The sequence below is a fragment of the Bacteroidota bacterium genome (assembly GCA_020161395.1).
Taxonomy (GTDB): Bacteria; Bacteroidota; Ignavibacteria; order Ignavibacteriales; family Ignavibacteriaceae; genus UTCHB3.
Map to the genome: position 1 here is coordinate 173015 of JAIUOE010000005.1, position 57671 is coordinate 230685.

Genomic DNA, 57671 nt, shown 5'->3' on the forward strand with positions numbered 1-57671 from the left:
CATCGTACATATTGAGAAGAGTATGTGGTATTACCGCCAATATATAGACCAGGGGATGATCTTTACGGTCAAAATAATATAAAGCTGCAAGTAAAAGTGCACTTGCGGGCCAGAACGGAGCTACCTGCTCTACACCAAGATGAATCTCCACTCCGATTGCCACTAATATGGCATAGAGCAACATGAAGATTGCCGGTTTTAATATCTTGTTTTTCGCGTACAGTGCAGAACCTCCGGGAAGCTATCCTTCCCTCTGATATGGCTTCTAAAAAAAAATAATACCTTTTAACTAAAATAGTAATTTTTCTTACTAATTTTCTTTAAATAGTACATTAATTACTTTTCTTATTAATTATTTTTAATAATCTGTTTGTATTACTAACTTAATATTTGCGGGTGTTTTCGGGTGTGAGGACGGTCATCCGGCTTTCATGCTGCCGGCAGGCTATATTCGCTTTCTAAGAAATGTTGAAACCGGCACATCGAACGGCTGCGAAGTGTCAATCAAATTGTAGTCGATTCCACTGTTCAAGCAACCTGACTTGATTTTGGTGGTAAACGACTCGAATGCTTCTTTGTATGCCTTTGCAATTTGCTGTGGTTGCGTGGAAATTTCCGAACCGGTTTCCATATCCTTGAATATGGCATCCTTTGTAAATGCAAAACTTCTTTCAAGGGGATCAACAATTTGAAAAACCACTACTCTGCTCTTCGAGATGGTCAGTTTTTTTATCGCTTCCAATATGTTATCAGGGTCTTCGAACAAATCTGAAATTACAATAATCAACCCTCTCCGGGTAATTTTATCGGCAATTCCCGCCACAGACGCCGCCGTGTCAGATATGCCGGACCCTTCGGCTGTGGATAACGCTTTCATTATCTCGTCAAGATAAATCCGGGTTGCTTTTGGAGGGAGTACTTTTTCTATTTTGTTACTGTAAAGGTACAGACCTGCAGCATCGTTTTGTTTGATCAGCATATATGCCAAAACAGAGGCAAGAATCTTCCCGTATTCAAGTTTTGAAATGTTGCCTTCAGAAGCAAATCTCATCGATCCGCTGGTATCAAGAAGAATATGAGCTTTGAGATTTGTCTCTTCTTCGTATTGCTTTATGAAATAACGGTCGGTCTTGCCATAGATCTTCCAGTCAACATCTTTCAGGGAATCGCCCTGAATGTAGGGTCTGTGCTGGGAAAATTCGATACTAAAACCGTGATAGGGGCTTCTGTGCAAACCAAGCATGAAGCCCTCTACCACAAATTTTGTTTTTATGTCTAAAGAGGCGAGCTTTGAAATAACCGCCGGATCAAGATATTTTCTGTGATCCTCGTTCCCTTTCAACGGCATCTAATTGCCAGTTGCCGGCTTATGGATGAGCAACTTCTTTGTTGCCGTCCTTGGCTTTTTTGTCCTGCTCTTTAAGTTTTTCATTCAGGAGTTCTTCGGGGGTCTTGCCCAAAGTTGCCATGTCATCTTTCGCAATCTTTGCAAGTTCGTGATCCGGAAAATTCTTGATCAGTAAATTATAATTCTCTGTTGCATTCTTGATATCATTCAACTCGTTGCCGTATATAAATCCGGAATTGAAAAGAGCTATCGGTGCATAGGGTGATTTAGGGAATTTCTCGAAAACCTTCTTGTAGTTCTCAACCGCAGAAAGCTTATCCTTTGATGTCTCTGCTACTTCAGGCATGCGATACAGGTTTCCAAGATTAAAATACGCAACTACAAGGCTGTCGCTTTCAGGCATCTCTTTTATCATGGTCTCGTAAACCTTGATTGCATCCTTGAATTTTTTGCCCTCAATTAATTTTTTTGCTTCATCAAGGTATGTCTGTGGATTCTTTCCGCAACCTGCAAACAACAATACCACTAACAAGGCTGAAATAAACGATAATTTTTTCATTCTGTTCTCTATTTTTCACAACATATTTATAAATAATTCAGCCGTAAATCTAATCACCACGCTCCTCAAAAAAAAGATGAATTTTGATGGACGAAGGATGAATAGTAAAGGTTGAATTGCGAGGGATGAATAGTGAAGGTTGAATTGCGAGGGATGAATAGTGAAGGTTGAATTGCGAGGGATGAATAGCGAATATTTGTTTTCAGCCTTCAGCCTTCTTCTCTCAGCCCTCTACATTCAGCCTTCAGCCTTCTCCTTTCAGCCTTCTGCCCTATCTAAAGAAGAAGTTATAGGAGAAATACCCGAGAACAAACACAAGCAATATTGTTGTCAGATAAAGGAACCAGATAAAAATATTTTCATATTTTCTCGGTTTATGGACGGGATTCTTGTCAACATAACCTAAAGGAAGGTTACTGCATCCGGAAATTTCAATCAGTTGAATTGTTATATTATCCTTGCCTCCGTTGGAATTCGCGGTATCGACAAGAATCTGGGCTGCCTTTTCAATGTTGTTTTTCTTGAGGATTGTTTTGATATCCCTCCCGGAGACCTCACCGGTTAGTCCGTCTGTACAAAGCAACACCCTGTCACCATTATACAGCTTGATAAAATCAGATACTTCAGCGGTTGCTGCTGCACGGGGTCCAAGAGCCTTGGTGATTATATGTTTCTGCTCGTGATTTGCAGCTTTGGAAGCCTTTATCTTTTTGCGGTCAACGAGTGACTGGACAAGGGAGTGGTCTTTTGTCACAGGAAAAAGCTTCCTGTTTCTGTAAAGATAAATTCTGCTGTCACCCAAATGTGCAAGGGTAAGTTTGTCATCCATTATCAAGGCAGCAACGGCAGTCGAACCCATCCCTTCATATTCAGGGCGCTCCAATGCTATCTGCCTTATTTTTGTGTTTGCTCTCGCGAAAGCAGCCTGCAACTCCTTGTAAGGTGTGTAATACTCTGTCACACTGTCAAAATGCTCAAGAATGGTATCCACTGCTGTCTTCGAGGCAAGCTCACCTCCGGCAGAACCACCCATACCGTCGCATACCACAAACAGGAAACCAAACTCACCTGAAAGGTAGCCGAAATAGTCTTCGTTTCGCTCTCTTTCTTTTCCTGGATCTGTTATCGCTACGGTTTCAACCTGAACATCAATGCGTTCCCGGTCTAATTTCTTGGTCATATTAAAAGTTCAGATTTTTGCACATAAGTTTCTGTATTTATCACCGCAAATTATGAAAAAAATTTTTACATTGATGTGATATTTAAACAGAAATTTGAAATTTGCGATGGAATATCTTAAATTTGAAATTACTTCTGTACGAAAAGCGAAATCTGCTTTTTAATGGTCTTACTTTTGCACAAATTAAAGATGTAAAACGGAGTTTTGCTCATATGTCCCGATCATCATTATTTACTGCCCTCCTTTTGGGCATAATGTCGGTCATAACGCCTGCTCAAAAAAGTGATTCGACGAAAGTAACCTATCCGCCGGGTTTTACGGTCGATTCACTCTCGGGTCCGGTCCCTGAGCTTATTTCCACTTCACCGGCAATTCCCCGTGACCTCTTCACAGTCGTCCTTCATTCAACCACAACTGAAGCTGAGGCAAAAGGGAACGCCAAAGCATGGGCAAGCAAAGGTCTGACTGTTAAAATTTTTGATGATCCGGCTTTCAAAAAGACTAAATTTAAAGTAACAACAGGTTTTTTCAAAAAGAGACTCGATGCCGAACTTCTAAAGCGGGAACTGATCAAGAAATATAAAAACAGGAAATTCTGGGTCAGACAGGTCGATAATCTGATGAAGGAGTTGACCTTCAATCCCCCCGTTGTAAAAAAAGCGCCGGCAGGTAACCTGCCGGGTGGTAAAGATAATATCTCAATCTCCCGACTGGATGATGCATCACTCTCCGGATTGCTTCTTACCGCCACTTCACTGATGATTTATGGACTGGACGGAAGTGAAGAGGGCATTGGTTCTCTCGCCAAAGACAACACTCCGTTCATACATGCCCAATTTTCAGGGGGAAGTGTAACCGCGGTTTCCTTGCAGATGGTTTTCCCAAAAGGGATGGCTCCCTATAAAAGATTTTTCTTCTCGTTCCGCCCCGTAAAAAACTATAATCCTGCTAAAGCCCCTGTCCTGATTACCATGCCCGACCGTGACAGGATGATGAAAATCAAAAAGTTTATCGACACTGACCCCTCAACAAACAGTGAGGACAAAAAAAAGCTGACCACAGCTTTAAACTCGGTCAGCAGACAACTCGTTTTCAATAAACTGAGAATTTATCTCTCCAAAACCGACAGTAAATGGTACTTCTGCGGCTTTGAAGAGATAAAGTAACTCAGAACTTTAGCTTCCTCATACTGATGTGACACAAGGCGAAGTCATATTTTACGGGGTCATCAGAATCGAATTCCCTGAGACGGTCTGTGATTTCTGCCGCTGTCTTCCATGATGAATCATTTCTCTTCGTGAGTCCGAGTTCCTTGCTGATTCTTGCGATGTGTAAATCGAGCGGAATTATCAGATTCTCTTTCCCAATCTCTTTCCAGAAGCCGAAATCGAGTTCGTCCTCCCGAACCATCCACCTTAAGAACAAGTTCATTCGCTTGCAGGCACTTCCTCTGTCAGGTTCAGGAAAGAAATGGCGAAATCCTCTCGTCAGTCTTCCCGACTTCTCTGCAAAATCAATAAACGAACTGCTGAAGTGCTGAATTCCCTCTTTCAGGCTGCCATTCCCGTTAAATCCCTCCATAAACAGAGGTTTTAACCCCGTTCCGCCATATTTTGAAATAAAATGCTGAATTCCCAGCAGAAGTGTTGCGACATCCTGTGACGAATAAAACCTGTAATAAAATCCCTCGACTCTCTCCTCAAGATGCACCGAATCCTTTAACACAACAGCCGGAGAATCATCCAGAAGTTCAAGCAACCGGTTTACATTTTTAATGATTTGATCGACCGAACCATACGCGAATTTCGCGGCAAAAAAAGCGGCGAGCTCAATGTCCTGAGGTGAAGTAAACCGGTGGGGAATCTCCAGCGGGTCGGGCGAGAGCCTATCCCGCCCGAATGCTTTATAATGAAATTCAAGTCTTTCTTTAAGGTTCGACAATTTGCTTACAGATATTTATTTAACAGAGTTTTAAATTTATTGAGATCGAATGCCGGCGTAACATCGAGCTTGCCTGAATAAAGATTGCAATGTTTTACTATTCCTTTATATGCAAGATACGAAGGCGAATATTCAAAACTGTCCTGTACCGATGGTTTTATATCAAAAAAACAGCAAAGATCAGCACAAAGTTTTGCAGTTGCTTCATATTGAGCTTCAGTAAATCCGGCAAAGTATCGAAACCCCCGCCATGTGGATTTAAAGTCAGAGACTTCACCCGTATATTCCTGCCAGCCCGAGCCCGCATTCCAATGAAATTTGCCGTTGATCTCCTTCAGATAGCCTTCATTTGCTATCTCAATTCCAATGTTGCGGGCATCGTATGCCGATCCGTTTCCGGTGTGATATGCCCAGTAACAGGCAGGGAAAAGTTCGATTACCTCACCCCCTTTATCGATTGCAAAAGCCGTGGCAATAGCTCCTTTCTGCAAATTCCACCAGTCACCAACCCCCGCCGCAGAAGAAGACGCCGTCCCGTGAAGGACAATCTGTGACTTCGGATATACTTCCCTTATGAATTCCCCTTCGTTCAGGTGTTTTATTTTTCGTTTCATAAGCCTATCATTACCCCCATTCCTATGAATATGTCTGTTTGTTTATTAAGTATCCCGTACCCCGGGGCTATCACCAAGCCGAAATGGAGCCATTTGCTTAGAATATCCGGCTCCACTTCGATGTAAACAGTTTCCACCTCTCTCACCTTTCTTTCTTTGAGTCTCGCATCTATCTCAAAAAAAGATTCTGCGTCAAGGGGAGAAGGTGACCTGTATCTTATCCCAAGCGAAAGTGATGAATCAAACATCACGGTATCCAGCGAGGCGGTGAAGACGGGAGCACGGTTTTCCATACTCGTCGTATCGCTTGAAACAACGAATACTTCCACTGTATCCACGGTAAAAACCGGCTTTACCTTCTCAATTGTCTGATATTTGATTGAGTAAACAGTATCCCTGACTACACTTTTTTCAATAATCCGTACTCCCGTATGCGTGCTCCCGGTGTTGTTTCGTGCCACGAACCAGAAGATCAATGCTCCCAAAACGACACAAACTGCAACTGCTGTCCACCTATTCAATCTTTTTCTCTCCCCGGATATACTCGAAAATCCGCTTAATTGTGTATTCACCAATATAAGTATAAAACAGAATGCTGAATGACGCCACAAGGAGAATCGACAAAACCGAAGTCGTTATCTCCCCGGTTGAAACATCACCCAGCAGGGTGACAACGGAAGCTGTAACTACCAGCATCCACCTTTTTCTGATATAACCTCTTGCAATCATGTATGCAGCTTCAGTGATGATACTGGTTATCGCACCATACAGTGCCAGATACCAGACACCAAGAAGACCAAATAATATTTCCATCGATTCCTCCCCTATTTTCTTGATCCAAAGATCAGATTATTTAATTCGTCAGATGCACCAAGAGCAAGCCCGCCGCCCGTGATTCCGAGAAGACTCCCAAGGATTGATCCAATTACACCACCAATACCCGTCTTTCCCTCTTCAAAAGCGAGTTTTTTGAGATCAAGTTCATCTTTTAACATTCTGTTTCTGTCACCCGACAGTTTCAGATTCCCCAACAGAGAAAACAAATCACGCTCTGACTGCCGGTCACTCGCTCCAAGAGATGCCGATACCGATTCAATTCCGAGCAGTTTGTTTATTGCATCTTTTCGACTCTCCTCGTCAAGGGCAGCAATTTTGGTCACCAGCGAATTTTTGGCATCCGATTCGCTCTCATAGATTTTATTCATGGTGTTTGCCGCCACCCCTGATTTGTTTAGCCCTGCCTCAACCAGAGATTTTTTCAATTCGTCGATCGCTCCACCTCTCGATTTCTCCAGCTCCCTGATTCCAAGAGCTCTTTGTTCGGCTAGAGCCTTGCTCCCCGAAGAGACTTCATCACTTAGAGTCTTTTTTATCCCGGAAATGCTGCTGTTATAGTTTCCGGCGATTCCGCTGTTTCCGAACATCCCTTTTATTGATTCTGCCGAAACACTCCCCGGGAAAACACTCCCCAAAGCCGATCTCAACAGTTCTTCCATTATGTAGTTATAGGTGTCGCCACCTGATGCTCCGGGCATATTCCCTCCTAATTTATTTTAACCCATTTGCTTTTAACTAAAATATATTCACTTGTCTCTCCGCCGGATTCATGTAAAATTCTGGTGTACTCCGGAATTGCTTCCGGATTCGGGAGCACCGAAGTTATGTATGGTATTGATGCCACCTGTAACTTCTCTCCCCCCGTAAACAGAAAAAGTATTTTAATCCCCTCCCGTTTCAAAAGAAAAAAGGTCCCGTCATCGAGACTGCCGTTTTCAGGCAACCGGTCACCATGTGCTACAGCCGGTGCAAACCAGTTACGCATCTCTTGAACATTCGTCATGCCCTGATCCTCCTGGTTTCAAGTTTTATCATCCGTAAAATTTTTAACCCTGTTCCCTTTATTTTTACCGCAATTCTCCGGCAAAACTCCCCTGTCCCTGTCATTTGTGAAACAGGGATAATTTTGATCGACTCCGACTCCTCTGTTACTGGATATCCGACAGTCAGCTCACCTGAGTCGTTTTGAAGTGTAATCTCCACTTCACCAGGGAGTGACTCATAATATACTCTCAACTTTCTCGCCCTCATTAGATCGTAACCTTGATATGAAAATGCCCTGCCTGTCAGCTCAACTTCCACCTCTGTATCCAATTCTCCGATGTTATCAGTTGACAAAAGAGAAGACCTGTACTCACAGATTGTGCCACTTTTCCATGCAAGAAGCAGTTCTTCGGCACCACCTGAGAAAGTCGATACTCCCTTCAGACCCGAATGAGTAAATTTGTACCAGGAACCTGTCTTCTCATCATAAATGAGCAGCATTGACGAACCATTCTTCATTTTCAGAGGAAAACAGCACCACCCCCTCTCTGATAACCAGGCAGGCGGATAGAATGATTCAACCTGTGACCATGTTTTAAGCAGCAACTCACCCGGAGCAGTAATCTCTCCTCCACTGTATCTCCTGATACTGCCATTGGAAAAAAACCAGATCCCGCTCCCCGTTCGAAGCACCGAATTTCTGTCCCCGACGCCGGTCCGGTTTTCCAGGGTTACAATCCGCCAGGTAACGGGATCACCGGTAGTATATAATTTACTGATTGAGGTGCCGGTGAAGATTAAGATGCCATCAACATCATCGTATATGGAGATGATCCCGGCATTGCTCCCCTGCGGAAGCGAGATGACATTCTCCGGTAAAAATGAGAAAAATTCCCGGGTTCGGAAAAAGCTATCGTGGATGGGAAATCGGTAATTTTTACACTGTTGTCAAATGTTTCGAAACCAAGACCGTCATCACCGAGAGTATCTGTGAATGCAATCTGGTTAAGTGTCAGTTTTACAGGATGTCTGAAGAAGGTGCTCCCGTCCTTTTTTGTTCTGTAGAGCCTTTTCTCAACTATTCTTGTGGATTCTGCAGAAGGAAGAAACGGGATGTAATTCAGAGTTATTGCTGCCATGTTCTCAAACTCCTCACCCGGAGTAAGAATTGATGGTGTCTCGATGTGCCGGCTTGCAGTCCCGTTCGCATCCATATAAACAATGCGATATCTGTATTCCGAAGCATTCCAAATTTCTCCTCCTGTTATCACACCCGAGCCTGAAAATATCCTGATGCCTGCACCGTCATTTGAAAAAGGAGGCTCAAAGAAGTTGATTTCCTGCATTCTGATATTCCCGGTGAATAACCTCCCTTTATTAAAGCAGTATGACAGACCTGCAGGAAGGGATGTAAATTTTGCGATCCGCCACGATGAAAGTTCATCATCATGCGACTTGTCGGTATAATCCGACTCATCAGGCGGCAGTACCGCGAGTTCGTAATAAATGAAGGGTGAACTCGAGAGTGAAGATGCAGTGACAGCCTTCGTCCTGAAAAGCTTTTTTCTTACCACCCTTGGATCGGAAGGAACAGGTAAATTGCTGATCTCTACTCTGTTGGCTGTGCCTGAAAATCCAGTCGAACCGGTTGTATGCGACCTGTAAGCAGTAAAAGGCTGCGAGGGGGAAGAGAAATCCCCCTCTCCGGACTCGTAAACCAGTACATAGTTATACCATCCCTGGGGAATGCTCCCGCCTGTATCATGCTGAACAACAACAACGGGAGTATCACCCGAAATTAGGGGTTGTTCGATTCCCGGGGATGTCACTTCTTCAAAATCCGTTCCCCCCGCAACCCTGTTCGAGAAACCGCTGAATATCAGGGATCTCCCTCCACCTGTGTCCAGTGCTCCGTAGTATTCTGAATGCTCCAGTCCTGTACAAACCTCAACCCACGATTCGGTCCCATCTTTTGAAACATAAAGTTTCCCTCCGGCAATCGCTGCAAGAAACTCCCCACCGGAAACCGTTCTCAATGAGAAGAGGCCTGAGATTTCGGAAGAAAGGGAAGGGAGGGAGGAATTTCTCCAACTCCCCCTCCGCACAGGAACTCCCCCCGAACCTGCATCATCCAGTACCAGATTTATCATCTCCTGCACTTCACCTTCGCCAAGCAACAGGGGATCCGGCAACTCGTTTATTCTCTTCACTGCTCCCGCCATTATCCATGTGTCCATTGTCAATAACCCATATTGTATCTGATATTTTCCGGAAGACCTCTGGTGTTCTCCTTTGCGAGCCTTCCGCGTTCACCCTGCTTCTCGAGAAATTTTTGATATGCTGCCGAAATCTCACTCTGAATCTGTTTGGTTTTTACCTGCTTTGCTTCAAGATTCCCCAAAATTCCGTCGATCTCCGCTACCGCTTTCTTGATAACATATTCCTCAAACTCCATCGGTATCGAGGTTTCATCATTGTCATTGACGAGATCCGCTGCAGCTTTGTAATAATAAGCCACAAGTGAGTTAACCTCCACGGGTGCAACAAGTACCTGATTTGCGAGTCGCATGAAAACCGCTGACCCTGTGGTCGGTGACAGCCAGGTGTTGTCGATCTGCTCTTTGAATCTCTCCAGATCCACTTCAAATGCCAGACCGTGCGCCACTCCGTCACTGCACTCAATAAAGATAATCGATCTGGGACTCTCCAGCATCTGCGGGAAATTCTCTTCATTCAGTGTAACCGAAACAACAGGCTTGCCAACAAAGGTTGTCGAACGGATACTTTCGCTCAAAACAACTCTCGTCTCCCATTTCTTCATCCCAAGTCCGTTCAACTCTGTCTGTATCGACCTTTGTGCAAGATTAATAATTCTGTTCAGTCTGTTAACAGGAAACAAAGGATTCCCCTGCACATTCGCATCTATAACGATCTGATCCCTTAGTTCTGCCAGTGTTGATGCCATTTTCCCCTCCTTTATAATTGTGATAACATTTCAATTTTGTTGGTAAACATTCCAAAAAAACCGGCGGCTTCTTCATTCTGTTTATCCTTTTCGAGCAGAAGTGCTGCGGCATACGAGATAATTGCTCCTGACGCATTATCGGGCAATTCGCTGTTTTGCACCTCTGATATTCTGTTTGCCTTCCTGAGATAATTTATTACCACCCTGCCGTTTACCAGAGGAAGTTCGAAGACCAGTTTACCTCCCCTCAGGAAGGCATACAGGTTTGCTCCATCCGGTTTCAGGAAACGGTTGTGCTCCCGTGCATATCTTGCCATGGAAGTGCTCCGGATCATGCAAGGCTTCAATAATGCTCCCGATGTGGGAGCACATTTTACCGAGAGAAGATACATAAAACCTGACGGGAGAGCGATATCAGCCGCAGTAACCGGCTCGATTGTCTGCTCCGTTTCAAGCGGCGTAAGAAGGAGGGGGAGCTCTCCTTCCACTCCCCCCTCAGCAAAGACAAACAGACAGTAGTTCACCACTTCATCCTGACCGTCATTCAAGGCATCCAATACCTCGGCATCACTCCAGAAACCTGCCTCCCTTTCATCCAGAAGCGATCTTACTCTCGTGACCATCTCTGCAGTTGTCATTTTTTCTTCCCCCTCTCACCGGTTTTCCCCGTTGCTCCCCCTTCCGTCTCTTTCCCTGTGACCTGTTCAACCCTGACTTCCCCTGTCTCGTGATAATCCCTCCCAAAAGCCACAGACCCTTTAAGAGCAGCTATCGCGTCTTCATCATCCGTGAAGTATACTCCCGTAACCCCCTCGGGAACGAATGAAAACTTCTTCCCTGCCAGCGTTATCGAGTATCTCCTGTATTTACTTACGAATTTCATTTCCGTTTCTCCTTTCATTTTTTTGAGATATGAGAGACCTGAGAGACTTGAGAAACTTGAGAAACTTAAGAGACTCGAGTGACTTCAGTACCAAATTTCTCAGGTACTCAAGTTCTCTGGTACTCAGGTACTCAAGCTCTCAAGTTCTCAGGTTCTCAAGTTCTCAGGTTCTCAAGTTCTCGAGTCTCTCCTAAACTGCTTTCCTCAGTATCCCGTGGCATTCCTCATTGTGGATTTCGATGCCAAGGTCCATAAGTATCTTTGTGGTTGTTCCATCCACACCCGGGGTTTCCACTCCTTCCTCGATACGGAATTTCCTGCTTCCTTTTTTATCGTTTGCCATGAAACGAAGTTTAACCTTGTCGGCATCGATTGTGAATCCGTAATCAGTGAATTTCCCGTCCATCACAGGATTCCAGATTATATCCACGCTCCCAAAGGGTGTCAGATACTCCCTGACATTCACTCCGTAGATTGAAACTGCAGGATTTGGATTCAGTTCATACCTGTTCTTAATGAATTTATTGATTTCAGAAAGCTGACCACTGCCACAAATGTGAATTTTCCTGTTAGATCCCTTCTGAAACACTTCTCTCAAATGATCATCGAAGGTATCTTCATCGAGTGACGGTGAATAACTGTTCACATTTGTAAGTATTCGCCCAAGAAAGCCGTGCCCCCAGGTTGTCCTGTAATTGCCGGCAGTGGCATACCCCTGACCCGGTGCAAAAAGGAAATATCGCTCCGCCTGCAGCTTCATTTCCTCAATTTTCTTTGCAACCAGTGCAGGATGATCGACTCCGTCCGTATAGTTTTCTCCTGCCTGATGTCTTCCGGTGGTGGCAACACTTTCGCTGAAAATGTTCAGATAGTTGAATTTCTCCACTTCTTTTACACTTACAGCAGTTCTTACACCTGAATATTCCGAATTGCGGCTGCCGATAATTTTCAGATACATCCCTTCAGTCTGAAGTGACGAAAGATTAGAGCTGCCATCGATGTGGGTGAGAACTGCCTGATTCGTCGACTTCGATGAGACAAAAGCCATCTGGTCTGTTTCTTCGATGAGTACTATATCATCAAGATTGAAGATCGACAGCGAATTGCAGTTTGATGTATTCAATGTGATTGTTGCCGGTGTACCCAGGGCAGAAATGGTTGTTTTGTTTGTCGTCTGGTGCGGGAAAAGTTCACTCTCGAACCAGGAGAATTTTGCGAACGGACTCCTTACTTCCTTCGATTTACGCCCCGAGAACCAAAGGAACTGAAGCAGCGGTGTCTGATATGGTTTTAATAAATAAAGTATCTTCTCTACATCAGGTACTGCGTTGGCAGCATTCATTGTTGATGAAGATACCACACCTGAGTTGATTGACTCGTAAGCCATGTTTCCCTCTCTAATTAGTGATTTGATTAATTATGCTTTTCAATAAACGGCTGTTGCCTGCCAGCGAGTGCCTTCCCGAACTCCCAGTCTCCATCGGAGGGCGCAGCCTCTCCGCCCTCTTCAATGTTTCCTTCACTTTTTTGATGACCGTCTCCCCTTCCTCTTTTTTCCTCCTCTCAAGGTCGGCAAGATTTTCCTTGTGCTCCCTGAACTTTTTTAACTGATGAGCAAACACTGCAGGATCGACTGACACCACTTCAAAATACCCCGGGTATTCCCTGTCCCACTCGGGTATCAATTCGGAAGCATCCGGTGATCCTAGTGTCTCGCTTATCCCCCGCTTTATCTCATCAGCCTTCCCCGCAGCGGCAGCAGCGATGAGCTCACTGAACAAATTTTTTAACTCTTCCTCGTTCATATTTACCTTCAAAATTTACGATGCAAATTTAGGAAGTGCCGCCCGCCCTCTCAATATTAAAGATTTACACATCTATTGTTACTACAAATCATCAAAACTCTTTATCTTATGATCTTTTTTTCATAAATTAACATGATGAATTAAAAAATTGGTGATTTATGTGCAGCAGTAAATGGACATGCTATTTTAAGTACTTCCTGCTCCTCGCAGCTTTCCTTGGAATGTCTGTTTTCGCTCAGGCAGGAAAAGTTGAACGGGAGAAGTTCGACCCGACGCGTAATCCCGTCGAAGATCTGAAATCTGCAGTAAAACAGGCAACCGAACAGAATAAAAGAATCCTGCTTGATGTGGGCGGCGAATGGTGCATCTGGTGCCACCGTATTGATGAATTCGTGGAAACGAATGATGATATTAAAAAGGCATTCCACGATGCTTTTGTGGTTCTTAAAGTAAATTTCAGCCCTGAAAATAAAAATGAGGCTTTTCTCTCTGCTTACCCGAAGATTGAGGGTTATCCCCATTTCTTTGTTCTGGAAGGTGACGGCAGTCTCCTCCACTCCCAGAATACAGGTGACCTCGAGGAAGGTAAATCGTATTCCAAAACCAAATTTCTTGAGTTCATCACCGCTTACAAAAAAACCGGCACCAAAACTCAACAGTAAACCAACCGGTCATTGCCTTAATGATTACCGGATTATTGGATTACTGCATTATTGGATTATTGGATTATTGGATTACTGCATTATTGGATTATTGCATTATTGAATTAAAACTCTTTTTCCATCAAAATTAAAGCGTCTTGAGTCTGTTTAGAAACTATAAAAGAGAATTCGAAGAACTTCTTCAAAAGTATGAAGACCTCCTTGAAAAACATGAGGACCTCGTAGCTGCCAATGGAGAAATAGAACGGTTATCGAATGATCTTGATTCTAAAAATGTTGAACTCGCCGATCTGACCAGAAAAGTAAATGACCTCAGAAATGAGGAATCCGACCTCTCCATCCTCGTTTACACAAAAAGAAGCGAACTCCAGAAAACAGAAGAAAATCACCGCCAGCTTTCCGGTGACCTCGAGTCAAAGTCGAAACTTATTGGTGAACTTGAGACTGAAATAACTGAAAAAAAGAAGGAAACGGAGATATTTTCGAAGGAACTGATTACACTTCTTTCTAAAGTTGAATCCGCAAGAGTGGAGTTTGAAGAGTACGATGAGGGCCTTAAACTGATAAGAGAGGAAGAGTCCGGTAAAAAAGAAAATATTATCAGACTTCAGCAGGAACTCGAAGAACTTAAGTATAACAAGGAAAAATACTCCAACCTTGAAATTCTGCGCGTAAGGTACGATGAAGTTTACGACAAAGTGCAGGACATTCTCAAGGAAAGAGCAGAACTCGAATTTGAACTCCGTGACCTGGAGCAGATCAAGAAAAAACTGATCGAAGATATCAATAAAATGCGCAACGAAATGTTGCAACAACGGGCTGCCTTCGAACAAAATGTTGTTCAGGAAAGAATTTCCATCGAGCGGGAACTGATGCGAATGAAATCAGACCTCGACGATGCAATCAAACAAAGGCAGGAGCAGCTTGCCCACCTCGATCGTGAATTCTCTGAAGCAAAAATCAGATATTCCAAAATATCGGCTGCAGCAGATCAGGTTATTGAAGAACTGCAGGAAAACGAGAAAAAACTCGAGATGATAAAAATCGAGAGGGCTAACCTGAATGATGAAGCAACCGCTCTCTCGAAAAAGGTGGAAACCCTGCTGAGTAAAGCCTCCGCACTCGACGCTGAAGTTCAGTTGCTAACCAGACAGGTTGACCGCCTGAACGAAGAACGGCAAATTACTTCCGGACTTCTCGAACAAATCAGAGGATCAATCCAGGGACTTTCGGGCTCCAAAGAGGCGATGATTGAGAATATTACCCGTTTGAATCAGCAAATGAATGACAAATCGATCGCCTACTCTAAAAGCAATGATGAATATCAGGAATTGCTGGAACAGATACAGGCAAAAAAGATCGAAGCAGTCAACCTCAAGGGTATAATCGAAATAAGAAACAGAAAACTTCGCGACATTGACAGGGAACTTTCATCTCTCGAAGCTCTCCGTGATGAATATGAAGCCGACTTGAAACAAATTCTCGACCTCCAAAAATCTCTGAGTAACGATCTGACGAATTCACAGGAAGATGTGGATGCACTTCAGGATACATTGACTGCCATCAGAAAGAAATTCTCCGAGATTATTAAAATCAGGAAAGCAAGACAGGAATCTGCCAGAAGAGAACGGGCACGACAGGAATATGAAGAGGAAGACGATTATCAGGATGACCGCAAACCATCGCAAACACAATATCAGCCTGAACCCGCCGATGATGAATTTCTGAAAGCCCTCTACGCCGACAACGACAGACAGGCTCTTGAAGACATGACCAAAATACTTCTAAACAGCCGGATTGTTCTCACTACTGCCGACTCGGGTGTTACCGCATTCGATGCCCTTAAATCGGAACCTTACGACCTCGCCTTTTTCGATATGAATCTTCCAGGCATGTCACCGGTTGAAATAATCGAAAGAATGAGATCGTCAAATGTCTATAAAACCATTCCTATATTTGCCGTGCTCGATGCTCCCGACGACAACCTCTCCCGTCTTGCAATGAATGCAGGAGCAACAAATCTGCTCTACAAACCGGTTTCACCAGAAATACTTGTCTCAGAACTGAAGAAATATCTCCCGGTCTAACCTCAGATGCATAACCGAATGTCCGGTACCCTCTTAAATCCAGTCCACCACTCTCCAATCACAACCATTACTGCATTATTGCATTATTGGATTATTGCATTACTGCATTATTGGATTATTGCATTACTGCATTATTGGATTATTGCATTACTGCATTACTGCATTATTGGATTAATATGCCTCTCCTCCACCTTATAAACTCATCTGCCCGGGGTGGACGCGAACTCTATGTCCGCGATCTTATACTCGAACTTCAAAAAGCAGGGGTTGAGAATTTCGTGGTTTGCAGAAAATTTTCAGTCGTGGATGAAGCATGCAGGGATGCAGGAATCGCTGTAATTCACACTTCAACAAAACTTAAATTTTCTTTTATTGAGGTGCTCCGGCTAAATGCGTTTGTCAAAAAGAATGGTGTAAGCGCGATCTTTTCACATACGCGAAACGATGTTTTCACGGGAGCACTGCTGAAGAAACTTTCAGGAATTAAACATCTTCACGCTGTTTACATGGGTACGGGTCCAAAAAAGGATTTTGTGCACCGTTTTGTGTATGGAAGTGTGGACGAACTGATAACATCGTCGGAATTTTCAAAACGGGAATGTGAAAACTACCTCCCCGTCCCCAACGGAGCGGTAAAACTTGTCAGATACGGGAGATACACAGAAAATTACAAGGTGTCTGCCGGGACGAGAAACCGGATCAGAAGAGAAATGAAGACTCCCGATGAAAAAATTGTTGTTGCCGTTATGAGCAGAATTGACAGTGGCAAGGGTGTGGGAATTTTTGCAGAAGCACTTCAGTATCTCGAACCGGGAATTTCCTCAAAGGTGGAATTTTGGATTATGGGCGAACCGACAGTAAAAGAGGTAGACGATACGGGAAAAGTCGTTTACGAGGAACAGGCTGACCTTCTCTATTCAAAATTGAAAGAACTTGCCAAAAACAATCCGGCATCCCTGAAGCTGATACCGTTCCAAAAAGATTATATTTCGTGGCTCTCTGCAATGGACATTTTTGTGCTCCCGACTCATAACGAAATGTATTCCCTCTCGGTAATCGATGCAATGATGACCGGTCTGCCCGTGATCGGAACAGATGCAGGGGGAACCACAGAACAAATCGGAAATAATGAAAGAGGAATTCTCGTGGAACCGGGCTCAAGCAAAGCCATCGCGGGGGCAATTTCAGAATTTGTTACTCATCCTGAAACGATTAAAATAAAAGGGGACAATGCCCGTCAATGGGCATTATCCCAACACAACTTCAACACAACAATTAGCAGGATTCTTTCCCTGCTCCCAAATCAAGTCATAACTAATAAATCATAACTAATAATTCAAATTTTTTTCTATCGCTCCGGTAATCTTCTCACCATCCGGTTCATCTTTGCTGACAAATCTCTCGACTATCTCACCTTTTTTATTGATGAGGAATTTCTCGAAATTCCATTTGATGTCCTTTTTACCGGTAACACTGTTGTCCGTCAACCATGCAAAAAGCGGAGATTTATCTTCGCCGAGCACTTTTACCTTGTCCATCATTGGGAAGGTAACTGAGAATTTTGTGGAACAGAAATCCTTTATCTCCTCGTTTGAACCGGGTTCCTGTCCTCCAAAATCGTTACATGGAAATCCAAGTATCACGAGTCCCTGATCTTTGTACTTCTTGTAAATATCCTCGAGACCTTTATACTGACGGGTGTATCCGCATTGACTGGCAACATTAACAATCAACACAACCTTGCCCTCATAGGCTGAGAGATCGACTTCCTTGCCGTCTATGTCCTGCACCTTAAAATCACCAAGTTTTTTACCTGAAGATACCATTTCACTCCTTTTTACACCGGAATTTGAATTTGAGCTTGCTTCACTCTTCTTTGAAGTGATAAATCCTGTTACCACCACAACCATTACGACTGCGAAAATTATAGACAGATATTTTTTCATGTTATCCTCCTGAAAATCTAACATAAACAAATGGTAAAATAGTTCATTTTTCACCCTCACTACATGCCTTATTTCCTGTTTAAAAACAAAACAGCCCTGATAATCATCGATCATCCGGGCTGAATAAACATACGACTTTATGTCAGGACTATAACTGCTCCCGTTCCACATCCTTTTTGATGGTCTCCAGGGCAATCTTGTTTATTCCAAGTGCACTGGAAATAGTGGAAAACAGTTTGACTTCGTGAGTACTCAAATCAGAGTCCGCCAGCATCAGGGTATACAGATATTTCATCAGATCATATTTCTCATCAAAATAAAAATTATCATCTATGAACTTCAGCGTCTCTCTCACCTGAGTTTCAGGAATTATCTGACCCCGGCACTCCACAATTAACGATTCCACTTCTTCTCCGGAAATGCCAAATCTCTTCCTTAGCAGATAAACTATTTTTTTATGCTCATCTTCGGTGAAATCATCATCGGCATGTGCCATCAGCACGAGTAGTGCTGCCGTGGCAAGCTTTATATTCGCCTTGTACTCGGGGGAGTTCCGGTTTATTTCTCTTTTACCGTCAAACTTCTTCTTGAATACCTTGTCAAATAGTCCCATATTCTGTGCTCCTGTCAGTTCCCGTTTTCAGGTTTTGGTCGCTCAAATATTCTGGTCATGTAATTGTAGTAGGCAGCCAAATCACTTGTGAATGCCTCTCTTCTTGCTCTCCAAGCCCAGTTTCCACCACCTAATCTGCCGGGATAATTCATTCGGGATTCTGTTCCGAGATTCAAAACATCCTGCATCGGAATTACAACTGTATTAGCCACAGAAGCATATGCCGATTTAATGGCAGCAGAGACCATCGCTTCGTGTTTGTAGCAATTTAAATAATCCTGAGCAAACTTGTAGATATCGTTTTCCTGTCCTTTTGCAGCATCAAAATATCCACGGGTAGTGTCATTGTCATGCGATCCGGTGTGAACAACGCAGTTTTTGATGTAGTTGTGAGGCAGAAATTTTGATTCCATCCCGGTCCCAAATGCAAACTGCATTATTTTGATTCCCGGGAAATTGAATGTATCACGGAGCTTTTCCACCGGTGGAGTGATTACCCCGAGGTCTTCTGCAATTATTGGCAGATCTCCGAGGTACTTTTTAACGGTCCTGAAGAATTTCATTCCTGGAGCTTTTACCCATTTGCCCGTCTGGGCAGTGGGTGCGTCTCCCGGAATCCGCCAGTATGCTTCAAATCCTCTAAAGTGGTCTATTCTGGCTATGTCGACTATTTTCAGAAGTGCAGAAATACGGTCTCTCCACCACTTGAAATCATCCTTTTCCATCTCATCCCAACGGTAAAGAGGGTTGCCCCAAAGCTGACCTGTCGGACTGAAATAATCAGGAGGTACTCCTGCTACCCAAATCAGTTTGCCGTCACCGTCAACTGTGAAAAGTTCTTTGTTTGCCCAGACATCAGCACTGTCGTATGCAACAAATATCGGGAGATCACCAATTACGGTGATTCCGTTTTTGTTTGCATAGGCTTTTATTTTCGACCACTGATCGTAAAAACAGAACTGCAGAAACTTCTGATAGTTGATGCCTTCAGCAAGTTTTTTCTTCCATTTTGGCAACTCTTTCGGATCTCTTACTGCAATCGATTTTTCCCATGTGGTCCACAAGGCTCCACCATGATACTCTTTTGCCGCCATAAAGAGTGCATAATCCTCGAGCCACTCGCTATTGCTCTTGCAAAACTTGTTGTAACTCTCTTTTACACCCTTTTTGGTGTTGTTTTTGAATCCTTCATAAGCCTTCAGCAGAAGTCCTTTTTTATAATCTATTACCCAACCGTAGTCGATCAGGTCAGGATTAAACGCCGGCACATCCTTTATGTCATCTTCTGTGAGGAAACCTTCCTCTGTCAGCACATCCGGAGATAGAAGCAGCGGATTACCTGCAAACGCTGAGAAACACTGGTATGGTGAATCACCATACCCTGTCGGTCCCAGGGGAAAAACTTGCCACAGGGTTTGACCTGCGGCAGTAAGAAAATCGATAAAATTATACGCTTCGGGTCCGAGATCACCAATTCCATACTTCCCGGGAAGGGAGGTTGGATGCATCAGGATTCCCGCTGCTCTATTAAATTCCATGTGAGTTCCTTCTCTTTAACGCTATTTCATTAACATCATTTTTTTGGTCAGTCTGCCGGTCATTGTCTCTATGGTGTAGAAGTAGACTCCACTTGTGAGACCTGAAGCATCAAATACCATTGAATGTGTTCCCGAACTCTTGTATCCGTCGAAAATCTCAGCAACCTTTTGACCAAGCGAGTTTGAAACATACAGTTTTACATTCGATGCTTCAGGAAGACTGAACTTGATGAAGGTGGAAGGGTTAAACGGATTTGGATAATTCTGATCAAGTGAGAAGTTAACTGGGTTGGATACAACTCCGTCTTCCACGCTTGTCGGATCGAAATATTCGAATTTGTAAACTGAACGGCTGCCACCATCGGCAACAAATGCTGTTCTTGCATCCTTCGACAATACTACATCACTGGGTGCGGTCAACGGGGCACCTGTAGGATCCGGATTTGAGGAGCTGAACTGCGCAGGAAGTTCAAAAACAGGGTCTGCAAAGTTCACGATTACATTGTAGCCTTTAACCCAGCGTCTTGTTGAATCTGTACCGGCAACCCAAAGAACACCGTTGTTGTCAACATCAATACCATTGGGAATCGCACTGGAGAAATCAAGATCACGAGCCAAATCAGAAATTTTTGTACCTGTATAAGCCTGAGGATTGATCTGGCTTCCGCCTGTCCACATGGCGATACCGCCCGTTACTTCACTTGAAGATCTGGAGTTTCTGGTTGTGAACCATGGTGTTTCAGGATTGGTGTAGTCACCATTTCTGTTTAGCGCAACATCTCTGACAACATCGGATCCATTGGTTGGTCCACCCGGTACAGGAGGATATACAGTCAAAGGTACCCACGATCCTCTTGCAGGAGGGTTTAGTCCATAGCTGAAATTGTAGAACCTGATGCTGGTCTGGAATGAAATACCTGTAAAGAGAATGCTGTCTCTTGTCATGGCAGCACCGTGAAGATAGGTACCGTATCCTGCACCGTTGATATTAAATCCAAATTTCTGAACAAGATTTGTGTCGCCATTTGGATAGAAATACTGAGCTGCCACTGTGTTGGGAGCAGTTCTCGGGTATGGAATGTTCGAGTTGATCAGGATGTCTCTGTTCAGTGCAGTAATACCCCTGATGGCGCCGATATTTCCCGTAAGAGAATCTGAATCACCATTGTAATCGAAGTCGATCATTTTCTTCATTACCGTGTCACCCGGAAGCAGGTAATAGATTGCGTTGTGAGTATTTACTGTGGTTGCTTTTGATGTCACCACATAAACCACGCCTGCAGAATCCATGGTAATCAGGTACGGTCTTGCAAAAGCAGTGTCGGACGGAGGGAAATGGATTTGTTTTGTATAGTTCCACTTCTCTGTCTGGGAATATCCCGTAAGGCTTATTACAGCCATCAGGAGTAGAATTGAATAGATATTTTTCATAGAAATCAAGCCTCGTTGTTGTTGTTGTTATTCATCATATTTCTTAAAGATCACTGATGTATTATGACCGCCAAATCCAAATGCATTACTCATGGCATATTCAACATTCTTCTTCTGAGGAGTGTTGAATGTGTAGTTGAGATCACAGTCGGGATCAGGATATTCAAAATTTATTGTGGGGGGTATTGCACTGTTTCTGATCGACAGAATCGTAGCTATCGCCTCAACAGCACCCGCAGCACCAAGTAGATGCCCTGTCATGCTCTTTGTCGATGACACATTCATTTTATATGCCTGCTCACCAAATACCGCCTTAATCGACTGTGTCTCTGCTATGTCACCAAGTCCTGTCGATGTTCCGTGCATGTTTATGTAATCTATTACCGAAGGATCAAGCCCTGCATATTTCAATGCTCTGTGCATGGCGAGTCTCGCACCCCTTCCCTCGGGATCGGGAGCGGTTATGTGGTAGGCATCACCCGTCAGTCCGTAACCAACCACTTCAGCGTAAATTTTTGCACCTCTCTTCTTTGCGTGCTCGAGTTCTTCAAGCACGAGTGCACCGGCACCCTCTCCCATCACAAAACCGTCACGGGTTTTGTCGAAAGGTCTGCTTGCAGTTTCAGGTGATTCATTTCTTTTCGAGAGTGCCTGAGCGGAATTGAAGCCCGCAACGCCAAGTTCGCAAATTGGTCCCTCGGTTCCGCCACATACCATCACTTCCGCCTGACCTTCCTTGATCAGCATAAAGGAATCGATAAAATTGTGGTTTGAAGTTGCACAGGCTGATACGGCACAATAGTTGGGTCCTCTGAAACCATACTCAATCGAAACCTGCCCGGAAGCAATGTCGGGAATCAGCATCGGAATAAAGAAGGGAGATACACGGTTGGGTCCCTGTTCGGCGAGTATCCTTGCCTGTTCCTGGAATACATTCATACCACCAATTCCTGATCCTATCATTACGCCTGTATCATCTTTATCATCTGACGACATCTTTTCGGGATCAAGTCCGGCATCCTCAAGTACTTCTTTTGCAACCGCCATGGCATACTGACAGAAAAGATCCATGCGGCGTACTGCCTTGCGGTCAATATAGTTCAGGGGATCGAAACCTTTGAGCTCACAGGCAAATTTAGTTACCACTCTTGAAGTGTCAAATTTTGTGATCTCTGCAGCTCCACTCCTGCCCTCCATCATTCCTTGCCAAAATTCATCTACACTAAGTCCAATCGGAGTGAGGGCTGCCATTCCGGTTACTACTACTCTTCTTCTTTGCATTAGTTCTCTTTGTTTGTTAAAAATTAGTAAAAGCTGCATACCGGCATCTCGATTTCCACCGGAGAAAACATAGTCCCGGGGTGTTCCGGTGTACTGCTTCTAACAATTATTAAATATATAAATCCTCAACCTGTAAATTTAAATCTTTTTTTCATTCTAATCAAACCGGGCAGCATTAAAGATCAAGTTATCTTGCTAAAACTCCCACATTCCAAAAAGAAATTCCTTGTCGAGCGGAAGATTCACCGATTTCAGTGTGACCACAATCTGACCTCTGTGATGAGCCTCGTGCGAAACAAGATAGACCAGAAAAGAGTTTATCCCCTTTGGATATCCCTTCACCTTCATGTCTGTTCTGATACTTGTCTCAATCAGACCTCCAAACCTGTCGGATGAAATCCTCAGTGCCTCAGATATTTTTGTTTTGTAGGTTTGATCATCTTTCTGAAGTTTTATCAGTCCCTCAGGCTTTGTTGTACCTATTGCCATTAGCCATTGAACCCGTACATTATTTATGTGACAGAACTGCGAACCGACACTTCTTCCTCCGTATGACGGTTTCACATTCAAATAATGCTCCGGTATTTTTTCAAGAAGATCCAGTGTTATTTTGTTGGATGCATCCCACGATTCTCGAAGACTTAAGACCATTTTATAACTCTTATTTCAATTTTTGGTAAATTGCAGTCAGTTTTTTTTAATTGATCACAAAATACGGTAAATTTTATGAACATCAAAGGAAAAATTGTATTTATTACGGGTGCCTCTTCCGGAATCGGACTGGAAACAGCCAAAGCCTTCGCCCGTGAAGGATGCAATCTTATTCTTACTGCGCGGAGAATCGAAAAGCTTCACTCCCTCTCTTCTTCTATTTCATCTGAATTTGGCATAGAAACCCTGCCTCTGCAGCTCGATGTCCGGAAAAGAAAAGATGTTTTCACTCTAATAGAGGGACTGCCCGACAAATGGAAAAAAATTGACATCCTGGTCAATAACGCCGGTCTCGGAAGAGGGCTCTCCCCCATCCACGAAAGTGATGTCGACGGCTGGGACGAAATGATCGATACAAACATTAAAGGACTCCTCTTTGTTACCAAAGCTGTGGTGCCCCTCATGATCGCAAACGGAAGCGGACACATTATTAATATCGGTTCTGTTGCCGGACGCGAAGTGTATCCCAACGGAAATGTTTACTGCGCTACAAAATTTGCGGTTTTTGCCCTCTCCAAATCGTTGAGACTCGAACTGTACGACAAAAACATCCGGGCTACAACGGTTGATCCGGGGATGGTTGAAACTGATTTCAGCGTTGTAAGGTTTCGAGGAGATACTGAACGGGCTGCAAATGTTTACAAAGGTTTGACTCCACTTCATCCCGCTGATGTCGCTGACACAGTGGTTTTCTGCGCAACCAGACCTCCTCATGTCAATATTTCGGAAATTGTTATTTATCCTTCAGACCAGGCTAACACAACAACTGTAAAAAGAGTCTAAACTCCAGAGAGATATGCCCGACAAACTTAAAGGCGAAATTGAACGCATAACCTTTTATAACGAAGATACCGGATTCGGGGTCGTAAGGCTCCGTTCCGGGAAAATAATTACGGGCACACTTCCGAAACTTTCCGAAGGCGACAGGGTTGAAGCAGAAGGTGAGTGGACTGTCCACCCCAAATTCGGTTCCCAGCTTAAGGTGAGTAAAATAGTGATAATGAAGCCGGAAGGAAAACTCGCCATCCTGAAATATCTCTCCTCAGGCGCCCTTAAAGGTCTCCCGAAAAACTCGGCTAAATTTATCGTCGACTACTTCGGCGAAAAGGCCCTTGAAATTATCGATAAAGACCCGCAAAAACTTCTGAAGGTTCCCGGTATATCAGCTAAAAAACTTCAAAAAATTCTTGAAAGCTGGAATGAACAAAAAAACCTTCACAAACTGGTTATTTTTCTCCAGAACTATGATATCCCCCTCACTCACGCCAATAAAATATTGCAGAAATATGGCGACAAAGCTGAAACTGTCATCCTGACCAACCCCTATCAGTTGATTTTTGATATCAGAGGTGTCGGATTCAAAACGGCTGATACCATTGCTCAAAAGATTGGCTTGAATCACGATTTTCCTCCGAGAATCAAAAGCGGTGTGCTCTATATTCTGGAAAATGTGGCAAACAGCGACGGACATGTTTATCTCCCTTATGATCAACTGGTCACTCTCTGTCAAAAAAATCTCTCAGTCGATCTTGCTTCTTATGAAAAGCAGTTCAACGAGCTGATTGCAGAAAGAAGAATACTCGTGGTAAATGATAATGTCTACCTGCGCGAGGTTTATGAATCCGAGAGAATTATCGAGACAAAAATCCTGGAACTCTCGAGAACAAAACACGATGACACTACCGATTTTTTCAAAAACTTTGTCCATACTCTGAAACACTTTTCGGAAGAACAGCTTGAAGCGGTAAGATTCAGTACGGAGAACGGCTTCCTCGTCCTCACAGGCGGACCGGGCACTGGAAAGACGACCACTCTAAAAGGAATTATCGATCTTTACAAGAAGTGCAAACTGAAAATTGCTCTCGCAGCCCCTACCGGAAGAGCCGCAAAAAGAATGGCTGAAGTAATCGGTCTCGAAGCTAAAACCATCCACAGACTCCTCGAATATGATTCACAGACAGGCAAGTTTGTACATAACAAAAGCAATCCGATAAAGGCAAATCTCCTCGTTATAGATGAAGTCTCGATGATCAATACATTTCTGATGGCATCACTTCTCTATGCGGTGGACAGTGAAACCACGGTCGTTTTTGTCGGTGACAAAGACCAGCTCCCCGCCATCGGACCGGGTAACATCCTCCACGATATCCTCGAATATAACCGGATTCCGATTATCAGATTGAATAAAATTTTCCGTCAGGCAGAGCAAAGCAGAATCATCACCAATTCTCACAAGATCAATCAGGGGCTCATGCCCGATCTCTCCAACTCGAAGGAGAGCGATTTCTTCTTTATGGAAGAGGATGACAGCAACAAAATCCCCGACTTGCTCCTCGACCTTGTAAAGAACCGCCTCCCTGCGAAGTATAATTTTAATCCTTTCACCGACATACAGATTCTTGCTCCTATGTACAAAGGAAATGCAGGGGTCGATGCAATTAACAACCTCCTGCAGGAGGGTCTGAATCAGGGGAAGGTCATCTATACAAAGGGGGATGTTACATTCAAGTTGAACGATAAATTTATGCAACTTGTGAACGACTATGAAAGGGATATTTACAACGGTGACATTGGTTATCTGGCAGGCTTGGACGATGAAGAGGAAGAACTGATCTTCAATTTTGGGGAACGGGAAGTAAAATTCAGTAATTCATCTCTCGATGATGTTACCCTTGCATACGCATGCACTATCCACAAAAGTCAGGGTTCGGAATACCCCTGCGTAATAGTGGTGCTTACAAATGAACAATATTATATGCTCAAGCGGAATCTGATCTATACGGCGATTACCAGAGCTGCTGAATTGCTGATAATTGTCGGAAGCAAGCGCGCAGTACAACTTGCTGTTTCAAACAATGCGGAACAAAAACGCTACACCTCTCTCTTTAAATTACCCGGTCAAACTGAAACTTCCCTCGCTCCGACCTATATGTTCTAAACGGACTTGCTCAGGATATATACCGTCTCATTCGGGAAGGTTAAATCAATCTTAATCAGCTCAAGCCCCTCTATAAGACCGTCAAGAAATACAGCATAGTTTTCAGCCATCCCTTTTTCTCTGCCACCAATCGATTTAGACGGAAAACTTACCACCACATTCTTTGCAGCAAGTGCATTTTTAAGAATCAAGGCGGCACTTCCTTTTTCCTGTCTCTCAATACACGACAATGTCTTGAAAAGAAAAACCACATCATAATCAGCGAAATTGATCTGATCCACCGTCAAATCCTTGTTCGAGCTCGAAAAATTTACCAGCCCCGCATCGCGAAAAAATCTGTTCAGATTATCATTCAACACCACATCAATATCGGAACAGTGATATTCCTCAACCCAACTCATAAAATACCCTGCCGAGAAAGGATTATATCCACACGCCGCATCGTAAATTTTAAATTTCCTGTCACTCCCCAACACCCCGAATATCCTGCTGTAGAATTCCTCATAAAACCCCGCCCTCTCCGCCGTCGATACATGCCCGCTCAATATTTTTTCAACATCCAACATCCCCCCGTCACCAACTAATAACTCATAATTCATAACTAATAATTGGTACGCTCCATAAATCTGATGCAGCTTTTTCTTCACATTTTTTTCAATCTCTTTTTCCTTGCCGTACCGGGTGATCATCATATCGATAATCTTACGAACGGTTCCCTCATAAACATTGGAATATTTACCCGATTTCCTGATCGAGGAGTAAATCTTTTCCGACAGAGTCTGTTTATCCATTAATCTGCCGCAGCTTGTCGGTGAGTCTGGTGTAAAACCGGAGATTGTGAATTGTTGCGAGTCTGTTGGCAAGTGTATCCCCGATTCTGAATAAATGATGCAGATAACTTCGTGTGAAGTGCCGGCATGTATGGCAGTCACATCCCTCCTCAACCGGCTTGAAATCCTTAATGTGAATGTCATCCTGCATATAAAGATATTTGTAAAATCCGTCTGCAAGATCATCGATATTTTCTATCGAATCGTAGTTTTTGAATGTGTAGAGCCTTTTGTGCCGGGCATCCCTGGTTGGTATTACACAATCGAAGATTTCATAACCGGCGATAAATGCCCTAACAAGATTTTCCGGCTTCCCGATTCCGAGAGCATGTTTCGGGTAACCCGCCCCCACGAGTCCGGCAACGAATCCCACCATTTCCAGAAGCTTTCCCTCGTCGTCGATGGGCCAGCCGCCAAAACCGTAGCCGTCAAAACCGATCTCCATCAAAGCTTCAACACATTTTTTTCTGAGCTCTTTGTTGTTCCCCCCCTGAACGACACCAAATATCAGGGGTCTGTCGTCATCCGAAATTTTCCTGATTTTGATCTGATTTTCATACTCTTTTTTGCATCTCTTTGCCCACTTTATCGTCAGGTCAACGCTCTCAATCTGGATTTCATCGGGTGCCGAGGGATGAGTGCAGTAGTCGAGACAATAGATTATGTCAGCTCCGATTCTGAACTGGTGCTGAATACATTTTTCCGGTGTGAGGGTCTGCTTCTCTTTTTCCTGCTCAAGTTTGTAGGTGAATCCGTCTTTGTGTATCGTCCCCGCTTTTGACTCGGTGATCAGGGAATAAACCTGAAAACCACCCGAATCTGATATCACAGGATGATGAAAGTTCATAAACTCATGGATGCCACCGATTCCGTTCACGGTTGTCAGTCCGGGCTTGGTGGTCAGGTGAAGTGTATTCACAACTATTGCCTCAATTCCGCAGGTTTCCAGATCGGACGAATCAACACTTCTTACTATTCCTCTCGTACCATCGGGCAAAAATACCGGGAAGTACATCTCACCTGAACGGGTTTTAAGACTCTTCATCTTCCTCCTCACTCTCCATTTTCTTTAATTTGTATTTTGAAACCCGTTTCTTTTCTTCGAATTCCTCGCTCTCCATTTCATCGGGATCATCAGTTTCAGAGTCACCCTCCTCATCTGTGAATTTTGGATTCGCACCCGCTAACAGTGCGGTTATCTCTCCCCTCAAATCACTCTTTTCCAGCACTTCCTTCATCTCTGAAAGTGGTGCCCTGATAATTGTTTCATACTGCTTTGTAAGTTCGAGACAGACCACCGCCATCCTGTTACCGAGCACTGCATATGCCGATTCCATCGCCTTGATTATCCTGAATTTTGACTCAAAAAAGATGATGGTGTGAGGCAGGTTTTTCTCGTCCTCAAAAAACTTCCTTCTTTTACCCTCTTTCCTCGGAGGAAAGCCCTTGAATGTGTAACTCGAAAAGGGAAGTCCTGAAGCTATAAGGGCAGTCTGAACCGCGGATGCCCCCGGCGACACCTCCACCTTGAAACCCTCTTCAACAGCCCGCGAAACCACCCTGTAACCGGGATCGCTTATCCCCGGCATTCCGGCATCCGACACCAAGCCGACATCAATACCCGATCGTAAAAGGTTGAGCATCTTCTCCGTCGCTTTTATCTCGTTATGTTCATGACAGGAGAAAAGATGGTGATGCATCTCTATTTCGAGTTTTTGCATCAAAGACCGTGTTGTTCTGGTATCCTCGCATGCGATGTGTTCCAGCGTCTTTAGAAGCCTGAGACTCCTCAAGGTGATATCCTCAAGATTTCCGATTGGAGTGGAAATCACATACAGAGTTCCGCTCATTTCCCCTCCTCCGTCACCGGTTCCTTGTCAACCACTACCACCACTTCATTTTCAAACTCGATATATCCGAGCTTCCAGCCAAACTCTTCGGCACCTTTCTTAAGGTCTTCTTCATGGTTCCCAAGGATGTCGGTCTTCTTTGCGACCAGATTCAGAGTCGGAAATGAAATTAAAACCTTGCGGGCAGGAACATTCTTCACCACTTCAAGCCCCGCTCCCGTCAGTCTGTGCTCAAGACAATAGTACATTTTGAACAGAAACGCCACATCCACCGGAATTTCAGGAGGACTCGGGTAAACATCCCTCTGTATCCCGAGAGGTTCCAATCCCTCCAAAGCAAAGTAGAAATTTATCAGATCAATAAACTGTTCATTTACATCATAGGCATAAAACTTCACGGAATTGTCCAGTCCCATCCATCTGAATGATAATGGATTCAACGCACAGGCAAGATCGGCTATCGATTCAGGCCTCCCCGTCACCTCAAACAGTCTGTTGTAATATTCCCCCAACAGAAGATTCCTCTCCCGGGTGGAGGCATGCTTCGAAAATATCGACCAGCAGACTCCCCTTATCTCCTCGTCATCTTTCTTTTCAAATGCAGCAGTCAGCGCCTCCTTCACTTTTTTATAGTTCGGCTCCCCCAGATATTCCGCCCGAATCCTGTGCAGCTTCTTTTTAGCTGCCTCCTCGGCAATTTTCAAACTCTTGTGCCGCTCCAGTTCCTTCACTATCACATCACGGATCGTCTCTTCAAGAATAATCTTATACTTTTTCGAGGCTTTTATTTTCTTTACTATGTCGTCTATTTTCTGCTGCATCTCATTTTTCATTTTAACACTGCAAATTTAACTATAATCTCCCGAATTTGGAGGACGCAGATTAAACAGATGAACGCGGCTGAAAAATGGAACACAGATGAAACGGATTCACCTGATTTCCACGGATGGGGGAAGCCCATGCGGCGACATATGGGTAGAAAAATGGAACACGGATGAAACGGATTCACCTGATTTCCACGGATGGGGCACCAAATCAACTCGCCTGGGCGTGTGTCATGTTCGTAGCAGAATGTTCGTAGCAACATCGACCAATTTCACCCACCGCTTTTCCCCCCACCTTTATAAGGAGGGGGGTTAGGGGGGCGGTACGAAGGAGGGGGGAAGAGCTGTAACTACCTCCTCATATCATCTCGCATCCACAAAATAATACTAATACTCTTTGCGTTTGTTTTAGCAAAGTTATAACTTATTTGGAAACAAGTATACTATTCATTGCAATAAGCACTTCCAGATTATTGATCTCAATCATATTTGTATTATCTTCTAACCATTGTGTTAAGGTTAGAAGAAAGTAGAATTTCATAAATTTAATTAAATAAATTTGGAGATTCCTAAAATGTCAAAAAGGACCACATATCCTGCAGCAAAGAAAGTAGAAATATTAAGAGAAATCATGGAAGGCGGACTGAAAGTATCAGATGCTTCAAGGAAATATGATATACCCGTTCAGGTAATTCTTCAATGGAAAAAGCGGCTGTTTGAAGGAGCCCTTCAGACATTTAGTGCACCCCCCGGAAAGAAGCCCGGTGATAAACACGATAAAGAAGTTGCCCTGCTACAGAAGAAACTCCAAAACCGGGAGATAGCGATAACAGGTCTGGCTATGGAGTTGATGTACTTAAAAAAAAACATCAATGGAGAAATGTAAAGGGTAAATGGGTATCTCCGGAGATAAGAGATGACATTTTAACCACGGTAAAAAGAATCAGTGAAAAGTACAAGGTTGCACAATTAGCACTCATAGCAGCATCAGGTACAGGAATTAGCACCTTCTACAAATGGGAGAAACAGTTTGGTATGCAACGGATTATGCAGACGAGAACACCTCCTTGTATCTGGCTGACAGATGAAGAGAAACTTGACATCATAGCTTATTCGAGAGACCACCCTGGAGAAGGTTATAAACGACTGACATTTATGATGATAGATGAAAATGTCGCTTTTGCATCACCATCAACGGTTTACAGGGTGTTAAAGAAGGAGAATCTCCTTAACCGGTTCAATAATGTAAAGAAGACAGCAAGCAAAGGGAGTGGTTTTCAGCAACCTGATGGAGTGAATCAACACTGGCATACAGATATCAAATATGTAAAGTTTCATTACTCTTTCTTATTTTTGATAACTGTTATTGATGGCTTTTCAAGGTACATAGTCCATCATGAACTTTTTCTGTCAATGAACACCGGGGATGTGATCATGACAATACAGAGGGCTTTGGAGAAACATCCGGGCATAGCTCCAAGAGTGATTACGGATAACGGGTCACAGTTCGTCTCGAAAGAATTTGGGGAGTATTTACGAATGGTCGGAATGAAGCAGATCAGAACCTCTGTGGTTTATCCCCAAAGTAACGGTAAGATCGAGAGATACCACAGATCAATCAACCAGGAGTGCCTGCAGGTGAACTCGCTTCTTGACTATGAGGATGCAAAGAGACAGGTCGCTGAATATGTGGAATACTATAATTGCGAGAGACTGCATAGTGCTCTGCATTATCTGCCACCTGAGGACTATTTGCTCGGAAGAATTGATGAAAGAATTGCGGAAAGAAAAAACAAACTGTTCGAAGCTCAACAAAGAAGATCAGAGAAAAATATGAGCTCTTTGTTAGCTTAATTAATAAATAATTATTCCACTTTTTGGTGAACCAATACATTCGCACCTAAATTCTTTTTTAGTTATACATTATTTTAAACTTAATTAATTCGGAATCCAGTTGCATTTTTTTTTGAAGGGGAAGCCTTCGATCTTTTTATTAATCCTTTCTCCAAATCTTCTTTGAACTTGGCTGCCAGTCTTTCACGATATTCTCTTCGCATTATTAGCGCAGCTCTATCTTCCTTGGATAGCTTTTCAATTTCATCTAAAATTTGACACAACCCAAGATAGCTGCACAATTTTGTTAGTATTTGGATTTCATTTGAATCAATTCCGTCTGTCACCGCAGCGACAACAAACGCATCGAGAATTAGCAAAACTTGCTCTTCCAGATTATCAGTAAGTTCCAGTTCGTTTTTTGTTCGTGCAGCTTCAAAGCATTCAACCATATCTTGGTCCGATAAACCCATTCTGCCCGCAACCAAATGTATTATGCCTATTTCAGCCCCATCTACATTCCCGTCTGCAAGACCGATATTAAATAAAATGGTGAGATGCGATTTCTGTTTTGACAATTTCTTTTCCATATTTAATATGCTTTCTTTAAATGTTGCTAGATTAGACATTTTTTATTTACTTCACTTCTTCAATAAATTCATAAAATTCGATTACCTGAGTATAAAGAAGATCAACGAGTTTCTCTTCATCCTTAAATAGTTTGACCAGGAGTTGATCCTGCCTTACAATTTCTTCCTCTTCCGAGTTTCCGAATTTATTTTGCTTACCATATGGGATTCTTAGAGTATAAAAGAGTGAAAATCTTTTAATTCCCATTTTCAGGTATGGTATAAATCTTTCTTCAAGGAACTGCACTGGATCACCTTGCCTGAGCAGAAAATCGAAATCAAACTCCAATTTGAACCTGTTATACATTTCACCTTTTATTTGTCCCTTTTTCCAGTCCCAAAGTCGATCATCGCTTAATGACAACCTGTAACGATGCAAAATGTCTTTTTGATCTTTAGATACTCCTTTGGATTTTATGTATTCAGCAATTTTCCCTTTGGAAAGACTGGCGATAAGTTTCGTAATGCTCTTTTGAGACATGTCAAATGTATCGAATCCAATGACCATGTATTCACCCGGCAGACCCATACTAATGTGTGGAGACCGCATTGGAGTACCATTTGAATCCGGGATGCCCCAATAATCCCAAAGTCCCGCCAAAGGCCGTTCGCTCATTATGACAGTTGATTCTTTTGGTTGCCCCTCGAAGTGCTTTGTTACCTTCTGATTCACTTTGTTTAATAGATGTGCAAATATCTGTTTTCTTTCTATTGAATCGGTGTCTTCTTTTAAGAGATTTTTAATATCAACATCAGCATTGGACATAAGGAAGTAGCCTCGTAAATTTTTCGTAAAATATTTGGTTGCAATATCCGTCTGAGAAAATCGATCTAAACTTTCATTAATTTCACGCCATGTAAGGTTTATAATGTTTGAGTTGCAGAAATCCTTCAACTTTTCTTTGTTCAAATTTAAACCGAATTTTTCTCTTACCAGGTGTCGCAAAATTTGGTGCACTGAAATTGGATTGTTACCGATTTTTGCCTCGACCAACACGGCAACATCCACTTTTTCACCTTCATTTTTTTTCTGCAATATCCAGGCATCTGCGCGGTTTTCACCAGTTTCTAGATCGGGCTTAGGTTGACTCATATCGCTTACCCCGGTTGTCGGATCGTAAATTTCGCTAAGGTTACCAAGGTCAAAAGGTAAAGTTGATATTATCATTAATACCTTTTGTACATCTGCCTCTTTGACCCTTCTATGATCTGCTTTGTCCTCAAGGTTTTGCAAGTCAAACTGTGGTTTTTTCAATTTTTTCAAAGCTTTTAGAGCATTTAAAGTGATTTTTTCTTTGGGCAGACAATTAAAGAAGCCCTGAAGCTGTTCTGTCTCTGAAAGAAAGTCCAGGAAAATTATGAAAGCGCGGGTGACATTGTCTTCAATAATCCCCCTTACATTTGCATCACCATTTTCTTGGGTCTTCGTTCTAATCTGAAGATGTTCGTTGTTATAGTTATGAAACAAGTTTAAGTGTCTGTCTCTGCTCATTTGTTATCTTTTGAAAGAGTTAGTCGGGTTTCACTATTAATTCTGTACAGTACCGGATTATCGATAAAAACCGGCTGTCGGAACTTGCTGTTCCCAAACATCAATATTTTCTTCTGCCAATATTTTATCCAGGAATCATTTAACAATTAATACATTTTCATTGGACCATTAACATATTTAGCATCATACTCTTTTAAAAATCCTTGTATATCTGGATCATTTTGTATAGCTTTCTTTAGATCTAGCATTATTTGATTCGCCTTCTTAACCGCATCATTATTTTCCCTCTCCCACCGTGCATTCTGAGCCATCAACCTAACTTCAGTTGGCCAAAGCAATACTCTTCCAATTTTTTCTAAAATAGACATTTTGTCCTCCATTACTCTTATGAATTTAATTACACATCACTGGTTAAATATTTTAACACCGAATTATACTGATTAGATTTCTATTGATTGTTAAAATTTGTTTTAGGATTATTTTTGAAGTAATAAAATCTGGGAAAAGTCAAATTCTGACATACTTAAGTTACAAATTTCTCTCGAAATATTTCATCACTATTCTTAATATAATTATCATAATTTTATCGGGTTGCTTTGCATAATTTTTTCATAAATTTACTAGTTTAATTAGTATTTCTACTAATTTATTAAGTAAAACTACTGATTACGAACTATTTTATTTGTTTGGAATAAAACTTTACTGAGGCAAATATTTGTCAAGCATTGTATTTTATTTCGACTTTTATTTAGAATTGACACATTTCTAAAAGAGTGTACTGACTTAAATTGACAAAAAAGTTCGAGTTTAGGTCATTCTTTAATATAATACGGAATTATTATTGCATCTCAAATGACCTCTTCAAAATCTAATTAACTGTTTGGTGCGAAGGGCAGATGCCTCATGTAAATATTTTTGCAAATAACCAGTAATCGGAATAACTCCCCTAAATTCCATAAATTTACCGTAATTTGTGGAGTATAACTCCATAAATTCAGCTTATTTTATGGTTTATATATCCATATTTTTTACTATATTTGTGGAGTTTCATTCCATAAATTTACCGTAATTTGTGGAATATGATTTATCATTATCTCAAAAATGACATGAAAACCTATTTAAAGCGAAAACTGGACTCCCCCGAACTTCTCAAAGCCAATAAGGTGCTTGTGATTTACGGACCCCGTCGTGTCGGAAAAACAACTCTGATGGACTCCCTTATCAGCAATGTCACGGGCAGGATAAAGCGCGTAACCGGCGATGACATTTCGGTGCAAAATACCATCGCATCGCGGCGACTGGATGTGCTGAACCCTTTCCTGTCGGAAATTAACCTTCTGGCAATTGATGAAGCACACGAAATCAAGGATGTGGGGAAGGGACTTAAACTGATTGTCGATAATATTGAAGAAATTACAGTAGTGATTACGGGCTCATCCTCTTTCAATATCGAACAGGCAGCAGGTGAGCCCCTGGTTGGAAGAAAAACCGTTGTGACTCTCTACCCTTTCGCACAGCAGGAGCTTTTGGCTATACATCAAAACGCTTGGGACCTAAGCCGAAAACTGCCCGAATACCTGGTTTTTGGTTCTTATCCTGAAGTGGTTCTGGCTAAAACTGTCCGTGAAAAGATGGAAATCATTCACGGGATTGTTAACTCGTATCTTCTGAAGGATATTCTTGCATTCTCCAATCTTAGAGGTTCCATGCTGATATTTAATCTGCTGAAACTGTTGGCTTTTCAGGTTGGAAGTGAAGTGTCTATGAATGAACTCTCAGACAAGGTGGGAATAGATGTTAAAACGACTCAAAGGTATCTCGACCTGTTGGAAAAATCTTTCATAATCAAAAGATTAACTCCCTGGTCGACCAACAGACGCCGTGAGGTTACTTCCAAAAACAAATACTATTTTATCGATAACGGTATAAGAAACGGAACAATCTCACAGTTTAACGGTCTCGAGAACCGAAATGACATCGGCGCTCTTTTTGAAAATTTCATCGTGATGGAATTCTTCAAAAAGCAGGCGAACAACCGTGACTATGGTGAGTTGTATTTTTGGAGAAATTATGAGAAACAGGAAATAGACCTTTTGCTGATCAGGGATGGTTTTATCCAACCTTATGAGATTAAGTATAATCCCAAAGCGAAGATAAAAAAGACCTCATTCACTGACACCTACCATGAAGTGTTACCTGTGAAAGTAATTCACTCCGAAAACTACCACGAATATCTGCTGGATTGATATCCCGTCCGCGGGGTATCAATCCCGGCAATTAAACCCTCTACCCCCCAAACTCTGCTGCCTTCTTCACCATTTCGTCATACCAAAACGGCTTTTTGGGGTTCTCTTTCAATCCCTCCATGTCGAGGTGTTCGCAAAGAAGCTTAAATTCGTCTGCGGATAGATAAGGCACAATCGTGACGGGAAGATTCAAAATTTTCTTCGAGGCGAGTATTCTTTCGACAACATGCGGAAAAATGTACCCAAGTTGTTTCAATTCACTAAACACAAAAAGGAGGTCATAAAGATTTGTAACCCCCTCCTCAAATTCCCTGAGCAGCACATCCACCAATCCGGGGATTTTCCCGACGGGGATCTCCTTCACTTCATACCAGATGCTGTCAACCTTCCTCTTTCCGTCAGGTCGCTCCTTTGAAGTGAAAAAGAGGAAGAAATCGCCCCGCTTCAGCTTCGTAAGTTTGGCAAGCAATTCCTCCCTCTTTATCTGACTGAAATGGAAAAATACATCGTTCCTGTAGTGCAGACTCTTCAGGAATCCATAGCCTTTTTCATCAATTTTCTTTACCCGGCAAAAATCCACGGGCTCATTTACAACCGCTCTATCTGGCAAGTACAATCCTTTTTGCTTTATATAACGCTTCCTGCATATGACCCATTGTTACCCGTATGGAGGCAATTCCTTCCCGAAGGTCCCATGCATTTGTGTAAATTACAAGAGTCACATCTGTCACAGGATCATGTATCATCTGGGAAAGATAACCCTCGTGCGCTCCTGTGTGTCCGTACCCGAGCATATTGATGCTGTTCACTCCACATCCGTAAAGGGAAAGTGAACCGGGAGCTGTCGGCAGACAATTCAACATCGTGGAATAAACCAGATTGGAGCTAAGAACCCCTTCGCCTCTCAACAGTTTTCTGATAAACAGCGACAAATCGGCAGGAGTGGTAACGAGGTTCCCCTCGGCTACATTTCCTGAAACATTTGACATGGAGACATTCTGAATGCTTCCGGGAATATGCACAAATCCGGGTGCAAAAGGAGCAGGCAACTGCTGGTCACTCCCCTGATCAGGCATCGATGAAGAGGTCATCCCCATCGGTTTTATTATCTCATCTGTAATAAACTGCCCGTATGACTTCCCCGAAACTCGCTCAATTATCTTGCCGAGAATCGAGTAACCGGTGTTGCTGTAATGAAAATCCGTGCCGGGTCTGAAATAATAAAGCCCGGTGGTGGCTACCACGCCGGCAAGCTCATCAAATGTAAAGGTATAGTTGGGATTTGTAGCTTTCATGTACTCAAGGTACCAGTCATTTTTATATGGTACCGGTGCACTCACCGTATCAGGAATCGGATCATTCGCCACATCAAACACCCCCGCACGGTGCTGCATCAACTGAAGAATGGTGATTTCATTTTTGAATGGAATGGCATAATTCTGGTCGCCGGGCACATAAGTGATGTTTGTGCCGGGAATTGTGTCTGTAATTTTATGATTGATGTTCAGCTTCCCCCTCTGATGCAAAAGAAGTATAGCTGCTGCTGTAAGTGTCTTCGTGTTGCTTGCAGCCCTGAAATGTGTACCCGTTGTTACTGCATTTGTAAAACCTGTCTGCTGAAACACTTGCCCTCCGGGATAAATTACCTGAAGCGCCAGTCCTCCCGGAAACTGCGGGTCTGCCCTCCTGATCGAATCGAGCGCCACATCCAGTACCTTTTTGATTTCATCAGAATAATTTTTGTGCATCGCTTCACTGCTGTTCTCATCCTTGCAGGAAACAAACAACATGGAAAGAATCAACGACATTACAACCAAAAGTGACCTCTCAGTGTAACTGCCGGTTCCTCTAACGGACTTTAAGATCGCCATATAATCTCCGGTCAAAATGTTTAATAGTGGACATCTATTGCGATTAAATACTTTGTGTAATTGCTATTAGAAAGAGTAACCACAAATTAAAGTTAATTCCACTAATAAACAAATAACTGCGTCACTTTACCACAAAATAAAAAAGCTGCCCCGTTTCTGAGACAGCTTCTTCTAATTATCATGTTTTTGGTATCAGGTATTATTTTCATACCTCAAACTTCATACTTCAAACATTACTGCATTACTGCATTACTGCATTATTGCATTATTTATTAAGTATCATCTTCTTTGTTGATTTGAAGTTCGAACCGTCAACTCCGGCAGCTTCGATGGAATATACATAAATTCCGGAAGTGAGAGCCGAGGCATCAAAGTTCAGGTTGTGTGTGCCGGCACCATAAGTTGCGTTGGCAAGTACACTTACTTCCTGACCAAGTGCGTTGTAAACTTTCAATGTTACCTTTGAATCAACTGCAAGATTGAAGCTGATGGTGGTTGAAGGATTGAAAGGATTCGGGAAGTTCTGAGCAAGTCCGAACTGTGAAGGAGCCGTAACATCCACTTCAACTATCGAAGAGAAAGCATAGCTTCCGTCAAAATCGATCTGACGCAGACGGTAGGAATTCTGACCGTTAGGTACATTCTTGTCAACAAATGAATAGTTGTGCGGATTCAGTGTGGTACCGTTACCGTTGATGTAACCAACTGACATGTACTCGCCATTTCCTGATTTTCTCATTACTTCAAATCCCTGGTTGTTCTTTTCTGTCGCTGTCGACCAGCTAAGAAGAACATTGTTGCCATTGGTTGAAGCACTGAAAGATGTAAATTCCACAGGAATTGTAGCATTTGGCAACTGGTAACCTGAAAGGGCGAGGTTCTGGAAGTTCAAAAGAAGTACTCTCTGACCATTCACGATGCTTATATCCGCTCCACCGGCAATACCTATGCTTGCTCCGGGAAGTGTAAACGAATATGAAGCTTCTTCAAGTCCGGTAGCAACATTATACTTGTGCAATGTATTTAACGCCGAAGCCTGATTCCAAGCCCAAACATATGCAGGCTGTCCGGGAATGCTGTCGAAAGCCAGACCATATTTACCGGTAAGTGTGCTGGTTATTGTCATCTTTAATGCACCGGTAGTGTCATGGAAGAAAATGTTACCACCAAAAGCTGTGTTCCAGAAACCTTTTCTCGTGGCATCCCATGCTACCGCTCTGGTCGCTCCGCCTGTGAGAGTAAAAGTTTTTACAGTTGCACCGGTATTTGGGTCTATCTCAATTACGCCAGTTGATGAGTTTCCACCAAACAGTCTTGTTCCGTCAGAAGCAAGATCACGAATAGATCCGGCATAAGTGAGTGAATCGAAAAAAGTACCCGGTCCGTTGCCCGGTCCGTCAGGATTGTAACGATAGATAAAAGTACTGTTCCAACGGTTGAAGTAATACTTTCCGTTAATGAACATGGCACCTACAGTACCACCGATCATGTTTGGTGAAGTTACACCGGTGTAATTGTAGACAAACTGCTTGGGCAAAGGAAAATCAACCGGAGGGATTGTATCCATATGAACACCGCCCAGTGGATTTCTGGGTGCCACATCAACCTGACCATAGGTCAAGGAAACAGCAAAAAGACAAACGAACAAAAAAGAAGCAAGTTTCATGGCGAGATCTTTCTGATTAAATTATTATTACATGAGATTATTAAAGAACCGTCTGCAAGATAGAGAATATTTTTTTTAATTGCAAAAGGTTTTTTATTTTTTTGATTTTTTTTTCTTGAAGTATCGTTTTTTTGTTAACTCTGTTTCTCTTAACTTCGCACTTTAACCGAAAATCTTTTCCCAACCTGTAATCGAGGCATGGTATGAAATACAGCAGCGAAATCGAAATCAATCTCCCTGTGAAAAAAGTTGTAGAACTTTTCAACAATCCCGACAACCTGAAACTCTGGCAACCCGGCCTGCAAAGTTTCCAACACCTCAGCGGCACCCCCGGCGAGCCCGGTGCAAAATCAAAACTCCATTACATAATGGGGAAACGGGAAATCGAAATGATCGAAACCATCACCGTCAACAACCTCCCCGATGAATTCTCGGGAACCTACGAAGCAAAAGGTGTCTGGAACGAAGTGAAAAACTGCTTTATCCCGCTGGATGAAAACCGAACCCTCTACCGCTGCGTAAACGAATTCCAATTTACCGGCTTCATGAAAATCATCGGCTTCCTCATGCCCGGTGCCTTCAAAAAGGAAAGCTACAAGTATATGGTTCAATTTAAGGAATTTGCAGAAAAAGCAGGGTGAGGCAGTAAGTCTCCACCCCCTGAAGACTGAATTTTTCGGGCAATTGAACGAATTTAGCTAAATTCGTTCAATTGGTTGAATGAATTTGCGTGAATTGGTTGAAATGATGGATTTTAATTAGTGAAAGAGATAGTGTCCTTTGCAAGCAATGAAAGTTACATTGTCATTCTCCACAAAATAACTTAGCCGATTCGAGATGTTAATCCTTTTTGAGGCCTCTTTCCCCCTGCCTTTAAGATTTTCTGTCTTACCAATCCCCCCGGTAAAAGGATGTTCTTCTACATCTTTCATCAAATCAAGTATCCACTTGAAGGTATCTGTATCCTGATTTTTCCAGTCTAATAATTGTTCGAAGAAATTTCCAGTAAATTTTATCTCATACACCTTAAAATTCAAATACATTGTTAACGATTTCTCATCTCTGAGATTTATCGACAGATAATTTTTCCCCCACTCCTCTATCTCCGGCGTATCGATATCGGAAGCATGACAAAGATTATAAACCTCAATTAGCCTGCTTTCATCTTTCGTTTGCTCAGTTATCTTAATTGTGATCTTTCTTCTCTCCCAAAAAGCATGAGACTGTAAACTGATTGCAGGAATCGATTTAATATTAGCAATTGGCAATCCTAAAGGTGAGTTTCTTGTGGGGGCATCATCATCTGCTATTACAAAATTGTTGCCGAGATAATTATCTAGTACTTCATCTTCCAGATTTTCCACAAATGGCCTTTTTGCAACAGACAATATCTGAGATCTAAGAGTAAAATCTGTGATTGAATAAACCCATTCGTAAAATGTTTTTGTTGGAGTGACATAGAGCCTTGAATAGTCCTCCTGAAATCGAATATGGTTAAAACCATATCTATCTTTTGATTCACGGAAAGTTAATAAAAGCCTGTGAAACACTTTATCAACCTCATAGTCATTCCCCAGAGGCGGGAGAAGGGAAAGTTCGTTAAATATTAATTCCATAAATAACTATAGAAGTTTTAGTAATTGATTCGCCCACTCATCTAAAAAATTCGGGGGATACTGGTTCAATTCTCCATTTATATCCAATCTAATTGGAGTAATTTTGGTGAACTGCTCAATATCTGTCGATTCTTTATCAAAAAACAAAATATTTACTTGATTTCTGTCTATCAATTCCTCTTTCACGGAAACCCGAATTCCATTGATGATATGATCACTGTGAGTTTCAATGAACAACTGAGCTCCTGTTGATGTTGCAAGCGATATCAACCTTCCCATTTCAGCTTGACCTCGTGGATGAATATGAGACTCCGGATTCTCAACCACAATCGTTTTCCCCGGCTCAGCAGTCAACAATGCGACAATTATTGGCAAGACATAAGATATTCCAAAACCAACATTTTTAGGACGGAATGAATTGGTCTTGTTATACCCAAACTCAAACTGATAATCCAAAATAATTTTATTTACATCCGGGAGATATTTGGTATTCAAAGTGACCCCGGGCGAAATCTCACTCAACCAGGCATTCACCTGATCTATCAATTTTTCTGATTTTGCACTCTTGTGTCGTAAATTTTCATTCACAGAGTACTCTGTTCCGAATGCGTTGAGATAATTTGCGGCAAATTCCCCAAGAAGCCCAATCTGTTTTTTATCTTCAACAATGATACTTGAAGAATCGTATAAATCTCTTGGTCCAATCCGTTCGGCACTTATGTATTGGAATTGCTCTTTCAGAGCCCTAAACATGCTAAAATCTCTACTTGAAAACTTTTTTTGAGTTTGTAGTTTATCTTTGTCTCTGCTGTAAATTAAATCCCATTCAAAGTTAATGAACCCGAATAACGAAACTCCAATAGCAATACTATCATTTTCGGCAAACTGATAAAGTGCATCCTTGCCTTGCCCGATCTGTACAAGGCTACCATTAAGATCAACTACTCCATCCTCCAATTTATCACTTTGCATCAGTATCAAAAGTGATTGAATTAGTGAACTTTTACCCATTCCATTTAGTCCCAATAATAAATTTAATGGCTTAGTGGAAATGGATACATCCTTTAAGGATTTAAAATTTTTGACTTTGATATTAGTTAACATTTACTCAAAATTTCATTGATTATTGAACTCATTTTTGAAAATCTTTCATTAACATTCGCTCTACTGCCCGTTGAAACGGTAATACTCCCAAGAAATGATTGATCGTTTTTCATTAAATTCTCCATAGCAGCCATAAGATCTGTTCCATTCGACCGAATGCTTTCACGATCATCTTCATTCAATTTTGCAAACAATACACTCAAGACTTCAAAAAGTGCCTTATTAAAAGGTTTTTTTCTTGGGAAATCATCCAATTTCCTGAAAGCATACCCTCCAAAAACATCCTTTGCAAGCCACATTGCACTATTGAAGTCTTGTTTAATCTTGTCCCTTTCCTGTTCAGATAAATTTTTTAACCCTCTCATCGCATTATTCAAAAATGTATCAAGATCGGGGATATAGTTTTGATAACCATAACAATAAAACGCAAGGAATCTTGTTACAAACTCCCTGTCCATCATCCTCGGACTGTCAATTTTATAGGAGGTTGCTTCCTTAAAAGAATCACTTTCAGCGAGATTGGTTACAAATTGAGCAGGAATACCCTGATTAAGAGCTTGTCTGATTTCCTGACTGTTAAGCATCAAACCACCCGTATTAATTCGCTTAAATATGTTGAATTTCACTTCATCCGGAGTGCCCGGGTTGATGAGATAGACGACTATTTGAGCTTCTTCTATCTGCCTCTGCAAGTTTCGAGGAAGATCATCATATCCTTTTCCCTCCAATTTTTGCAAAAACTCAAGCCCTTTTAATTTTAATGTCTTGTTTACAATAAAATTCTGTAACGAACTTAAGCGTTGAAGCCCGTCAACGACGAGCCAACAATCATTATCTGAGCCATCAAAATAAAATGCAGGAAGAGGAAATTTGATCAATAACGACTCAATCAACTGGCTTTGTTTCCTCTGATCCCAAAGATCCCTTTTCCGCTGAAATGCAGGCTGCATATCGATTTCAATTGGGTCTGCCTTCAACCTTTTTATCAACAAATCGATCGTCAATGGTCTGTTATCAATACGAATATCATTGGGATTAAAGGGCTTCTCCATTAAGCTGTCGGTGGATGTTTCTTCAATTTCCACAGCAGACTCAGGGCTGCCAAAAATTAATTCGTCGTCAGGGGTCATTTTTCAAATTTCGAATAATTCATATACTAAATCTAAGGATTTTTACGGTTTTTTGTTTGATCAACGGGAGTGGAAGATAACAGACATTTTTCACATCACAAAGTCATGATAGTTATTAGCCGATATCACATGAAACTCCGATTCCGGATATGCCGTTGAGAAGGCTACGGGAAATTTTGCTTTCTCCTTATTGAATTTGAACTCATACGCAAAGAATCTGCCTTCCCTTTCCTCTATCCAGTCAATCTCCTGTTTGTCATAAGTACGCCAGAAAAAGTTGTTTGAGAGAAGGTCATTATATTCCTGATACTTGATTCTTTCACTTATTATAAAATTCTCCCACAAGCTTCCCGTATCGTTCCGAAGTTCAAGAGGATTGACATTAGCCACCAATGTGTTTCTTATCCCGTTATCGTAGAAATACCACTTTGCGTTCTTGGTGATTTCCTTTCTTAGATTGCGGGAGAAACCCTCAACCTTGAAAATAACAAAAACCTTCGACAGAAGATCAAGATACTTCTCAACCGTGTTTCTGGAAATCCCAAGATTTGATGCCAGTTCATTCATCGACACTTCCGCTCCTGCCTGGAAGGCAACCAGTCTTAAAAGATTTTTAATCACCCCGGCATTTTTTACACCCTCGAACGACAAAAGATCACGCAGCAGATAATCATTAACCAGCTCTTTAAGATACTTTGCCTTCGCCGTTCTACCCTGAAGTGAGATAACTTCGGGATAAGAACCAAAAACAAGTCGTTCCTCGAGTGCGGATCTCTTTTCAACAAGCCCATAAAGGGGATCGAGTTCCTGCTCGCTCAATGGAAAAAGACGAAATGTGCGGTTTCTTCCTGTTAGAGGCTCTCCGAGTTTTCCCGACAAATCAAATGCCGATGATCCCGTAACAATTACTCTTAATCCGGGGATGGAATCAACCATCAGCTTCAGAATTTTCCCGATCTCAGGTATCTTCTGAGCTTCATCTATCACCAACAGTCTTGAAGTGCCGAGAATTTTTTCATAATTTGCCACAGTCCGGTTCTCAAGCAACCTCTGCACTTCAAAATCCTCACCATTAAAAAAAATGTACGGCTCGGAAATCATCGAAACAACCTTGTTCAACATTACCGTCTTTCCCGTCCTCCTTGCTCCAAGCAAAATAACCACCTTCCCCGGAACAAGCGACTCAAGAATATAAGACTCAATTTTTCTGGCAATCATAAATTTCTCCATTCAATTGAACAAATTTAGCTAAATTCGTTCAATTAGTTGAATGAATTTGCGTGAATTGGTTGAAAATGGAGATAAACTCTTAAAATACCAGCTTATCACTGATACCTGCATACGGCCTGTTAAATCGAGCTACCTCTTACCGTCTCTATATTCCTCAGGTGTTACAGTCCTTACAACCCATTCTTCTTCAGAAAATCCAAAGTGCTTCAAAGCTCTTTTGCAAAAATTAAATATTGTCTGCGAATTCAATTGGGATTCTGCAAAGTAAGTCCCTCTGATTATTTTGGGAGTCTTAAACTTGCCGCCGACTTTTGACAAAAAAGTTGGATTTTTTAATGCTAGCTCTTCAAACTTCACGGGGTCCAGATCGTACAGGACATTTAATGTCTCGTTCAAAACATCCCGCCACGATTGAACAGAAATATTCTTACCGTTGAATATTAACCCGATTGCATAGAGACCAGTAACGACTTCTTTAGTAATCGTGTATTCGTTCCCGAAGTATTTCCATGTGTCAATGATCAACGAAGCAAGTTTTAGTGATCGCTCTCTTACATCTTCAGGTTGCCACGAATTAATTGAGTCAAAATATCTGTTAATTTCGAGGTGGCTCTGGGCGTAGAACTCCTTTTTTTTGTCAAAACTCATATTGGACAGCTCGGAATTGTAACCTGTTAATGTCAAATTGCCGATGACATCCACATAATCATCATGCCATTCAATTCCCTCATCACCCAAATATTCCATCCACCACTCATTTAGTGTCTTTGGCATGATATGCTCGATGGTCAAATTGTCCAGATTAATTCTCTCTTTGTGATTAAAAGATTCCTCAATAGATTCAAGGATGAATTTTGTTTTTAACTGCCTGTCTCCGCCACCATACATTTTTCTTTCCGTTATATCGCGCAGAATATCAGAATCTTTTGGATAGCCTTTTGTTGTGAGGAACTCTGCTGCTGTTCTTGCTATATCCTCGCCGCTTTTCTCTTTAACGACAGAAATCAAAGACGGAAATATTTTGTTTAACTGGTTTGTAGCAATTCCCATTAAATATCTTCTTATCAGATAATTTTCGAGAATCTCAAGGAAAAGGACAAACTGTTCTTTGGTCATGATCTCTGAATCCACATACTCATACAATTTTAACAGTAGTGGGTAAGCGGTAGTTACTTCTATTCTGTTAATCCTTTTTAACTGTCTTTGCAATCCTGCATGAGTCTCGAATTCAGGTTCTAACAGTTTCTGATAATTAGTGCCAAATTCAGCTAATTTCGTCAAATAATCTCTTGCGTCATCTTTTCCCAAAGAATCTTTAAACCTGTCGTAGACCTCACTGTTCTTGACTATGTCACCATCTTTCATTAAAAAATGTCTGATAAATTCGGTTAGTTTTTCTCCAAGGGCTTGTTCCATAGGGAACCAGCATTCCTTATACTGAACTTCCTGTTCCTTTTGCTGAATTCTCATAAAAAGGTGATTCTTGATGAGATCAGCCTGAGTCAAGGGCTTACCTTTTGCATTCAAACTCTCAAACACGAGATAGGGATTGTCATCCTGGTCAAGGGTAATGCTTACAACATAAAGATAATGTGTTATGATATTCCTGTATAACTTGTAATCATTACTCTTCCTGATTCTTTCATAAAAATATTTATACGCATGAACCAGAAGTGAATCCTCATCCACTTTTCCTCGGCCTATCAGATTCTTTAAAGTCTCCCGATCCTTCTGTGACGACAAAACTTTATAATGTTCGTCGCCTTCTTTGTATTTATTCACCAGGTAAGAATCATTTATTTCATTCGCCTTCACAACATCGCCAAGTTCATTTGCAATATCACGAACTGCGCACAAAATCAGATACAATGTGGTCAAACGCTGTTGCCCGTCTATAACAATGTATTTGGCTACCGCATCCGGTCCGGAATTCATCGGCAGGGTTACAATTGCCCCAAGGAAATGACTTTTATCATGCCCTTTATCGGCAATGTAATTCAGGTCATCCCACAAAACCTCCCACTCCCTTTTCGTCCAGGTGTAGTTCCGCTGAAATAGAGGTAACTGAAATTGTTTGTTACCATCAATCAAAAAGGATATTATACTTTTGTTCGCTTCCATAATTTCTCTCTGCTAATACTGTAATTTGAAAATATTAATAAAAATGATCAGCCCGTAAACTCTAAATCCGGTTTAATTCACCACCAAACCAATAGCCTGTGGTTTTAACCACAGGGAGAGAAAATTTCCCGAAAGCAGTCGGCAGGACAATCGAGGACGATTGTCGCTCCTTTTCCGAAATTCAACAAATTACACACCTAAAAAACTCATAATTTCCTACACACATGTCGCCACAAGGGCTCTCTTTGCGGTCTTTGCGTCCTTTGCGGTTTCCAAAAATCCTTCTGTCGAATCCATGTCCCATCCGTGAAATCAGTGGAACCATTAATTTGTCGATAGGACAATCGAGACGATTGTCACTCCTTTTCCGAAAGTCAACATTGTACCAACTCATAAATCATAACTTATAACTCATAATTAACAAATGTCAAACGATAGTCTTCTCCGCTTAGCACGGTATCATATAGCCCGACACCCTCACCCTGGTGTTTATTCACTCCGGTGTAAACAAGACTGGCATCCTCGTACCGCTTGAATTTGTAAACGGCATCGTTCATCAGAGCGGAATTGAACACCCCAAGACTTACTAAAAGATCAAAATCCTTCACGGTAAGTCCCGTTACTTTTTTGAATAAACCCGGTTCGAGTTGCGTAATTACATCCTTCAGGCTTCTCTCACGGTAGTCGGTAAGATAGAGGAACACGGGAATTCTCGTTGCAAATTTTATCAGTTTCTCCTGAATCTCCTTCCGCTTCGATTTATATTCCTTCTCTTCCTCTGTCAGTTGCCTTTTCTCGTCAGAAGAGAGGTGTCGCTCATTCGCTTCCCGTTTCAGCTTTTTAATCGACTCCGACTTGTTGATTATTGTCTCGATATCCTGATTCAGCGACCGGAACCCCTCAATTTTCATCAGGGCATCCATCGCCTCCTCGCTGTTCATAAGCCGTTGAAGTGTGGCATTGTCAACATTCACAAGAAGAGCACTTTCCCATCTCCTCGCAAGAAGTGTAGCCGAGGTACCACTCAGTGCCATATCCAAAATGCCAGCCGCATCTATCTGCTTCATCGAGCTGCCGTCATAGGCAAGAACGGGAAGAAATTTGATAAACTCCTCCACCTTCTTTTCGGGATTCATCTCATTCACATTCAACCGGCAACTGTAGTCAGCTGTCTGCCTCAGTGCCCTGTCGGGAGCAAAATCGAAAATGTAGCACTCCTCCTTCATTATCAGTTCCTTGTTGGGCGAAAGACTGTCGGGATTTTTAATCGTCCAGGGAGTCTGAACACGAAATGCAGCCTGAAAATATGTTTCGGGACTGGAAGAATTCCTTAGCATGAAAATCCCCGTCCACGGCTTAACGGAAACACCCGTAGTAAGTTTCCCGCATGAAAGGGTGATGCTCTTTGTCTTTAACGGATTTTCCATCGCCTCCTTTACGGGTGGAAGTGCTTCCACACCAATCCCGGCACCATTTCCCGCTGCAACAACAATTCTGTATTCATGATAAAATTTATTCTGAGGCTGTTTCAACAAATTCGCCATGGCATTGCAGGAGGCGATTGACGGCAGAAACCAGAATGTATGCGAGAGCACCCCCAGAAGCCGCACATCCGAAAACGGCATGGGTGGTTTTTGTGCTCCGAGCTTGAGGTTGTCGATGGTTGTCGCAAGATAAGCCCCCCTGATCAGATCGAGCCACTTCTGCACTTCATTCAAATATTTGAATATTGCCTGATCCCCCTCCCCCTCGGCTTTAAAAAATTCATTCAAATCAAACTCGTCAAACTCACCCCCCCTTGCCACATCCTTGATGGAAGGCGGAAGCTGATATGTAAGCATAACCATCCGGGGAAGTGAGGCGTATGGATTTTCGTCCCCTTTCCACTCCTCTTTTGCTCTTTGTTCGTCGGAGTAGGTCCAGTTGAAAATCTGCTCTTCTATAAATTCACCCGATACAATTGCCCGAAAAGGAGTACCCGAAAGATAAAGGTATGCGTTTGTGGTGATCGGCATGATGCTCTCATCAAAATCTTCAAGCCATTTCCCGTTCGCAAATTCCCTCTCCTTTTTGTCTTCGGCTTCGAAGAGGTCTTTGGCATTTTCCCGCCATGCTCCGTAATGGTACTCGTCAAAGATCACACAATCCCAGTTGGTGGTGTGCACCCATTCGTTCCTCGGCTTTATCCCCCCTGCCTCGTTTCTCCCGAGAAAATCCTGAAACGAACCGAAGCAAACCACGGGTCTCGAAGTGTCGGCATCCTCCATCCTCCTGCCGTTCCTGCTGATGAATTGCCACCCCTCAAAATCCAGATGTGAATTAAGATCTTCCTCCCACGCACTTTGAACAGCGGGCTTAAAGGTAAGAACAAGCAGTTTTTTCCACCCCAGTTTTTTGGCAAGCTGATATGATGCAAAGGTTTTACCAAATCTCATTTTGGCATTCCAAAGGAAGTGGGGTGTTTTGCCGGGATTCTCGGCACTGAAACTTCTGAAATACCGGGCTGTTTTCTCCACCGCCTCCCTCTGCTCGGGTCTCATCTCAAAATCAAGTGTCCGGTTCTCCTCATTTCTTACTCCCGTTTTTATCGCAACTATGGCAACTTTTACATCATCGACCCCGCAGGCAAACCATTCACCTTCGGGATTTCTGAACCCCTTCTTCCGCAGGAACCTGTGGACTTCGTGATCTGTAAATACCGACCCGTCGTTCCGCATCGCAGGCTCCTCAAGGAGTATCCTGTAGGGAGGCTCCCCCGGCTTAAGCGTTGGATACTGCTGCCCCACCCTCGTCTTTGCATCACGAACTGTAAAACCAATTTTGAGGAGACCCGCATACTGTGGATGTGTATCCTCGTATGCGTATATCACGGGATTTGCTTCAGGCTTCTGCGGAAAAAAGTTTTTAGGCATTATTTCTTACCAAAATTGTTATCTGTCTTTCCAATTGTCGTGACACTGTAACGACAATTCTTTTTATCGTTTACTAATAGTCTCTACACAGTAGAGACAATTAACTTGTCATCGCTCACCAATTGTCGCTACACTGTAGCGACAATTCACCTTTCATTGCTCACCAATTGTCGCCACACTGTAGCGACAATTTAAATATTGCGAATTTCTTCCAAAAACGGCATTTTTACTCTCCATCCCCCAACTCCATCGGTCTTATCATCGACTCGATAAAATCTATCTCCTCCTGTGTCAAACCGTATTTTTTATACAGCTTCTCGTCTGTCCATGACTCCGAAAAATCCTGGATGGGGACGAAGGAGTAAGCTTTTTTCATCGCATTTTGTGTTAATTTGACAACACCTACAAGAAGATGAAATAATTTGGTTTGAGTATAAGAATAAACATTTTCCATTTCCACAATGTCTTTAAATGGACCTACAAGCAGATATGTTTCTGTGCAGGCTGATTTTGGTAAGGCTGTTATTGGCTTGAGCCAGTCTTTTCCTAAATACCCGCTACCCCATGCTTTAGGGAAAAAAAGTTTATAGGAATCTATCAAGTGCTGGTTTTTTCTAATATTTTCAAGAGAAATAAACCTTTCACCCTCTCGCTGCCAACCAAAGTAATATACCAGAATGGAATCATTTCCATCTCTTTTTGAAAAATTAGGTTTTATTCTCCTGTAACTATTTTCCTCTCTTTGGTCGAAGCCGAAAGGATCATTTGCACTTACTATATCAGAAAATTTATCTTCTTTTAGCCGATTAATTTTTTCAAGAATCGTTATAACTCTATTATAACGAATGAAACTTCCACCCTCGTCCATCATCAGATATCGGAAGGATTCTGTCATCTTATTTAAATCTTCGTAGGAATATATTTGGCATTTTCCATTGTAGTTCTTATCCCATAAGAAATAGCATACTCCACCTTTAATCTCGACTCCGGGGAAGCAATCTGAAGCATTCCAAAAATCATGTAAGATTTTCATTCTTTGATCCCTCAGCATGCTGTCACGAAAATCATCAAGCCCTCTGCCTCCTGTAAACCATCTGGAGGGTATGATCATTATTAAATAATTCGGATTTAATTTTTTCGCTTGCTCAACAAATTTTTGATAGATGGGAATAGCACTTGCACCAGTCCCTCCCCCATCGTTTAGTTGATAGGGAGGATTTCCAATAATTACATCGAATTTCATGTTAAAGATATTTTCCGGGTTTTCTGTGTGAATAAATTGATAGGCGTGCGATTCGAGTTCATCGCCACGGGAATAAACAGCCTCGGAGGCACCGCAAAATGTGCATTTACCGTTTACCCACGAGTGTTCGGTTCTCTCAAAAATTATGTTCCCCTCCTCACCTTCGAAGAGGTCACAAACCGAGTATTTTCCGTTTGCGGTTTTTGAACAGTAAACACTTCTTCTCGAAAGGAGAGCCGTCAGTTCTGTAATTGCAATGCCGAACAACTGGTTTTTGTAGATGTGGTTTAGTCTCTTCTGCCTGTCGGGGAACTCCGTCTCAAGACCGGCAATCAGTCTTTTTGCGATCTCCCTTAAAAACACCCCCGATTTACTGACGGGATCGAGAAACCTTGTATTTTTATCGCTCCAGAGCTCTTCCGGCAGCATGTCCAAAATTCTGTTTGCGAGATCGGGCGGAGTAAAAACCTCGTCATTACTCAAATTTGCGAGACACGAGAGAACATCGGGGTTGTATTCAGAAACCATCTTCAACTCCAAGTTTCATAAAATGTACAACGGGAAATTCCGCCACAGGTGTGGGAAGGAAAGCCCTTTCCCCCAGATCGGAAAAAAGATTCGGTTCATTCATCGGCTGGCTTTCCAAAAGGTTCGCCATCGTAAAATCCCTCCTTTTTATACCGTTATCGCTTACGGGACTCCATTCGGAAAAAACTATTGGCAGGGCTAAACCATCGGGAGTTTTCAGACTCAAGGCATCACCCCATAAAATATTGCGTTTCAAAATAAATGATGCCACATTCAAACATTGGGGGTTACACTTCCCGCCAAAATTTTGCCCGTACCGCTCAGCAAATATTCTCAAAAGCCGCTCCCGGCACTCAATCACATTATCTTCGAGAATGTCGATCCCGTAAATGCTCGAAACGGCGAGAATTGCATAAAATTCCCACTCCGTTTGAGCGGATTTATATCTTTTGTCTGTAACTGCAAGTTTTCTGTTGAGTATTTCGGCGAGGAAATTCCCTGTACCGCATGCGGGTTCAAGGAATCGTGATTCGATTCGTTCTGTTTCCTGTTTCACGAGGTCGAGCATGGCGTTCACCTCCCTCTCGGAAGTGAATACTTCACCATGTTCAGCTACCCGTTTCTTTGATTTTACCTGTTTGCTCTTCATTATATCACGCCACCTTGCTCCCGTTTGGCATTAAAAATAGAAATGAACGACAATATTAAATTAAGGAAAAAAATTGAATTTCTGAATAACGAAGGATGAATAACGAGGGCTGAATTGCGAAGGCTGAAAAGCAATAGCCTGTGGTTTTAACCACAGGAAATAAAAAAAATAAAGGGGACGCAGATACACGCAGATTTAACAGATTTTCGCAGATTGTGTTAATGGTTCCACGGATTTCACGGATTGCACACGGATTTTCGCAGATGAGAGCTGAAAAACAATAGCCTGTGGTTTCAACCACAGGAAATAAAAAAATTTGGGGACGCAGATTAGGCAGATTTTCGCAGATGAGAGCTGAAAATCAATAGCCTGTGGTTTCAACCACAGGAGAGAAAATAGCCTGTGGTTTTAACCACAGGGAGAGAAAATTTCCCGAAAGCTGTCGTCAGGACAATCGAGGACGATTGTCGCTCCTTTTCCGAAATGTTCAACTAGCTCATAGTTAATAGATCATAGCTTTTTTATGTCACCAAAAGCGTGAGAACAAAGGAAATTGCCGGTATTTTCATACCAAAATATAAGGGGAAAATTACCTACTTCTGCCTAAGTTTTTTTATTTTTATGCCCGCGTTTGTAGATATATCAACAACATAACCGGAACCTTTTAATAAGATATAAGAGTTTCCAACCTCTCTTTCAACTTTAAGTCCGGCGTTTTTGCATTGGGTTATTATCTCCGCACGCCGTTCCGTCGATGGGCGCGTTTCAGCGTAATAGTATGCTTTGCCGTCTGCCTCCGGTAAAAGTTGGAACAACTCCTCACCTTTCTTCCATTCTTTTCCTGTTTTGCTTTCATAACCCCACTCTTTCAGAGTTGCTCTCATTTTGTAATTACTCTGTGTAAGCAAAACGGTGATATTTTCAAAAGAAATGTATCCGGTCCCTCCATCCTGTGAAAAAGCCATTCCGGTTAAAAGAAAAACAAAAAGAAGAAGTGTTTTTGTACGCATATTATACCTCGATTAAATTTGGTGACAAAAAATTGAAAACTTGCTATTTTCTTGTGATCTCGATCTGTTGGCCCTTTTTGAGATTAATAACAAAGATATTATTGGACATCTCAATATTCTCCGTATCCTCTTTCACGATCTTGAAACCCGCTGCCAATGCATCGGCTTTCAGACTTTCTTCCCTCTCCGTGGTAAGGTTTAACTCCAGAAATGTGAAGAAATCATCTGTTTTAGACTTTCTGAACATCTGAAATCTGTGCATCCCTTTCCTGTATGTGTCGCGATTTTCCCAATCAGGAATATACCCATAATCCTTGAGAGTCATTTTAAGCGTACTGAGTCTGCCAATATCTAAAATAGAGAGCACTTCGCCGAAACTGATCGGTTTGGAGGTCTCGTTCTGTTGCGAGAAAGCCATTCCGGTTAAAAGGAAAACGAAAAGAAGAAATGTTTTTGTACGCATATTATACCTCGATTAAATTGAATATTAAAAATCTAAATTCCAAAGATAAAAACCTTTGATTGTTTTAAACAAAACAAATTAGATTTTGTTTCAATTTATTGTGAAGGCTGAATAACGAGTGCTGAGGGCTGAAAAACAATAGCCTGTCGGTTTTAACAACAGGGGGAGAGATACGAAGGATGAATAGCGAGGGCTGAAAAACAAATAGCCTGTGGTTTTAACCACAGGGAGAGAAAATTTCCCGAAAGTTATCGGCAGGACAATCGAGACGATTGTCGCTCCTTTTCCGAAAGCCAAACTTCTAATCTCAAAATTCAGCCCTCAGCCTTCCAAAATTCAGCCTTACTTCCCGCTAAACGCCTTCACCACCGGCAAAACGCGGAAATTGAAATCGTATAAAGCCTGATTTTCCCAGGAAGAACCGTTGGTGGAAGTGGTGCCCCGAAATGCAACCCACTCGCCACCCCAGTAACAAACACCTGCACCACCTGTCGACTCCCGAACTTCAGAAAAAACCTTTTTCAGAAACTGGTGTTGTCCCTCAGGTGTTGCGGGATAACCGGGATGAAGTTGATCATTGGTTCCCAGTACATTATGCGTCCAGTCATTCCACCCCAAAGTGAATGGATATGATGTTTCCACAATTGCGACTTTTTTCCCAAACTCCCGATTGAGTCCGGTGATTACAGAGTCAAGAGCGTCAATCCTCTTACCGTGGTAAAGCGGATAATATGAAAGTCCGATAATATCGTAATCAGCACCCTTTATCGAACGGAAAAATCCATCTGACCAGTCCAATCCTGCATAGTGAATCACAATCTTCGTTCCGGGAGAATACTTCCTGACGGCTTTTGCTGTTGTATCAAGCAGAGTACGAAAAATTCCGTCAGAGTTTGCAATCCTCCCCGGCTCAAACATGAAACCGATGTTTATCTCATTCCCTGTCTGGATATAATCCGGTTTAATCTCCTCTGCGATCATCTTCGTATATTCGTAAACCGAATCAATGAGAGCGGAACCGGTTATCCCCCTCCAGGCTGAAGGCATTTCCTGATGACCGGGATCCGACCAGGTATCTGAATAGTGCACCGAAATCATGACGCGAAAACCTTCACTTCTGAGGCGGGAACAAAACAATCGAACTCCGGAAAAACTTTGATCAAACTCATCCGGATCCTTGAACAGACGAACTCTTACGGTGTTTACTCCTGCTTTTTTCAAGGTGATGAGCATTGGTTCGGCTATGCTGTCGGAATTGAGGAAGATCGTCCCCTCCCTTTCTATCAAAGGTAAAAACGAAAGATCCGCCCCGCTAATGAAGAATTTTTCTTCACTTACGGGAGGGATCTCAGGGGATGTGGTACTCTCGCAGCCGGCGAAAAGGGTCATCACCAAAAGCGTGAGAACAAAGGAAATTGCTGGTATTTTCATACCAAAATATAAGGGGAAAAGCCCGGAATTACTTTAACTTTTTGATTTCGATACTTCCGTCACCATTAATCACTACTGAATAATTGTTTCCCTTTAATCGAACATATCTTAGTCCCTGCTCCCTTTCAACTTTGAGACCCGCTGCAATAGCCTGGGATTTTATTTCGTCACGCCGTTGTTTGGTTGCAGGGGGTTCGTTATAAGTTGCAGTTCCTGTGGCAGGATCGGCGACTATCCGAAATTGCTCATCGCCTTTTTTAAAGTCACTATCTGAGCTAAATTCATTACCCATTTCTTTTAAAACCTCCCCGATCACTTGTTGTGTCGGCAATTCCATTAGCTGGGTAATCTGCTTGAAACTGATCCTCCCGGTTCCCCCCTGCTGAGAAAAAGCCATCCCGGTTAAAAGAAAAACGAAAAGAAGAAGTGTTTTTGTGCGCATTTTATACCTCGATTAAAGTTAATGATTAAGATTGTATAAGGGATCCGGGCAATTCAATCGCACCGATTCCCTCAATTCTCGTGAAATGGATCCCACACGGAAGGTCACTTTTACTGTTTGGAATACCAAATTATTATATTGCTATTGCCTTTCTCTTTACTCTCGTTTTGCGAAAATTTCCAAGGCCCCTTGCTCATCGAAATTCGTGATGGTATGCTCCCTGGATCTTCCTTGAAGCCGTCGACTTTGACTTCAGTGAGCAGATCCGGGGTCCTTCCGATTCCATTTTTGCTGACAGTCTCTTGGTAGATCACCTGTTGACCGCGATTGGCTGAGAGCGTGAATTGGAATCTGCCATTAGAGAATTTCGTCCCTTTCTCACTGATCTCCCCGGTAACCTCAAATCGTTTATCCAGAGATTTAACCTTCTCAACAAGTTCGTTGATGTCCGTGGAGTATGTCATTACTTGTTTAATCTCAAATAAGCTAAGTGGTTGGGCACGCTGAGCAACCAGATACGAACCCATAAATAAGAAGAAAAGAAGAAGTGTTTTTGTACGCATTTTATACCTCGATTAAATTGAATATTAAAAATCTAAATTCCAAAGATAAAAACCTTTGATTGTTTTAAACAAAATAAATTAGATTTTGTTTCAATTTATTGTGAAGGCTGAATAACGAATGCTGAGGGCTGAAAAACAATAGCCTGTCGGTTTTAACCACAGGGGAAAAACAAATAGCCTGTGGTTTCAACCACAGGGAGGAAAAACAATAGAGAAAATTTAGAGGGACGCAGATTTACAATATTCTGCATCCCTCAAAAAAATTATAATTTAAGTCTGAGACCGGCATTTATTCCGAGGTAGGAACCTGTTGATGATGAATAGGAAACGGAGTTTCCGCTTGCGGTCATCTGGCTGAATTCCTGTCCCATGAGTGCGTAACGGATGTTTACATCAATATCAGCTACAATTCCAACGCCAATCAAGACACCAACACCTGCTGCGAGGTATTGTTTGGTTTCCGATTTATCTTCAGTCTTTATTGACATCGAGTTTCCGGAACCCTGGAGAAACACATTTTTCATCGATGCAATGCCAAGACCAAGATTGACTTCACCATATGGACGGATACCAACGGGCGTCATGTAATATCTCGCATTTACGGTCAACGGAATCAGATTCAAAGGCGCATCAACATCAACTGTTGGGGTCGCACCTGTAGCCTGTTTCAACTGAGTTGCGAAATAATCGTTGTTGAATTTGAATGAGTAGTAACCTACAGATGCCGACAATTCCACGGGAATCGGTAACGGCAATACAAATGTGACACTTCCGCCAAATCCGGTTTTGTAGATGTCACCCATGTCTCCCGAAGGGATTGCCACACCACCATTGATGCCCAAACCAAATTTTGGTACTATCTGACCAAACGACATCGGCACAAAAACCAAAATGAAAAGAAATATATACGATTTTTTCATTGGATTTCCTTTTTTTTATGTAACAGTGTTATTTAAATTTCGATTGCAATATACAAATTTGAACCAAAAAACAATGCGATCTTCAGCAAACATCATCCGTGATATCCGTGTCCAGTCCGTGGAGTCCGTGTAACTATCCCCTCTCTGCGTAAATCTGTCTAATCTGCGTGCATCCGCGTCCCCTTCAATTTTTCAAACCTTTGACCCCTCTCCCTGTGGTTAAAACCACAGGCTATTGATTTTTCAGCCTTCACCATTCAGCCTTCATACTTCAAACTTCATACTTCAAACTTCAGCCCTCAGCCTTCACAATTCATCTCTCTGTAAAGTAAAAAAGAATGTGCTCCCTTCGCCGATGCTGCTTTCAATCCACAACCTGCCACCATGTTTTTCGATAAACTCTTTGCAGAGAAGGAGACCGAGACCACTGCTTCTTTCCCCGGCGGTACCCAGTCTTCCCGTTTTCTCTCCAATTTTAAAGAGGTTTTGGAGGATATCTGCGGGGATGCCGATTCCTTTATCCTTCACCAGAACCTGTACCATATTTTCTTCAGTCAATCCGGTCTTTACTAAAATTGTGGTACCTCTGTTACTGAACTTCAGAGCATTGGAAAGCAGGTTCAGGACAACCGAATTCAACATGTTTCTGTCACCATCAACCACCACATCATCCGCCAGATCAGTGGTTATCTTAATATCCTTTTGGTTCCCCTGCTCCTTCAGCAATTCAACATGCTGTTCAATA

58 protein-coding genes (2 of these 58 running past the window's edge) are annotated in these 57671 nt (G+C 42.3%); 10 read left to right on the forward strand and 48 right to left on the reverse strand.

Annotated elements, in window-relative coordinates; all coding sequences use genetic code 11:
- From LCH52_09950 to LCH52_09965, 4 genes are all read right to left on the reverse strand, one after another.
- Positions 1-184, reverse strand: partial view of a PAS domain S-box protein gene (locus tag LCH52_09950; protein MCA0388804.1) — the 5' end (the start) only. It extends 3746 nt beyond the left edge of the window; the window shows 184 of its 3930 coding nt (coding positions 1-184); its start codon is at positions 182-184; its stop codon lies off the left edge, out of view.
- Positions 185-445: 261 nt separating this feature from the next.
- The gene (locus LCH52_09955; GenBank protein ID MCA0388805.1) at positions 446-1348 is read right to left on the reverse strand and encodes a DUF58 domain-containing protein; all 903 of its coding nucleotides are present in this window, start codon (positions 1346-1348) and stop codon (positions 446-448) included.
- 19 nt (positions 1349-1367) lie between these two features.
- Positions 1368-1907 carry a tetratricopeptide repeat protein gene (locus LCH52_09960; GenBank protein MCA0388806.1) on the reverse strand — a complete coding sequence of 180 codons (540 nt, stop codon included), beginning with the start codon at positions 1905-1907 and terminating at the stop codon, positions 1368-1370.
- 271 nt (positions 1908-2178) lie between these two features.
- Entirely contained in the window at positions 2179-3087 is a 909-nt protein-coding gene (locus LCH52_09965) for a Stp1/IreP family PP2C-type Ser/Thr phosphatase (GenBank protein ID MCA0388807.1), read from the reverse strand.
- A gap of 212 nt (positions 3088-3299) precedes the next feature.
- Here LCH52_09965 and LCH52_09970 point away from each other — a divergent pair, with 212 nt between their 5' ends.
- Entirely contained in the window at positions 3300-4253 is a 954-nt protein-coding gene (locus LCH52_09970; protein MCA0388808.1) for a hypothetical protein, read from the forward strand.
- Between the two features lies 1 nt (position 4254).
- Here the strand turns inward: LCH52_09970 and LCH52_09975 are convergent, their stop codons facing one another.
- From LCH52_09975 to LCH52_10035, 13 genes are all read right to left on the reverse strand, one after another.
- Positions 4255-5028 carry a TIGR02757 family protein gene (locus tag LCH52_09975; protein ID MCA0388809.1) on the reverse strand — a complete coding sequence of 258 codons (774 nt, stop codon included), beginning with the start codon at positions 5026-5028 and terminating at the stop codon, positions 4255-4257.
- A 5-nt stretch (positions 5029-5033) separates the two neighbouring features.
- Positions 5034-5642 (reverse strand): N-acetylmuramoyl-L-alanine amidase, encoded by a 609-nt coding sequence (locus tag LCH52_09980; protein ID MCA0388810.1) that lies wholly within the window; start codon positions 5640-5642, stop codon positions 5034-5036.
- The gene (locus LCH52_09985) at positions 5639-6163 is read right to left on the reverse strand and encodes a hypothetical protein (GenBank protein ID MCA0388811.1); all 525 of its coding nucleotides are present in this window, start codon (positions 6161-6163) and stop codon (positions 5639-5641) included. The genes LCH52_09980 and LCH52_09985 overlap by 4 nt, the downstream gene beginning before the upstream one ends.
- On the reverse strand, positions 6156-6455 hold the full coding sequence (locus LCH52_09990) for a hypothetical protein (GenBank protein ID MCA0388812.1): 300 nt from the start codon (positions 6453-6455) through the stop codon (positions 6156-6158). The genes LCH52_09985 and LCH52_09990 overlap by 8 nt, the downstream gene beginning before the upstream one ends.
- 11 nt (positions 6456-6466) lie before the next feature.
- Positions 6467-7177 carry a hypothetical protein gene (locus LCH52_09995; GenBank protein MCA0388813.1) on the reverse strand — a complete coding sequence of 237 codons (711 nt, stop codon included), beginning with the start codon at positions 7175-7177 and terminating at the stop codon, positions 6467-6469.
- Between the two features lie 8 nt (positions 7178-7185).
- Positions 7186-7482, reverse strand: coding sequence for a hypothetical protein (locus tag LCH52_10000; GenBank protein ID MCA0388814.1), 297 nt, complete (start codon positions 7480-7482; stop codon positions 7186-7188).
- Positions 7479-8156: a hypothetical protein gene (locus tag LCH52_10005; protein ID MCA0388815.1), complete on the reverse strand. Its 678-nt coding sequence runs from the start codon at positions 8154-8156 to the stop codon at positions 7479-7481. The genes LCH52_10000 and LCH52_10005 overlap by 4 nt, the downstream gene beginning before the upstream one ends.
- Positions 8157-8260: 104 nt before the next feature.
- The gene (locus LCH52_10010; GenBank protein MCA0388816.1) at positions 8261-9700 is read right to left on the reverse strand and encodes a hypothetical protein; all 1440 of its coding nucleotides are present in this window, start codon (positions 9698-9700) and stop codon (positions 8261-8263) included.
- 2 nt (positions 9701-9702) lie between these two features.
- Positions 9703-10428: a hypothetical protein gene (locus tag LCH52_10015; protein ID MCA0388817.1), complete on the reverse strand. Its 726-nt coding sequence runs from the start codon at positions 10426-10428 to the stop codon at positions 9703-9705.
- An 11-nt stretch (positions 10429-10439) separates the two neighbouring features.
- A complete protein-coding gene (locus LCH52_10020) occupies positions 10440-11066 on the reverse strand; it encodes a hypothetical protein (GenBank protein ID MCA0388818.1) in 627 nt (208 codons plus the stop codon).
- On the reverse strand, positions 11063-11311 hold the full coding sequence (locus LCH52_10025) for a hypothetical protein (protein MCA0388819.1): 249 nt from the start codon (positions 11309-11311) through the stop codon (positions 11063-11065). The genes LCH52_10020 and LCH52_10025 overlap by 4 nt, the downstream gene beginning before the upstream one ends.
- Before the next feature lie 190 nt (positions 11312-11501).
- Positions 11502-12698 carry a DUF5309 domain-containing protein gene (locus LCH52_10030; GenBank protein MCA0388820.1) on the reverse strand — a complete coding sequence of 399 codons (1197 nt, stop codon included), beginning with the start codon at positions 12696-12698 and terminating at the stop codon, positions 11502-11504.
- Positions 12699-12708: 10 nt separating this feature from the next.
- Positions 12709-13116: a hypothetical protein gene (locus LCH52_10035; GenBank protein ID MCA0388821.1), complete on the reverse strand. Its 408-nt coding sequence runs from the start codon at positions 13114-13116 to the stop codon at positions 12709-12711.
- Between the two features lie 158 nt (positions 13117-13274).
- Between LCH52_10035 and LCH52_10040 the strand changes: the two genes are divergently transcribed.
- From LCH52_10040 to LCH52_10050, 3 genes are all read left to right on the forward strand, one after another.
- Positions 13275-13778, forward strand: a complete 504-nt coding sequence (locus tag LCH52_10040; GenBank protein MCA0388822.1) for a thioredoxin family protein — start codon at positions 13275-13277, stop codon at positions 13776-13778.
- 137 nt (positions 13779-13915) lie between these two features.
- Complete coding sequence (locus LCH52_10045; GenBank protein ID MCA0388823.1) at positions 13916-15865, forward strand: response regulator; 1950 nt, start codon at positions 13916-13918, stop codon at positions 15863-15865.
- Between the two features lie 176 nt (positions 15866-16041).
- Positions 16042-17193 carry a glycosyltransferase family 4 protein gene (locus tag LCH52_10050; protein ID MCA0388824.1) on the forward strand — a complete coding sequence of 384 codons (1152 nt, stop codon included), beginning with the start codon at positions 16042-16044 and terminating at the stop codon, positions 17191-17193.
- Here LCH52_10050 and LCH52_10055 read toward each other — a convergent pair whose 3' ends face one another.
- The 6 genes from LCH52_10055 to LCH52_10080 all read right to left on the reverse strand — a co-directional run bounded on the left by LCH52_10055 (position 17194) and on the right by LCH52_10080 (position 23325).
- A complete protein-coding gene (locus LCH52_10055; protein MCA0388825.1) occupies positions 17194-17811 on the reverse strand; it encodes a glutathione peroxidase in 618 nt (205 codons plus the stop codon).
- A 148-nt stretch (positions 17812-17959) separates the two neighbouring features.
- Positions 17960-18424: a TerB family tellurite resistance protein gene (locus tag LCH52_10060; protein MCA0388826.1), complete on the reverse strand. Its 465-nt coding sequence runs from the start codon at positions 18422-18424 to the stop codon at positions 17960-17962.
- A 14-nt stretch (positions 18425-18438) separates the two neighbouring features.
- Positions 18439-19962 carry a 4-alpha-glucanotransferase gene (gene malQ, locus LCH52_10065; protein MCA0388827.1) on the reverse strand — a complete coding sequence of 508 codons (1524 nt, stop codon included), beginning with the start codon at positions 19960-19962 and terminating at the stop codon, positions 18439-18441.
- Positions 19963-19983: 21 nt separating this feature from the next.
- A complete protein-coding gene (locus LCH52_10070; GenBank protein ID MCA0388828.1) occupies positions 19984-21393 on the reverse strand; it encodes a T9SS type A sorting domain-containing protein in 1410 nt (469 codons plus the stop codon).
- A gap of 27 nt (positions 21394-21420) precedes the next feature.
- Positions 21421-22674 (reverse strand): beta-ketoacyl-ACP synthase II, encoded by a 1254-nt coding sequence (gene fabF / locus LCH52_10075; GenBank protein ID MCA0388829.1) that lies wholly within the window; start codon positions 22672-22674, stop codon positions 21421-21423.
- Between the two features lie 195 nt (positions 22675-22869).
- A complete protein-coding gene (locus tag LCH52_10080; GenBank protein ID MCA0388830.1) occupies positions 22870-23325 on the reverse strand; it encodes a DinB family protein in 456 nt (151 codons plus the stop codon).
- A gap of 75 nt (positions 23326-23400) precedes the next feature.
- On the opposite strand from LCH52_10080, the gene LCH52_10085 reads away from it, so the two are divergent.
- Positions 23401-24168 (forward strand): SDR family NAD(P)-dependent oxidoreductase, encoded by a 768-nt coding sequence (locus LCH52_10085; GenBank protein MCA0388831.1) that lies wholly within the window; start codon positions 23401-23403, stop codon positions 24166-24168.
- 13 nt (positions 24169-24181) lie between these two features.
- A complete protein-coding gene (locus tag LCH52_10090; GenBank protein MCA0388832.1) occupies positions 24182-26323 on the forward strand; it encodes an ATP-dependent RecD-like DNA helicase in 2142 nt (713 codons plus the stop codon).
- Here the strand turns inward: LCH52_10090 and LCH52_10095 are convergent.
- Genes LCH52_10095 through LCH52_10110 form a run of 4 tightly spaced genes read right to left on the reverse strand, consistent with a single transcriptional unit; the run spans position 26320 to position 29836 of the window.
- On the reverse strand, positions 26320-27114 hold the full coding sequence (locus LCH52_10095) for a hypothetical protein (protein ID MCA0388833.1): 795 nt from the start codon (positions 27112-27114) through the stop codon (positions 26320-26322). The genes LCH52_10090 and LCH52_10095 overlap by 4 nt on opposite strands.
- Positions 27107-28198, reverse strand: coding sequence for a queuine tRNA-ribosyltransferase family protein (locus LCH52_10100; protein MCA0388834.1), 1092 nt, complete (start codon positions 28196-28198; stop codon positions 27107-27109). The genes LCH52_10095 and LCH52_10100 overlap by 8 nt, the downstream gene beginning before the upstream one ends.
- Positions 28185-29003 carry a 16S rRNA (cytidine(1402)-2'-O)-methyltransferase gene (gene rsmI, locus LCH52_10105; protein MCA0388835.1) on the reverse strand — a complete coding sequence of 273 codons (819 nt, stop codon included), beginning with the start codon at positions 29001-29003 and terminating at the stop codon, positions 28185-28187. The genes LCH52_10100 and rsmI overlap by 14 nt, the downstream gene beginning before the upstream one ends.
- Positions 29000-29836: a hypothetical protein gene (locus LCH52_10110; GenBank protein MCA0388836.1), complete on the reverse strand. Its 837-nt coding sequence runs from the start codon at positions 29834-29836 to the stop codon at positions 29000-29002. The genes rsmI and LCH52_10110 overlap by 4 nt, the downstream gene beginning before the upstream one ends.
- Before the next feature lie 565 nt (positions 29837-30401).
- Here LCH52_10110 and LCH52_10115 point away from each other — a divergent pair.
- Complete coding sequence (locus LCH52_10115) at positions 30402-30713, forward strand: transposase (protein ID MCA0388837.1); 312 nt, start codon at positions 30402-30404, stop codon at positions 30711-30713.
- A 23-nt stretch (positions 30714-30736) separates the two neighbouring features.
- Entirely contained in the window at positions 30737-31681 is a 945-nt protein-coding gene (locus tag LCH52_10120) for a DDE-type integrase/transposase/recombinase (GenBank protein ID MCA0388838.1), read from the forward strand.
- Between the two features lie 80 nt (positions 31682-31761).
- On the opposite strand, the gene LCH52_10125 is transcribed toward LCH52_10120, so the two are convergent.
- The 3 genes from LCH52_10125 to LCH52_10135 form a co-directional block, all read right to left on the reverse strand.
- A complete protein-coding gene (locus tag LCH52_10125; GenBank protein ID MCA0388839.1) occupies positions 31762-32289 on the reverse strand; it encodes a TerB family tellurite resistance protein in 528 nt (175 codons plus the stop codon).
- 7 nt (positions 32290-32296) lie between these two features.
- Positions 32297-33781: a hypothetical protein gene (locus LCH52_10130; GenBank protein ID MCA0388840.1), complete on the reverse strand. Its 1485-nt coding sequence runs from the start codon at positions 33779-33781 to the stop codon at positions 32297-32299.
- 146 nt (positions 33782-33927) lie between these two features.
- The gene (locus tag LCH52_10135) at positions 33928-34149 is read right to left on the reverse strand and encodes a hypothetical protein (GenBank protein ID MCA0388841.1); all 222 of its coding nucleotides are present in this window, start codon (positions 34147-34149) and stop codon (positions 33928-33930) included.
- Positions 34150-34887: 738 nt separating this feature from the next.
- Here LCH52_10135 and LCH52_10140 point away from each other — a divergent pair.
- On the forward strand, positions 34888-36027 hold the full coding sequence (locus LCH52_10140) for an ATP-binding protein (protein MCA0388842.1): 1140 nt from the start codon (positions 34888-34890) through the stop codon (positions 36025-36027).
- 40 nt (positions 36028-36067) lie between these two features.
- Here the strand turns inward: LCH52_10140 and LCH52_10145 are convergent, their stop codons facing one another.
- The 3 genes from LCH52_10145 to LCH52_10155 form a co-directional block, all read right to left on the reverse strand.
- Positions 36068-36637 (reverse strand): cold shock domain-containing protein, encoded by a 570-nt coding sequence (locus LCH52_10145; GenBank protein MCA0388843.1) that lies wholly within the window; start codon positions 36635-36637, stop codon positions 36068-36070.
- Positions 36627-37898, reverse strand: a complete 1272-nt coding sequence (locus LCH52_10150) for a beta-lactamase family protein (protein MCA0388844.1) — start codon at positions 37896-37898, stop codon at positions 36627-36629. The genes LCH52_10145 and LCH52_10150 overlap by 11 nt, the downstream gene beginning before the upstream one ends.
- A gap of 265 nt (positions 37899-38163) precedes the next feature.
- Positions 38164-39564, reverse strand: a complete 1401-nt coding sequence (locus LCH52_10155; protein MCA0388845.1) for a T9SS type A sorting domain-containing protein — start codon at positions 39562-39564, stop codon at positions 38164-38166.
- 203 nt (positions 39565-39767) lie between these two features.
- Between LCH52_10155 and LCH52_10160 the strand changes: the two genes are divergently transcribed.
- Positions 39768-40205 (forward strand): SRPBCC family protein, encoded by a 438-nt coding sequence (locus LCH52_10160; GenBank protein ID MCA0388846.1) that lies wholly within the window; start codon positions 39768-39770, stop codon positions 40203-40205.
- Positions 40206-40322: 117 nt separating this feature from the next.
- On the opposite strand, the gene LCH52_10165 is transcribed toward LCH52_10160, so the two are convergent.
- The 15 genes from LCH52_10165 to LCH52_10235 all read right to left on the reverse strand — a co-directional run.
- Positions 40323-41180 (reverse strand): type II toxin-antitoxin system YoeB family toxin, encoded by an 858-nt coding sequence (locus LCH52_10165; GenBank protein MCA0388847.1) that lies wholly within the window; start codon positions 41178-41180, stop codon positions 40323-40325.
- A 6-nt stretch (positions 41181-41186) separates the two neighbouring features.
- Entirely contained in the window at positions 41187-42284 is a 1098-nt protein-coding gene (locus LCH52_10170; protein MCA0388848.1) for a DUF3696 domain-containing protein, read from the reverse strand.
- Positions 42278-43414, reverse strand: coding sequence for a DUF262 domain-containing protein (locus LCH52_10175; protein ID MCA0388849.1), 1137 nt, complete (start codon positions 43412-43414; stop codon positions 42278-42280). The genes LCH52_10170 and LCH52_10175 overlap by 7 nt, the downstream gene beginning before the upstream one ends.
- Positions 43415-43504: 90 nt before the next feature.
- The gene (locus LCH52_10180) at positions 43505-44644 is read right to left on the reverse strand and encodes an ATP-binding protein (GenBank protein MCA0388850.1); all 1140 of its coding nucleotides are present in this window, start codon (positions 44642-44644) and stop codon (positions 43505-43507) included.
- A 129-nt stretch (positions 44645-44773) separates the two neighbouring features.
- Entirely contained in the window at positions 44774-46765 is a 1992-nt protein-coding gene (locus tag LCH52_10185; protein MCA0388851.1) for a DUF262 domain-containing HNH endonuclease family protein, read from the reverse strand.
- A gap of 404 nt (positions 46766-47169) precedes the next feature.
- Entirely contained in the window at positions 47170-49677 is a 2508-nt protein-coding gene (locus LCH52_10190) for a DEAD/DEAH box helicase family protein (GenBank protein MCA0388852.1), read from the reverse strand.
- 226 nt (positions 49678-49903) lie between these two features.
- Entirely contained in the window at positions 49904-51448 is a 1545-nt protein-coding gene (locus tag LCH52_10195; protein MCA0388853.1) for an Eco57I restriction-modification methylase domain-containing protein, read from the reverse strand.
- Positions 51438-52097, reverse strand: coding sequence for an SAM-dependent DNA methyltransferase (locus LCH52_10200; GenBank protein ID MCA0388854.1), 660 nt, complete (start codon positions 52095-52097; stop codon positions 51438-51440). Before LCH52_10200 ends, LCH52_10195 begins: the two co-directional genes overlap by 11 nt.
- Before the next feature lie 593 nt (positions 52098-52690).
- Positions 52691-53107, reverse strand: a complete 417-nt coding sequence (locus LCH52_10205; GenBank protein MCA0388855.1) for a hypothetical protein — start codon at positions 53105-53107, stop codon at positions 52691-52693.
- A gap of 43 nt (positions 53108-53150) precedes the next feature.
- Positions 53151-53570 carry a hypothetical protein gene (locus LCH52_10210; protein MCA0388856.1) on the reverse strand — a complete coding sequence of 140 codons (420 nt, stop codon included), beginning with the start codon at positions 53568-53570 and terminating at the stop codon, positions 53151-53153.
- 342 nt (positions 53571-53912) lie between these two features.
- Positions 53913-55001 (reverse strand): arabinogalactan endo-1,4-beta-galactosidase, encoded by a 1089-nt coding sequence (locus LCH52_10215; protein MCA0388857.1) that lies wholly within the window; start codon positions 54999-55001, stop codon positions 53913-53915.
- A gap of 28 nt (positions 55002-55029) precedes the next feature.
- Positions 55030-55443, reverse strand: coding sequence for a hypothetical protein (locus LCH52_10220; GenBank protein MCA0388858.1), 414 nt, complete (start codon positions 55441-55443; stop codon positions 55030-55032).
- Between the two features lie 110 nt (positions 55444-55553).
- A complete protein-coding gene (locus LCH52_10225) occupies positions 55554-56006 on the reverse strand; it encodes a hypothetical protein (protein ID MCA0388859.1) in 453 nt (150 codons plus the stop codon).
- 263 nt (positions 56007-56269) lie between these two features.
- Entirely contained in the window at positions 56270-56926 is a 657-nt protein-coding gene (locus LCH52_10230; protein MCA0388860.1) for a hypothetical protein, read from the reverse strand.
- Between the two features lie 306 nt (positions 56927-57232).
- Positions 57233-57671 carry the end of a hypothetical protein gene (locus LCH52_10235; GenBank protein MCA0388861.1) on the reverse strand. 1232 nt of this gene lie beyond the right edge of the window, so the window shows 439 of its 1671 coding nt (coding positions 1233-1671); its start codon lies off the right edge, out of view — the gene reads right to left on this strand; it ends in the stop codon at positions 57233-57235.

Coding starts and splice junctions, on each gene's coding strand:
- LCH52_10170 (MCA0388848.1), bottom strand. CDS start 42,284: ATGTTAACTAATATCAAAGTCAAAAATTTTAAATCCTTAAAGGATGTA.
- LCH52_10130 (MCA0388840.1), bottom strand. CDS start 33,781: ATGAGCAGAGACAGACACTTAAACTTGTTTCATAACTATAACAACGAA.
- LCH52_09955 (MCA0388805.1), bottom strand. CDS start 1,348: ATGCCGTTGAAAGGGAACGAGGATCACAGAAAATATCTTGATCCGGCG.
- LCH52_10020 (MCA0388818.1), bottom strand. CDS start 11,066: ATGACAACTGCAGAGATGGTCACGAGAGTAAGATCGCTTCTGGATGAA.
- LCH52_10225 (MCA0388859.1), bottom strand. CDS start 56,006: ATGCGTACAAAAACACTTCTTCTTTTCTTCTTATTTATGGGTTCGTAT.
- fabF (MCA0388829.1), bottom strand. CDS start 22,674: ATGCAAAGAAGAAGAGTAGTAGTAACCGGAATGGCAGCCCTCACTCCG.
- LCH52_09965 (MCA0388807.1), bottom strand. CDS start 3,087: ATGACCAAGAAATTAGACCGGGAACGCATTGATGTTCAGGTTGAAACC.
- LCH52_10220 (MCA0388858.1), bottom strand. CDS start 55,443: ATGCGCACAAAAACACTTCTTCTTTTCGTTTTTCTTTTAACCGGGATG.
- LCH52_10180 (MCA0388850.1), bottom strand. CDS start 44,644: ATGGAGAAATTTATGATTGCCAGAAAAATTGAGTCTTATATTCTTGAG.
- LCH52_10080 (MCA0388830.1), bottom strand. CDS start 23,325: ATGGTCTTAAGTCTTCGAGAATCGTGGGATGCATCCAACAAAATAACA.
- malQ (MCA0388827.1), bottom strand. CDS start 19,962: ATGGAATTTAATAGAGCAGCGGGAATCCTGATGCATCCAACCTCCCTT.
- LCH52_10085 (MCA0388831.1), top strand. CDS start 23,401: ATGAACATCAAAGGAAAAATTGTATTTATTACGGGTGCCTCTTCCGGA.
- LCH52_10200 (MCA0388854.1), bottom strand. CDS start 52,097: ATGAAGAGCAAACAGGTAAAATCAAAGAAACGGGTAGCTGAACATGGT.
- LCH52_10055 (MCA0388825.1), bottom strand. CDS start 17,811: ATGAAAAAATATCTGTCTATAATTTTCGCAGTCGTAATGGTTGTGGTG.
- LCH52_10140 (MCA0388842.1), top strand. CDS start 34,888: ATGAAAACCTATTTAAAGCGAAAACTGGACTCCCCCGAACTTCTCAAA.
- LCH52_10230 (MCA0388860.1), bottom strand. CDS start 56,926: ATGAAAAAATCGTATATATTTCTTTTCATTTTGGTTTTTGTGCCGATG.
- rsmI (MCA0388835.1), bottom strand. CDS start 29,003: ATGAGCGGAACTCTGTATGTGATTTCCACTCCAATCGGAAATCTTGAG.
- LCH52_10135 (MCA0388841.1), bottom strand. CDS start 34,149: ATGTCTATTTTAGAAAAAATTGGAAGAGTATTGCTTTGGCCAACTGAA.
- LCH52_10035 (MCA0388821.1), bottom strand. CDS start 13,116: ATGAACGAGGAAGAGTTAAAAAATTTGTTCAGTGAGCTCATCGCTGCT.
- LCH52_10030 (MCA0388820.1), bottom strand. CDS start 12,698: ATGGCTTACGAGTCAATCAACTCAGGTGTGGTATCTTCATCAACAATG.
- LCH52_09960 (MCA0388806.1), bottom strand. CDS start 1,907: ATGAAAAAATTATCGTTTATTTCAGCCTTGTTAGTGGTATTGTTGTTT.
- LCH52_10175 (MCA0388849.1), bottom strand. CDS start 43,414: ATGACCCCTGACGACGAATTAATTTTTGGCAGCCCTGAGTCTGCTGTG.
- LCH52_09970 (MCA0388808.1), top strand. CDS start 3,300: ATGTCCCGATCATCATTATTTACTGCCCTCCTTTTGGGCATAATGTCG.
- LCH52_10150 (MCA0388844.1), bottom strand. CDS start 37,898: ATGGCGATCTTAAAGTCCGTTAGAGGAACCGGCAGTTACACTGAGAGG.
- LCH52_09980 (MCA0388810.1), bottom strand. CDS start 5,642: ATGAAACGAAAAATAAAACACCTGAACGAAGGGGAATTCATAAGGGAA.
- LCH52_09995 (MCA0388813.1), bottom strand. CDS start 7,177: ATGCCCGGAGCATCAGGTGGCGACACCTATAACTACATAATGGAAGAA.
- LCH52_10165 (MCA0388847.1), bottom strand. CDS start 41,180: ATGGAATTAATATTTAACGAACTTTCCCTTCTCCCGCCTCTGGGGAAT.
- LCH52_10115 (MCA0388837.1), top strand. CDS start 30,402: ATGTCAAAAAGGACCACATATCCTGCAGCAAAGAAAGTAGAAATATTA.
- LCH52_10155 (MCA0388845.1), bottom strand. CDS start 39,564: ATGAAACTTGCTTCTTTTTTGTTCGTTTGTCTTTTTGCTGTTTCCTTG.
- LCH52_10190 (MCA0388852.1), bottom strand. CDS start 49,677: ATGCCTAAAAACTTTTTTCCGCAGAAGCCTGAAGCAAATCCCGTGATA.
- LCH52_10215 (MCA0388857.1), bottom strand. CDS start 55,001: ATGAAAATACCAGCAATTTCCTTTGTTCTCACGCTTTTGGTGATGACC.
- LCH52_10015 (MCA0388817.1), bottom strand. CDS start 10,428: ATGGCATCAACACTGGCAGAACTAAGGGATCAGATCGTTATAGATGCG.
- LCH52_10100 (MCA0388834.1), bottom strand. CDS start 28,198: ATGAAGAGTCTTAAAACCCGTTCAGGTGAGATGTACTTCCCGGTATTT.
- LCH52_10025 (MCA0388819.1), bottom strand. CDS start 11,311: ATGAAATTCGTAAGTAAATACAGGAGATACTCGATAACGCTGGCAGGG.
- LCH52_10090 (MCA0388832.1), top strand. CDS start 24,182: ATGCCCGACAAACTTAAAGGCGAAATTGAACGCATAACCTTTTATAAC.
- LCH52_10210 (MCA0388856.1), bottom strand. CDS start 53,570: ATGCGTACAAAAACATTTCTTCTTTTCGTTTTCCTTTTAACCGGAATG.
- LCH52_10185 (MCA0388851.1), bottom strand. CDS start 46,765: ATGGAAGCGAACAAAAGTATAATATCCTTTTTGATTGATGGTAACAAA.
- LCH52_10095 (MCA0388833.1), bottom strand. CDS start 27,114: ATGGATAAACAGACTCTGTCGGAAAAGATTTACTCCTCGATCAGGAAA.
- LCH52_10125 (MCA0388839.1), bottom strand. CDS start 32,289: ATGTCTAATCTAGCAACATTTAAAGAAAGCATATTAAATATGGAAAAG.
- LCH52_10110 (MCA0388836.1), bottom strand. CDS start 29,836: ATGAAAAATGAGATGCAGCAGAAAATAGACGACATAGTAAAGAAAATA.
- LCH52_10050 (MCA0388824.1), top strand. CDS start 16,042: ATGCCTCTCCTCCACCTTATAAACTCATCTGCCCGGGGTGGACGCGAA.
- LCH52_10205 (MCA0388855.1), bottom strand. CDS start 53,107: ATGCGTACAAAAACACTTCTTCTTTTTGTTTTTCTTTTAACCGGAATG.
- LCH52_10195 (MCA0388853.1), bottom strand. CDS start 51,448: ATGGTTTCTGAATACAACCCCGATGTTCTCTCGTGTCTCGCAAATTTG.
- LCH52_10160 (MCA0388846.1), top strand. CDS start 39,768: ATGAAATACAGCAGCGAAATCGAAATCAATCTCCCTGTGAAAAAAGTT.
- LCH52_10010 (MCA0388816.1), bottom strand. CDS start 9,700: ATGGACACATGGATAATGGCGGGAGCAGTGAAGAGAATAAACGAGTTG.
- LCH52_10060 (MCA0388826.1), bottom strand. CDS start 18,424: ATGGGACTATTTGACAAGGTATTCAAGAAGAAGTTTGACGGTAAAAGA.
- LCH52_09990 (MCA0388812.1), bottom strand. CDS start 6,455: ATGGAAATATTATTTGGTCTTCTTGGTGTCTGGTATCTGGCACTGTAT.
- LCH52_10040 (MCA0388822.1), top strand. CDS start 13,275: ATGTGCAGCAGTAAATGGACATGCTATTTTAAGTACTTCCTGCTCCTC.
- LCH52_10070 (MCA0388828.1), bottom strand. CDS start 21,393: ATGAAAAATATCTATTCAATTCTACTCCTGATGGCTGTAATAAGCCTT.
- LCH52_10000 (MCA0388814.1), bottom strand. CDS start 7,482: ATGACGAATGTTCAAGAGATGCGTAACTGGTTTGCACCGGCTGTAGCA.